Genomic DNA, 57,671 nt, shown 5'->3' on the forward strand with positions numbered 1-57,671 from the left:
TTTCGAACGATCTGGTGACGGCCACGATCACGCCGGAGGCGGATACGCGGAAAGTGGAAGCGCCGAAAACCCGCGCGTTAGCGATCGATACGCCAGCGGCCGATGTGTCTGCCATCGATGCGTCTGCCGCCCCAGCCCCACGCCAGTCCGCCCCGAACGAGTCCGCCGCGAGCGAGCCTGCCGCGAAAGGGCCTGATCTGGCCGCGCTCGAAGTGCCGGACGAGAAGCTGCCGCCACGGCCGGTCGAAGCGTCCAGTCATCCGAACGAGATTGTCGGTCCGAAAACCCAAGAGGTCTACGACGCGCTCGGCTCAACCGATGTTGTCGACGAGTGCCTGGTCCTCGACATCTGCGTCGACCGCTATCTCTGGCAGCTCTACCAGAAAACCGCGAAGGAAGATTCCATCAAGGAGAGCACGTCGAAAAAGGTTACGATCAAGAAGAAGGGCAAGCTGATCACCGTGACGCGAACGACAACATTTGTCGTCGACGAGGATTTTGGCTGGAAAGATCCCAAGGCCGCGACACATGCAAGCATGTCGCTGGCGGATTATGTGATCGGCGGCGTCGACCGGGACTTCAAGCTAAAACTGTTTCAGATGCTGCGCGCGGCCGATCAGGCGGGATTTGCGCCCGGCATCACCAGCGCATTTCGTGACGACTACCGCCAGTCGATCGCGAGCGGCCTCAAGGCTGCGGACAACCGGTCCTATCATGGTGGCAGTCTTCGCGGCGGTTATGGGCACGGCCTTGCCGCGGATATCGTCAGCACCAGGGGCGCATCGCGAAAGGATCGGCTTGCTTCCAGCGAGGCACTCTGGAAATGGGTCGATACTCACGGCATCGAGTTTGGTATCGGACGTCCGTATCTCGACAGGGATCCGCCGCATGTGGCGCCCATCGATGGCGAGGAGTTTGCGAAGCATCGCCCGGGCGTGAAGACCCGGCAGGCGACCGCGCAAGCCGCGACCGAAGCCAAGGCGGAGCCAAAGACAGTTGCCAAGACGGACGCCAAGACAGACGCGAAACCAGAAGCCAAGACAGAGGCCAAGACGGAAGCCAAGGCGGACGCGAAGTGACCCGTTACGGCGGCGCTAACCCGCACCCCTGAGCTTGCACGACGTCGAGCAGGTGACCGTCGTGCCCCGGTCGCATTTGGAACAGACCGCCAGACACTGATTCAGGTTCTTCGGGTTGTACGAAGGGAAGAGATCGATCGCGCACATGTTCGAGGTCGAACCGGTGATCTCGGTCTCCTGCTGGCAGCCGGCCGTTATCAGCAATGCTAGAACGACAAAAATAGCCCGCATGAAAAATCCCCCAATCGAAAGGGCTCCAGCCTAAGGGAAACCCGCTAAGTCTCCGTTAAGGATGCGCCCCAGCTTGGCTTCCCGCGACAGGCGTGTTTCATTCGGCAACTCAAGCGTGAGAACGCGCCATTTCAACTGGGAAGAACGCATGAAGCTGACCCGCCGTGCTGCCGTACGTATGGGTGCGGGGGCAACTGCGCTCCCGCTCGCCGCATCGATCCTTGGCTCGCCAGGCGTCAGCGCGGCGAACGCTCCCGCGCAGGAGACGCTGCCGCTCGCCCGCCGGCTTGCCGCCTATGCGCTTGGCCTGCGCTTTGAAGACCTCGACGCAGCGACCATCGAGCGGGTCAAGATCCATCTGATCGATTCCCTGGGCTGCGGGATCGGCGCCTTGAACGAAGACGCGGTGCGAATTTGCCGCGAGGTGGCGGTTGGGGCCGCTGGCCGCTCCACCATCATCGGGACCAACAGCCGCACGACGCCTGACCTCGCGGCCTTCGCCAACGGCGCCGCCATTCGCTATTTCGATTTCAACGACACTTATGCCACCAAGGTGCTTGCGGTGCACCCGAGCGACAACATCGCGCCGTGCCTTGCGGTCGCGGAGGCCGAGCATGCAAGCGCTCAGGAGCTGATCGCCGCGATCGCCGTCGCCTATGAGGTGAACTGCCGGCTCACCGACGCGTTTGACATCACGGCACGCGGATGGGATCCGCCCGTGCTTGGGCTCCCATCCGTGGCGCTCGCCACCGGGCGATTGATGAAGCTCAGCGAAGAGCAACTGACGCATGCGGTTGCGCTTGCGATCAACGATCACATTCCGCTCGGGCAGACGCGCACCGGCGACCTTTCGGAGTGGAAGGGGATCGCGGTGGCAGAAGCCGGCCGCAATGCGGTGTTCGCGGTGCGGCTGGCGCGGGCCGGGCTGACCGGGCCGGCGCCGATCTTCGAAGGCAAGGCGGGGTTCTTTCAGCAGGTGACCGGCACGGCCGATATCGACGTCACGAGCTTCGGCGGGCGGGACCGGCCGTTCCGGATTCATCGCTGCATCCTGAAAAGCTATCCGGCGGTGATCTACACACAGACCGCCATCGTCGCGGCCATCGAGGTCGCTCGCGAAGCCGGCTCGCTCGATCGGATCAGCGCGATCGACGTCGCGACTTCGCTCGAAGGCTATCGGCGCACGGGCAGCGAGCCGGCGAAGTGGGACCCCAAGACGCGGGAAACTGCCGACCACAGCCTTCCTTATATGATCGCGCGGGCGATGTTCGACGGCGACATCACCCGCGACAGTTTCTCGGAGACGAAATTCCGCGCTCCCGACGTGCTCGCCTTCATGCAAAAGATCAAGGTGAGCGAAGATCCCGCGCTGACGGCGCGCACCGGCGGCGCGGTACCGACGCGCGTGACCGCGACGCTTGCCGACGGCAGAAAGATCACGCGCGAGATCGATCACGCGCCGGGCTTTGCCGCAAGGCCCATGACGCGAGCCGACGTCGAGCGGAAATTCCGCGGCAACATCGGCACGCGCTGGCCGAAGGAGCAGACCGAAGCAAACCTCGGGGCGCTCTGGACGATCGAACAGGCGAACGATCTTGCGACGCTGCTCGGCAACTTCGTTGTGACGTAGACTGCGCATCATGGAAGAGCGGGACGGGCGGATATGCCATCGTGAGAAGACCTGTTTCCATTTGAAGGACGACCAGAATGGCTGAATCCGAAAGCGCCCGCGCGATCCGTTATGTCGACGTTCCCGGTTATCCCGCGCCGCACTCGCCGTATTCGCACGCCGTCGTCGCCAACGGCTTTGTGTTCGTGTCGGGACAGATCCCGGTGAAGCCGGGCGGCGCGCCGACCGAGATTGTGGGCTCGACGATGCAGGAGCAGACGCGCCAGTCGCTGCGCAATGTCGAGACCATTCTGAAAGCCGCCGGCAGTTCGCTCGATCGCGTGGTGAAAGTCACCGTGCTCTTGGCGCGTACCGATCTCTACAAGGAAATGAACGAAGCCTATGCGGAATTTTTTCCCGGCGCGAAGCCGGCGCGGGCGATGGCGCGTTTCGGCGCCGATATTCCCGGCGTGATGGTTGCCGTCGAAGCCGTCGCCTTGGCGTGAGCTATTCGATCACATCGTCGGCGCGCGTCAGCAGCGACGGCGGCACGGTGAGGCCGAGGGCTTTCGCGGTCTTGAGATTGATCACGAGCTCGAACCTGATTGGCTGTTGCACCGGCAGATCGGCCGGCTTTGCACCTTTGAGGACCTTGTCGACATAACTCGCGGCCTGGCGATAGGTGTCGGAATATTTGGGGCAGTAGGACAGGAGCCCGCCCGCTTCGGCAAACCACCTGGGGACGCAGGCCGTCGGCAGATGATATTTCAGCGCAAGGTCGGCGCCGCGCTTGATCGACAGGCTTGGTTGCAGGATGGCGGCGTCGATGTGCGCCTGGCTCGCCTGCGCGTAAGTCGCCTCGAGTTCGTCGCTCCCGACAATGTGAAGACGCGGATGTCGACGCTTTCGTTTTTTCCGCTGAGCTGGATTTTCTCCAGAAAGGGCTTCGAGAACGGATCGGAGCCGTTGCAGATCGCAGCAACCCTTGTGGTTCCGCTGCCAATTCGGGAAGACGGCTCATCTGCCCCTGGTCAGAGCGGAATTCGAAGCGAATGTTTTTCCCATCGACGTAGCCGAGGTCGCGCAACGCCTCGGGAAACGATCGCCAGAATCGCTCCCAACCGGGAGCGGCACGCACGAGGACACCAATGGTCGCCACATTCGATTGTTGCGCAAGCGCCGCCAGCGGCCAAGTCAGCGCCGCGGCAGCCATCAACTCGAAAAGCTCGCGCCGCCTCATTCGATCACCTCGTCGGCGCGGGCAAGCACGGTAGGTGGAAGATTAATTCCCAGTGCCTTCGCGGTTTTCGCCGGCTACCAGTTCGAAGAGTTGACGCCGTTTCATTCGATAACTTCATCTGCGCGCACCAGGACCGACGTCGAAAGATCGACGCCGATCGCCTTCGCGGTCTTGAGATTGACGGCCAGCTCGAATTTGGTCGCCTGTTCGATGGGAAGATCGGCCGCCTTTGCGCCATTGAGTATTTTCGCGACGTAAAAGCCGACCTGACGAAAATTGGCCGCGGGGTCCGTGCCGTACGACATCAGTCCACCCGCCTGGACGTAGCCTTTGAAGATGAACATGGTCGGCAGCCGCTGCTGGATCGCCAGTTCGGCAATATGCGCGCGGAAATCCGAAAAGTACGGACTGGAGAGCACCAGCAGCATCTGCGCGGAGCCTTCGGAGAAACGCTGGAACGCCGCGTCGAAATTGTAAGGCGGCTTCTCCAGTTCGAGCGACTGAACGTTCAAACCCAGCGATTTCGCCTGGCGTTCCGCCGCGGCGAACTGGTCCGCTGAAAGACCATCCCAGAGAATCGCGAGCCGCGTCTTTTCCGGAAATGCCTGCGTCAAGAGTTCGACCTGCTTGGCGGACAATTCCGTTTGCAACGAAACGACGCCCGTTATGTTGCCGCCGGGGTGCTTCAGGCTCTGCACGAAGCCGCGCGCAATCGGGTCGAAGTTGATGGCCCACATGACGATCGGGATGGTCTTGCTCGCGGTAACAGCGGCTTGCAGCATCACTTCGGGGCCAGCCGCGATCAACACGTCGACGTTTGACTGTGCAAGGTCGGCCGCGGCGGCGAACAGCCGCTTGGCGTCATTGTATTCTCCGGCCTCTTCGATGGTGAGGTTCTGGCCGACAACGAACCCGGCCTTTTTCAATTCATCGAGAAACGCCGGGTAGCCTCGTGCCGTGATCGGGTTGTTTCGCCCGGTGCCGACGAACCCGATACGGGCGGTCCTGCCAGCAGGCTGTTGCGCGCGCGTCATTTCCGGCCAGGCTATGGCCGCACCGCCCAACCCGCCAATGAAATCCCGTCTTCGCATGCTGCCCTGCCGCGATCCACAAGATTGTACCGGCTCAACCCGGCCCTTGATAGGGGGCTGCCGGCTTCATGCAAGCGCCGGGCGGTAAGGTTACTTGCTGCGCCGCCGCTTCATTCGATCACCTCGTCGGCGCGGGCGAGCAGGGACGGAGGCAGGGAAACACCGAGGGCGCCGGCGGTCTTGAGGTTTACTTTCAGCTCGAGCCGTGTGGCCTGTTCGACAGGAAGGTCCGCCGGCTTCGCGCCCTTGAGGATGCGATCGACATAGCTCGCGGCACGGCGCCACATGTCAAACAGGTCGACCGCGTACGACATCAGTCCACCTTGCTCGACCGCGAAACTGAACGGGTAGATCGCAGCCAGGCGGTGCTGCGCGGCAAACGCGATGACCTTGGGTGTAAGCACCTCCAGCGAAGGGTCAGTGGTCATGGCGAGTCCGTCGAACCCGCCATTCGCAATCGATGCCAGGCTTTGATCAATTCCCCTGGAATCGCCAACGAAGGTGGATAGATCGACGCCGAGCGCATGCGAGGCCGTTTTCATCTGCTCGACTTCCGCGGCGACCGTCGGATTTTCGGGATTCCAGAGCACGGCCACGCGCTTCAGCTTTGGCACCGCCTCCTTCATCAGTTCCAGCCACTTCGCGCTGTAATCGCCCGACAGGATCGATATGCCGGTGGCATTGCCGCCCGGCCGATTGAGGCTGGCCACGATTCCGGATTTGACCGGATCGCCGCTGGCAAACACGATCGGCACGGTCGTGGTCACGCGGCGGGCCGCCAGCGTCGCAAACGTGCCGACCGTGACCAGCACGTCGACCTTTTGCGCCAGAAGATCGGCGATGAGTGCCGGCACCCTGGCGCTGTCATCCTCAGCGAAGCGGTCTTCAAGGATGATGTTTCGTCCAACCTCGTAGCCCAGCTCCGCGAGCCCCTTGCGCAGTCCTTTGCCGGTGACGTCGGTCCCGCGCGCCCCGATCCAGACGTAGCCGACCCGCGGCATCGCCGCTTGCTGGGCGCGCGCCGCCAGCGGCCATGAAGCCGCGGCACCGAGGAGGGCGATGAACTGCCGCCGCTTCATTCGATCAGTTCCTCTGCTTCGATGAGAATGGATTGCGGTACTGCAAGGCCGAGCGCCTTGGCAGTTTTCGTGTTGATGACGAGTTCAAATTTCGTCGGCTGCAGAACCGGAAGGTCGTCAGGGCTCGCGCCCCGCAAGATCTTCCCCGCATAGACGCCGACCTGGCGGTAGGTATCGGCGAGGCTGGCGCCATAGCTCATGAGCCCGCCATCGGCAGGAAACTCGCGGATGTGAAAAATGCCCGGCAGTAGGTGGCGGGATGAGAGCGCCAGGATTTGCGCGCGCCTTGAGTCGAAGAACGGATCGTTCTGCACCATGAGGCCAGCGACACCGGCTTTGACCAGCGCTGCAAAGCTCGCGTCGATCTCGGCATCGGTTGAAGCTTCCTGAATGACAAGCTCGCGGCCGAGGGTGCGTGCCGCCGCGCTCACGGACTTTCGATGCTGTTCAGCCGCTTCGCCGAAGCGCGGATTCAGCAGCAATCCCACGACATGTGCCGACGGCACCATCGCGCAAAGAAGCTCCAGCCGCTTGCCGCCGAGATCGCCTGTGAAAAAGTTGACGCCGGTGGCCATTCCCGGCCTGTTCATACTTGTCACAAGACCAGAGCGGACGGGGTCTTCACCGACGACAAAGACGATCGGGACCGAAAACCCCGCCGCCTTCGCGGCTTTGGCGGCCGGATCACCAGGCGCAACTACCAATGCGAGAGGACGGCCGTGAAGCTCTGCGGCGAACGACGGCAGCCGGCTGTAGTCACCCTTGGCCCATCGATACTCGATGGCGACATTGCGCCCCTCGACGTAGCCCATCTCTGCGAGGCCGCGCTGGAAAGCCCTGGTATGAACAGCAGCTTCGTCGGGCGAGCGCGTGCTCATGAACCCGATCGTCGGCGTCGTGCCCTCGGCGCGCGAAACCACTGGCAGAGCTGCCGCAATTCCCAACCCGGCGATGAACTCCCTCCGTTTCATTCGATCACCTCGTCGGCGCGGGCGAGCAGTGCTGGCGGCAGCGCCAGACCAAGCAGTTTCGCCGTCTTGAGATTGAGGATCAGCTCGACCTTTGTCGATTGCTGGACGGGCAAGTCGGCGGGCTTGTCTCCCTTCAAAATGCGACCGGAATAAACGCCTGCCTGCCGATACGCATCCGTGATACTGCCGCCGTAACTTGCCAGGCCGCCGGCCGCCGCAAACTCACGGAACTGGTAGATGGCCGGAATCTTGTGTGTGACGGACAGCGTTGCGAGTTGCTCGCTCAGGCCATTGAACAGCGGATCTGCGCCGATCCAGAGCGCTCCCGCCTGCAATCTCTGCAGCTCGGAAAACGCCGGCCCAATGTCGGGTTCAGAACTCGCTTTGACTATCTGCAACCGCACTCCGAGGCGCTTTGCACCGAGTTGCACTGCTATGATCGTGGTGCCGGTGATGTTGCCACCCGGCTTGCTCAGGCTCGCCACCAACCCTACTTCAACCGGATCCACGCCGATTTGAAACACGATGGGGATCGTTGAGGTTGCGGCTTTCGCGGCAAGTGCAGCCGTGCTTCCACCGGTGGCCGCAATGAGTTTGACCCGGCGGCTTGCCAGCTCGACGGCCATCTGGCGCATGCGATCCTGCTCGCCGCGTGCCCAGCGATATTCGATCGCGACGTTCTTGCCCTCGGCATAGCCGGTCTCTCCCAGGCCATCGCGAAAGGCCTGGACGAGCCTCGCATAAGGTTCGGGTGAGGCGGTGTTCAGAAATCCTATGACGGGAATATCGCGCTGGGCGCGCGCCGCAAATGGCAAGGCGGCCGCGAACCCTCCAGCAACGGTGATGAACTCCCGCCGTCTCATGCCCGCCCCGCTAGATCGGATCGCAGTAGTGTACCGGTCCAAGCTCAATCTGGAAGGGGTCGTCGCAGCTCGCCGTCTCCGGGCCGCCCAATCGCTAAAAAGCGGGGGTTGCCGAAATTCTGCTGAGTCCAGGGCCACTTGCGGAGGCAGGCCGTGGAAAAGTCGCTGCTCGCGGCAAGAGACAAATACCGGCCTTCTTGCTAGTTTGGCGCCCAATGACCCTTTCCCTGCCTAACGAGACTCCCGTCCGAAAGGCTGCTTCGCCGACCACGGCGACCGGCTCCGGGGCCACGTCGACCGGGCGGATTGTCCGCAGCCGCCTGTTCATCAAATACGTTGTTTTGTTCGTTGCTGTTGTCGCCGTAGCGCTGCTGTCCAACGGCATCTTCGAGGTGTTCTTTTACTATCGCGAGCACCGGGCCTCCCTGATCCGCATTCAGCACGAGCAGGCGGAAGCAGCGTCAGCCAAGATCAGCCAGTTCATCAAGGAAATCGAAAGCCAGCTCGGCTGGACCACCCAGTTGCCGTGGTCGGCGGGCTCGATCGAGCAGCGCCGGTTCGACGCGCTTCGCCTGTTGCGGCAGGTGCCGGCGATCACTGAACTCGCCCAGGTCGATTCGACCGGCAAGGAGCGCTTAAGGGTATCGCGGCTTGCCATGGACGTGGTCGATAGCGGGCTCGACCTTTCCAAGGATGCCAAATTCACCGAAGCGGTCGCGCACAAGGTCTATTACGGGCCGGTGTATTTCCGGCGCGAGTCCGAGCCGTATATGACGCTGTCGCTGGCGGGCACCCGCAAGGATGCCGGCGTCAGCATCGCCGAGGTCAATCTCAAGCTGATCTGGGACGTGGTGTCACAGATCAGGGTCGGCGAGCACGGTCACGCTTACGTCGTCGGCTCGGCCGGGCGGCTGATCGCCCATCCCGACATCAGCCTGGTGCTCCGCAACACCGACATGTCGAAGCTCGTGCAGGTCCAGGCTGCACTCGCCGGCCAATCCGGCACGGACTCGGAACTATTGGAGGGCACGACCAACCTGCAGGGGCAGAAGGTGCTGACGGCGTCGGCGCCGATCTCCCCGCTGGGCTGGACGATGTTCGTCGAGCTGCCGGTCGAAGAGGCTTACGTTCCGCTCTACGCCGCCTTGCAGCGGCTCGCCATCTTGCTGGCGGCGGCGTCGCTGTTTGCCGTGCTCGCCGGCATCTTCCTCGCCCGCCGCATGGTCGGTCCGATCCAGGCGCTGCGCGCCGGCGCCGCGCGCATCGGCGGCGGCGATTTCGCCCAGCGCATCTCGATCAAGACCGGCGATGAACTCGAAGGCCTCGCCAATCAGTTCAACGACATGGGCGTGCGCTTGCAGGAATCCTATGCCGACCTCGAGAACAAGGTCGAGCAGCGGACGGCGGAACTGAGCGAGTCCCTGCAGCAGCAGACCGCGACCTCGGAGGTGCTCGGCGTCATTTCCAGCTCGCCAAACGACCTGGCCCCGGTATTCCAGACGATGCTGGAGAATGCGACACGCGTCTGCCACGCAAAGTATGGGCAGCTGTTTCTCTACGAGAACGACAAGAACGCATTCCGTGCGGTGGCGACGAGGGATGTCCCGACTGCCTGGTCCGACTTTCTCGCGAGTCATCCGCTGATCCCAGCCGATCCCACGGTGCCTCTTGGGCGCGTCGCAGCGACCAAGGCCGTCGTCCACGTCCCCGACGCCACCCAGGAGCAGGGATACCTGCGAGGCTTTCCCGGGCTTGTTGCCGTCGTCCAGCTCGGGGGCGCGCGGACACTCCTGGTCGTTCCGATGCTCAAGGAGAACGAGTTGGTCGGTGCGCTAGGGCTTTATCGAGAGGAGGTGCTGCCCTTCACTCAAAAGCAGATCGATCTCGTGACCAACTTCGCAAACCAAGCAGTGATCGCCATCGAGAATGCGCGGTTGCTGCGGGAGTTACGCGAGCGCACCGACGACCTCAGCGAGTCCCTGCAGCAGCAGACCGCGACGTCCGACGTGCTGAAGGTGATCAGCCGCTCGGCGTTCGATCTGAAATCGGTGCTCACGACACTGACAGAATCCGCAAAATCGCTGTGCGGCGGCTCGCTCGGCATCATCTGTCTGCGCGACGGCGAGGTGATGCGGCTGCGGGCCGAATCCGGCTGCACGCCCGCCTTCATCGCTTTCATGAACGAACATCCGATGAAAGCCGGGAGAGACACCATCACGGGACGCGTCTTTCAGGACGGCTCGCTCGTCCACGTTCCGGACGTGCGGCTCGATAGTGAATATAATTTCGGCAACGCGCCGACGATCGGCGATTACAGGGCTGTGCTAGCGGTGCCGCTGATGCGCGATGGCGCGGTCGACGGCGTCTTGCTGCTGGGACGGCCAACGCCTGGACCGTTCAGTCCGCGCCAGATCGAACTCGTGCAGACTTTCGCCGACCAGGCGGTCATCGCCATCGAGAACGTCCGCCTGTTCGAACAGGTGCAGGAGCGCACCAAGGAGCTGTCGCTCTCGCTCGACGATTTGCGCACCGCGCAGGATCGTCTGGTGCAGACCGAGAAGCTGGCCTCGCTCGGCCAGCTCACCGCCGGCATCGCGCACGAGATCAAGAACCCGCTCAATTTCGTCAACAACTTCTCGGCGCTGTCGACCGAACTGATCGACGAGCTCAACGATGCGCTCGGCTCCGCCACGATCGACCCCAAGGTCCGCGCCGAAATCGACGAGCTCACCGGCATGCTCAAGAGCAATCTGGAAAAGGTCGTGCAGCACGGCAAGCGCGCCGATTCCATCGTCAAGAACATGCTGCTGCATTCGCGCGAAGGCTCGGGCGAACACCGGCCCGCCGATATCAATGCCATCGTCGAGGAGAGTTTGAATCTCGCCTATCACGGCGCGCGGGCCGAGAAATCCGGCTTCAACATCACGCTCAACCGCAACCTCGATCCCGCCGCCGGCATGGTCGACCTTTATCCGCAGGAGATCACCCGCGTCCTTCTCAATTTGATTTCAAACGGGTTTTATGCGGCAACCAAGCGCAACGAGGCGGGCGGGGAGGGTTTCGAGCCGACGCTGACGGCCACCACGAAAAACCTTGGCAAGACGGTCGAAATCCGTATCCGTGACAACGGCACCGGGATCCCGGCGGAGGTCAAGGAGAAGATGTTCAATCCATTTTTCACCACCAAGCCGGCCGGAGAGGGCACCGGACTTGGCCTCTCGATGAGCCACGACATCATCGTGAAACAGCACGGTGGCAAGATCGAGGTCGATACCGAGCCGGGACATTTTACCGAATTCATTATTACGCTGCCTCGAGAACTGGCGGCGCAAGGCAATAGCGGAGGCAGAAATTGAGCGTCTATATCCTCGTCGTCGACGATGAGCCCGATGTCGAAATGCTGTTTCGTCAGCAGTTTCGGCGCGATCTGAAAGCCGAGCGCTTCAAGATGGAGTTTGCCTTTTCGGCTGCCGAGGCGCTAGAGCGAGCCGCCGAACTCAAGGAGCCGTCGCTGATCCTGATCCTGTCCGACATCAACATGCCCGGCATGAGCGGGCTCGAGATGCTGCCGAAGGTCCGCGCCGAGCGTCCCGAGGTTCCGGTGATCATGATCACCGCCTATGGCGACGCCGAGACGCGCCGCAAGGCGATCGAGCGCGGTGCGGTGGGGTTGTTGTCCAAGCCGCTTGATTTTTCGCTGCTGCGTCAGGAGATCGATACAAGACTAGTGGAGTCGATTTGACATTCGCAGCCCGCCTAGCCGCGAGTTCGGAGAGCGAATGTCAAATCGTAAACTCCACTAGAAACATATATTTGCTAGTGGTCCTTTTGATTCTAACATTCGCAAAAGTGGCTGCTGAGAAGGGATGCGAATGTTAGAATCAGGACCACTAGGACATGCCGCATGACGTCGACAATCCTCTTCGTCGATGACGAGCCCGATCTCGAGGCGCTCGTCCTGCAAAAATTCCGCAAGCAGATTCGCGACGGCGAGGTGACCTTGTTGTTCGCCCATGACGGCGTCGAGGCGCTGGCTTCGCTCGAGCAGCACCCGCATGTCGACATGGTGGTGTCCGATATCAACATGCCGCGGATGGACGGGCTGTCGCTGCTGCAGAAATTGCAGGAGGCCGAGGACAGGAAATCGACCATCATCGTCTCGGCCTATGGCGACATGAGCAACATCCGCACCGCGATGAACCGCGGCGCCTTCGATTTTCTGACCAAGCCGATCGACTTCACCGATCTCGAGGCAACCATCGACAAGACCATCCGCCATGTCGAAATGCTGCGCGAGGCGCGGCGGCGTCAGGCCGAAGCGGAGCGGGCCCATGCCTCGCTGTCACGGTATTTTTCGCCGCAGATCGCCTCGCGGCTTGCCGCTGCCGGCGAAGGCGACGGCATGGATGTGCACTGGCGCGATGTCGCGGTGATCTTCACCGATATCGCCTCCTTCACCACGCTGGTGGAAACCGCCAAGCCCGACGTGCTGGGGACGTTGCTCAACGAGTATGTGAGCGGGATGACCGATGTCGTCTTTGCGCACGAGGGCACGGTCGCCAAGATCATCGGCGATGCCATCCAGATTCTCTTCAACGCGCCGGGCGACCAGCCGGACTATGCGACCAGGGCGATTGCCTGCGCACATGCTCTGGACGAATGGGCTGAAGCGTTTCGCGAACGCTGGAAATCCAAAGGCGTGAATTTCGGAACAACCCGCATTGGCGTCCACGCCGGTCCCGCGCTGGTCGGCAATTTCGGCGGCCGCCGCTTCTTCGACTACACCGCCTATGGCGACACCATCAACACCGCGGCGCGGCTGGAAGCCGCCAACAAATTTCTCGGGACCAGGATTTGCGTGAGTGCTGCGGTCGCCGAAGGCGCCAAGGCTTTTTGCGGCAGGCCGGTCGGCGACCTCTTGCTCCGCGGGCGAAGCGAGCCGCTGCGCGCCTTCGAGCCATTATCCGAGGCGACCGCGCCCAAGATGACGCAATATTTGCAGGCCTTCGCCAAACTGGAGGCCGGCGACGCCTCGGCCATGCCGGCCTTTGCAGCGCTGGTCGGGCTTCATGCCGACGATCCGCTGGCCGGCTTTCACCTCAAGCGGCTCTTGAACGGCGCCAAGGGCATTCGCATGCAACTGGAATAAGCCAGCCCTCGCGTCACGAGAGCAGATGATCGATCAGCACGCCGATTCCGACGCCCGCGGCTGCCGCGCCAATGCCCAGTGAAACCGTCTCGGTCACGGTGCGGATGATGCTGCGGCGTCCGAGCTTCGCGCGCCCGACGCCGAGCGCTACGAGCAAGGCGACGGTCACGACCCCGGAAACGATCCGTGCCTGACCGATCGGCAGCAACACGAATGGCAGGATCGGGACTGCGGCCGCAAAGAAGTCGGCAATCAGCATCCACAGCGCCTGTTCGAAGGGATTGACGCGTTCTTTCGATGCGCCCTCCAAAACCAGCAGCAGCCCGTCGGCGGCGTTGCGGTCGCTTTGCGCCGCGGCCGAGAGCGCTTTGGATTGCAGCGGCGTGAGGCCCGCAGTGACGAGGCGGCTTGAGAGGTCCGAGTTGCCGGCAGCCAATCGTGTTGCATCGGTCTTGTCTCGCGTCGTCTCCGCGTCGAGATAGGCGCCCGCCATCATGGAGACGGCCGCTGCCGCGGCGCCCGAGGCGCCCGCGATCAGGACCGTCTTGGTGCTTGATGTCGTCGCGGCAACGCCAAAGATCAGGCCGAAGATGGAAACTGTTCCGTCTTCCATGCCGAAGACGATGGTGCCGGCCGAGTTGATGACGGAGTCGCGCAGGCGCTGCCATGTCGAGCCGATTTTCATTCTGTTCGCCCCTGTCGCGAAGTGCCGCCGGTTTTTGCTTATTTGATGTTTTGCGCGGCCAGCCTGTCAATGGCTCGGCCTTTGGCGCCGCCCGGCCATGCAGGAACCTCAGCCGGCGCCAAGGCCAGCCGCGACTGCTACCAATGCTCGGATGTTCAGGCGACGTGAGTGGCGGGACTTTCGTCCGGCTGCGCTCGCGCGGGCGACGGTGTTGCGGCCGGCATCCTTGGCGCAGTAAAGCGCCCGGTCGGCCGCCTCGATCAGGCGATCGGATTCAATGTCCGCGCAGTTGAAGGACGCGACGCCGGCGCTGATCGTGACAACCTCGTGGAGGTTGGCATCGTGGCGCATTCCGAGGCCACGGATGGTCTCGCGAATTCGATCGGCGGTGACGGCGGCGCCGGCCTCGTCGGTGTCCGGCAGCAGCACCGCGAATTCCTCGCCGCCATAGCGCGCGGCGAGGTCGCCCGGCCGAAGCAAGGCTCCGCCGATCGTGGCGCCTACGCACCGCAAGCAATCGTCGCCGGCCAGATGGCCGTAAAGGTCGTTGAAGCGCTTGAAATGATCGACGTCGATCATGATCAGGCCAAGCTCCGTCTTGTCGCGCCGCGAACGCAGATGCTCCCTGGCGAGCGCTTCATCGAAGGCGCGGCGATTGGCAAGTCCGGTGAGGCTGTCCTGTCCTGCGAGCAGACGAAGGCGGCGATTGGCTTCCGCCAGTTCGTCCTCCACGGCCTTGCGCACCGAGATGTCGCGCAGCGCGCCGATGATTGCCCTGGCAGTGCCGTCGGGGCCTTTCAGCGCCCGCAACTGCGCTTCCACCCAGATCCAGTTGCCGTTGCGATGGCGGATGCGGTTGACGATCGAGTGGCGGTCGGTCTGGCCGCTGAGCAGCATCTGGAAGACCAAAGCGAGCCGCGGCGCGTCTTCGGGATGGGCCATGTCGGCCGGCTTGATGCCGACCATCTCTTCCGGCTCGTAGCCCAGGAGTTCGCGGCAGGCCGGCGAGACGTAGCGGCGCACGAGGTCGGTGTCGAGCTGGAACACCATGTCGGTGGAGTTGTCGGCAAGCAGACGATAACGCGCCTCGCTGTCCTTCAGCTGCTGCTCGGCTTTCTTGCGCTTTGCGATGTCGCGGATGCTCAGCTGTCGCCGGCCTTCTTCTCCGGCGATATCGCGGGCCGTCGTCTCGACCCAGATGTAGTTGCCGTCCTTGTGTCGTATCCGATATGTGTAGGTCTGTTGCTGATCCCCGCCTTCGGAGCCGGCGGCGAGCATCCGGTGGACAGTCGAAACGTCTTCCGGATGCACCGTGTCCAGGGAATTGATCGGAAGCATTTCCTCGGGCGTGTATCCGAGCAGCTTTTCGCAGGCCGGCGAGACATAGCTGCGCTTGCCGTCTTGCGCCACGGTCATGATGACGTCCGTCGCGTTGTCTGCCAGCAGGCGATAGCGCGCCTCGCTCTCCTTCAACTGCCGTTCGGCTTCCATGCGCCGTTCGATATCGCGAACGATCAACAAGCGCTGATCGGTTTCGCCGACGACATCGACGGCCCGGCCGGTGGCCTCGACCCAGACATAGCTGCCGTCCTTGCGCCGCATCCGGTAAGACAGCGTCTGCTCGCGCTGCGCCGGATCTCCCGATCCGTGCGCGAGCGTCCGCATGGTCGATGCTCGGTCGTCGGGGTGAAGCGCGTCCGCCGAGTTGATCTCGAGCATCTCTTCGGGCGTGTATCCGAGCAGCTTCTCGCAGGCCGGCGAGACATAGCTGCGCTTGCCCCGATGCCCGACCAGCATGATGAGGTCGGTGGAATTGTCGGCGAGAAACCGGTAGCGGCCTTCGCTCTCCTGCAATTGTCGTTCGGTGCGCACACGTGCATCGACGTTGCGCACAATGCAGAGCCTTAAGTTCGTCTGACCTTCGCCGACCAGCGGCCTGCAGGTGGTTTCGACCCAGATGTAGCGGCCGTCCTTGCAGAGCATGCGGTAGGTCACGGTGGTCACGCCGGTCATGTTGGCGAGATCGTGAAGCACCCTTGCAACATCGTCCGGATGCGTCGTCTCGGCGGTGCGCGAGGCTTGCATTTCTTCCGGCGTATAGCCGGTCATCGCAAAGCATGCCGGCGACACATAGCGCCGGGCGCCGTCGCGATCGAGCAGGGCAATGATGTCGGTGGAATTGTCGGCAAGCAGACGGTAGCGCGCTTCGCTCTCCGCCACGCGGCGTTCTGCATCCTTCATCGCGGTGACGTCGGTGATCACCGCAAGCGATGTCTGTTCCTGGCCCGAGGGATCGCGGTGCAGGACCGCCGACAGAAGGACGTCGATCACGCGGCCGTCCTTGCAGACCATCTGGTACTCGACGCTATCGCAATGCCCAGTGCGGAAGAACGCCGGCAGCACGTTCTTGACGGCGTGGTCGCGCGAGGCCGGCGTGAGGAATTCGGATGACCGGCGGCCGAGCACTTCCTCGCGGACGTATCCAAGCTTGGCGAGCCAGGCGTCGCTGACCGAGATCAGGCGTCCCTCGGCATCGATCGAGTGCAACATCGCCGGCGTCGCCGCCATGCGCCGCTGCACCTCGAGGCGCACGCGCGCTTCGAAGTCGGCATCGTCGGCCATGGCAGTCGGCGGCTGCATTGTCCGGTTGCCTCGTGAGCTCTAAAGATCCGGCAACGTTTGTCGTTTGCCTATCAGGCCACGAATACCAGCTTCTGCTTACGCTTGATGAATAGCCCATCAAATGCGCGGTAACAGGGTTAGCTTGAAATGAATCCGCGCAGTTCGAGCCAAATTGAAGGGTTCGGTTGGCTCTGCCGGTTCCGTTGTTTTACGGCGAATGCGAAGCGAACTTCGCGGTAAGGTTATCGTTTTCTGTTCGCAGGCGAGATGCCGCCGTCGCGCGATAATCACTCAGCCGCAGTTCCAGATCGGGCCGATCGGCGTCCGCGTCCAGCACGGACCGAAGGTGCCGCCGTTGAAGCGACCGCCGTAAATGCCGGGCCGGCCGACATAGTGCCATTCGTCGTCCCAGCCGTAATAACGCGGCACCGGGTCGATATACCAAGGGCGTTTGTTGAGGCGCGCCGCGCGCGCAAACCCGTTTTTCTGGGCATAGAGCGGCTGGCTGTTGCTCGGCGGCTGTTGATAGCCCGGCAGGAATCCGTAGCCGTGCCAGACCGGTTTCGGCTTCTTGTGATCCGGCGCAGCCTGGACGACGCCTGCGAGCAGGGACAGGACGACAGCAATTGTGAGAGACACGAAGCGCGACATGAATGGACACCATAGACAAGCGATTGCTAGTGGAGCGGATTTGACATTCGCTACCCGTTGGCAGCGCGTTCGACAAGCGAATGTCAAATCCAAAGCTCCACTAAAAAGAGATGCTTGCTAGTGGTCCTTCGATTCTAACATTTGTAAAAGTGCCTGCTGAGAAGGGATACAAATGTTAGAATCGGACCACTAGAACACCATTCAAGCCGAGATGGCTCGTCCAATCAAGTTCGCTCGACAAGATGCGCGCGCGAGGGCGCCGGCGCAAAGGATTGCGCGAAATATTGGGTTTCGTGCGTCACCAATCCGTCGCGAAATTCCATGATGCTCACCGTGTAAGACGGTCTATCGTCATAGCTCAGCGTGAATTCGGTGACCCAGAGATCGCCGCTGCCGACAATGCGACGGACTGCGAAGCGCTTCTTGTTCGGCTGGACGAACCGGCTCTCCTGGATGTTGCGCCGGCCGCGGATTCGCTCGCCCGATTGCGGATAATCGAGCACGGCGTCCTCGCGGTAGATTTCATGCTCGACGTCGAAATCGCTCGCATCCGAAGCCGTCCAGTGACGCTCCAGTGCAAGCCGAATGGATCGATCGTCCATGTCAATCCTCCCATCGGTGCTCCCGGTCGATCATAGCGCCGTTGCGGCCTGCGATCACGTCAGGAAATTCTCAGCTTCACGCCGGTGCGTGGTATTCTGTTGTCAAGTGTCAGGGAACCGCAGCCGGCGGATCGATCACGGAGTGACTGTCATGAGCATTCTTGTCTTCTACGGCTCCTATCGGTCCGAGCGGATGGGCATTCGGCTCGCGAACTATATCATCAGGCAGCTGGCACGCCGGACCGGCGATGTCGAACTGGTCGACGCCAAGGCGGTCAACCTGCCGATGCTCGATCGGATGTACAAGGAATACAGGAAGGGAGAGGCGCCCGCGAATCTCGAAGCGCTTGCGCAGAAGATCAAGGCCGCCGATGGCTTTGTGTTCGTGACCGGCGAATACAACTGGGGCATCCAGCCGGGCCTGAAAAACCTCACCGATCACTTTCTGGAGGAGTGGTTCTGGCGTCCGGCAGCGATCGCGAGTTACTCGGCGGGCCGGCTGTCCGGCGCGCGTGCGTCGACAGCCTGGCACGGGACGCTGTCCGAAATGGGGATGGTGGTCATATCCTCCACCATCGCTGTCGGCCAGATCGGTCATGCGCTGTCCGTCGAAGGCGAGCCGGTCGGCGAGGGCGGCAAAGCATTAGAGGCGTCATTTCCGCGGTTCGCGGACGACCTTGCGTGGTGGATCGAGGCTGCGAAAGCGCAACGGCAACGCAAGCCGCCGCCGTACTGACCCCGCGAAACATCAATCGCCCCGCCAGCAACGTCGTCAACGCTCCCGGTCAGTCACGTTCTGGACGCGGGAACGCGTGAAGTTTGCATGCTCACGTTGATCAAGCTCCGTGAGCGGTGACGAATTTTCACGCCTCAGCGAGGCGCGAAGGACCAATCATCACGATTTCCGGTTTTTCGGAACGCCGCTTCGCGCGCGGGATTGGTCGATCGTTGAGAACGGAGAAACGAATGAACTATATGAAGACGATCACGGCCGCGGTTATTCTTTCGGCGTCTGTCGCGGCTCCCACATTCGCTCAGGATGTAAGCAACGCCACCAACGTCGGCGTTGCAGGATCGTATGTCGGTCCGGCATCCCATGCGCGGTACGGACGGGAAGCCCGATTGCGCAGGTTCTATCGGTCGTACAACCAGGTCGGCCCGGGCGTCATCGCGGCCCCGCCGGCCGTTCAGGCTTACCCGGGGCCGGAAGGCTTTGGTCTCAGCGGACGAGATCCGTCGCGCGTCGGCGGCGTCAATCCGAACCTGAATCCGTCCGGCAGTTAACGCATAAGCCTGGCCCGAAGGACGGTCCCGGAATTCTTCCATCCGGGACCGATCTTTTTTTGCGGCCTGGTTCGAGCTTATGTCCGCACCGCGGAATGCGATGAGACATTTTTACCGGCCGAAAGCGTTCCACGCTCTCGCGTTTGCCGTTGATTTTCGCCGCGTCCGGGCGTTAATCGATAGCCATGTCGCAGGTCCTGGAAACCACCCAGCAAACGGAACATTTCGATGTCGTGATCGTCGGCGCCGGGCTCTCGGGCATCGGTGCCGGCTATCATCTGCAGCACAAATGTCCGAACAAGCGCTTCGTCATTCTCGAAGGGCGCGATTGCATCGGCGGCACCTGGGATCTGTTCCGCTATCCCGGCATTCGCTCCGACAGCGACATGTTCACGCTCGGTTATTCGTTCAAGCCGTGGACCGCGCCGAAGGCGATCGCGGACGGGCCGAGCATCCTGAAATACGTGCGCGAGACCGCAACCGAGAACGGCATCGACAAGAAGATTCGTTTCCGTCACAGGGTCAAGCAGGCGTCATGGTCGACGGCGGAGGCGCGCTGGACCGTGGAAGCCGAGCGCAGCTCGGGCGAGGGCAGAGCCGAGACCGCGCACTTCACCTGCAATTTCCTGTTCATGTGCTCGGGCTACTACCGCTACGAAGACGGCTACACGCCGGAATTTTCAGGCCGCGACGACTTCAAGGGCCAGATCGTCCATCCGCAGAAATGGCCGGCGGCGCTCGACTATACCGGAAAGCGCGTGGTGGTGATCGGCTCCGGCGCGACCGCCGTCACGCTGGTGCCGGAAATGGCGAAACTCGCGTCGCATGTGACGATGTTGCAGCGCTCGCCGACCTATGTGGTGTCGCGTCCGGCGCAGGATCAGCTTGCGATCAAATTGCGCAAGCGGCTCGGCGATGCGATCGCCTATCACATGATACGCTGGCGCAACGTGCTGTTCGGCATGTATTTCTTCCAGCTCTCGCGACGTCAGCCCGAGCGGGTGAAAAAACTGATCCTCGGCGGCGTCAGGATGGCGCTCGGCGCCGACTACGACGTCATGACCCACTTCAACCCGCGCTACAATCCATGGGATCAGCGGCTGTGCCTCGTGCCCGATGGCGATCTCTTCAAGTCGATCCGCGAGAAGCGCGCGTCCGTCGTGACCAGCGAGATCGACCGCTTCACCGAAAAGGGCATTCGCCTGAAGGACGGCAGCGAACTCGAAGCCGATATCATCGTCACCGCGACCGGGCTGGTGTTGCAGGTGCTGGGCGGCATGGAAGTTTCCGTCGACGGCCGCAAGGTCGATTTTGCGAAGACGCTGAACTACAAGGGCATGATGTATTCGGACGTGCCGAACATCGCGTCGGCGTTTGGCTACACCAATGCGTCCTGGACGCTGAAATGCGATCTCACCTGCGAATATGTCTGCCGGCTGCTCAACTACATGGATCGGCACGGCTACAAGAGTTGCGTGCCGCACAATGTCGATCCGACGGTGCAGGAAATTCCGGCGCTGGATTTCACGTCGGGCTACGTGCAGCGGGCGGTCGCCAAAATGCCCAAGCAAGGCTCGAAGCGGCCGTGGCGGCTCTATCAGAACTACGCGCTCGACATCGTGAGCTTGCGCTGGGGCAAGATCGACGACGGCGTGATGAAGTATTCGTGAGACGGTTCCACGCTCCCATGCGTGGTTTCGCGTATACGGGAACTTCCTCGAATCGGCGACGATGCGATGCGGTTAACGCCGGATTAATCGGCGATGCGTAGATTGCCTGAACCGTCATTGCGAGCGCCAGCGAAGCAATCCAGTCCAATACGATTCTGGATCGCGTCGTCGCTTCCGCTCCTCGCGATGACGATGGAGCAGTCGGGTCGCGAGGAAACGCTATGGACGCTCAGCGAATTGCCATTGACGCCGTGGTGGCGCTCACCGATTGCGACCGCGACATGGTCGCCGATTTCATTCGCCGGTTTTATCTCGCGGGTGTGAAAGACCCGAAGCGCCTGACCTTCAAGGGACTGCAGGCGCTGGGACGGTAGCGCTGCCTTCTCCGTCATGGCCGGGCTTGACCCGGCCATCCACGTCCTTCTTGTTCGCGCTACCAAAGACGTGGATGCCCGGCACATAGGCGAGCGGAAGCGACGCCGTTCTTCGAACGGCTATGGCCGGGCATGACGAAAAACGAACAAGCGAGCGAAAGAGTCCCTCACTTCTCCGGCTGACCGATCGCGACCTTCAGCGTGCCGACGCCGTCGACGCCGCATTCGATCTTGTCGCCCGGGTGGAGCTGGGAGACGCCGGCCGGCGTGCCGGTCATGATGATGTCGCCGGCGGCAAGCTTCACCTGCTGCGAGAGCTGCCAGATGATTTCGGGAACGCTCCAGATCAGTTCGGTGAGATCGCCCTTCTGCGTTTCCTTGCCGTTCACGGTGAGCCAGATCTTGCCCTTGGCGGGATGGCCGATCTTGGCGGCTGGCTGGATCGCCGAGCAGGGCGCGGAATAGTCGAAGGACTTGCCGACTTCCCACGGCCGCTCCTTCTTGCGCGAGGCAAGCTGCAGGTCGCGCCGGGTGAGGTCGATGCCGACCGCATAGCCGTAGACGTGATCGAGCGCCTTGTCGGCTGGAATGTTCAAGCCGCCGCTCTTCATGGCAACGATCAGCTCGACCTCGTGATGCAGGTCTTTGGTCAGCGGCGGGTAGGGGACGGTGGCGCCATCGGCCACCAGCATGTCGGCGTGCTTGGCGAAGAAGAACGGCGGCGCGCGCTCGTCATTGCCCATCTCGCGGATGTGCTCGAGGTAGTTGCGCCCGACGCACCAGATGCGGCGAACCGGATAGACGCCTTTTTCGCCCACGACGGGCAATGACGGCTGGGACAAAGCGGGGATGACGGTGGCGTTCATGGCGCTCTCGTTGGTTGGAGTTGTCAGTTGCAAAGTCTTATGCGGTGGCTTCCGATGGCGCCAGCGTCGGCGCGCGCTGTTGCAGACGGAAGAAGGAAGCATAACGGCCGCTGCGGCGCAGGAGATCGTCGTGACGTCCGCGCTCGACGATCTGGCCGCCCTCGACCACCAGGATCGTGTCGGCATGCATGATGGTGTGCAGGCGGTGCGCGATCACGATCGTGGTGCGGTTCTGGCACAGATGCTCGATCGCTTCCTGCACCTGCCTTTCGGATTCGGAATCGAGCGCAGCTGTCGCTTCGTCAAGCAGGATCAGCGGCGCGTTGCGAAGCAGCGCGCGGGCGACGGCGATGCGCTGGCGCTGGCCGCCGGAGAGTTGTGTGCCGTGTTCGCCGACCGGCGTGTCGTAGCCGAGCGGAAAACCCATGATGAAATCGTGGGCGCAGGCGGCCTTCGCGGCTTCGGTGATCTCGGTTTCGGTCGCGTTTTCCTTGCCGAAGGCGATGTTGGCGCGGATGGTGTCGCGGAACAAATAAACGTCCTGTCCGACATAGGCCGTCTGGCTTCGCAGCGAATGACGCGAGACGCTCGATATCGATTGGCCGTCGATCAAAATGTCGCCGCTGGTTGCTTCATAGAAGCGCAACAGCAGCGCCAGCACCGTCGACTTGCCGCCGCCGGAAGGGCCGACCAGTGCCGTGACCTTGCCGGGTTCGGCAACAAAGCTCATGTGGTCGAGCACCACTTCGTTCGGCCGATACGCAAAACTGACGTCCCGCAGTTCGACGCGCGCGTCGGTCAGTTTGAGCGCCGGCTTGTCGCCGTCGTCGGGCTCACTCGGCGGACTGTCGATGATTTCGAGCAGTTTCCGCGTGCCGATCAGGCTCGAGTTCAGTTCGAGATTGAGCCGCGCCAGCCGCTTGGCCGGCTCATAGGCGAGCAGGAACGCGGTCAGGAACGAGAAGAACTGACCGGGCGTGGCGCCGTTCGCCACAACGTTGTAGCCGGCATACATCAAGGTGCCGGCGACGGCGAGGCCGCCGAGCGTTTCCATCAGCGGGCTCGACCGGTTGGAGACGCGCGCCATCCTGTTGGCGTTGTCCTCGACGGCCTTGATGCTGGTGTCGATCCGCTCGCGCATCGTCTCTTCCAGCGTGAACGCCTTCACGGTGCGGATGCCCTGCAGCGACTCCTGCATGGTCTCCATGATGTCGGCGGTGCCGGTGAACTGCGTATGCGCAAGACTCTTGATCCGCCGCACCAGCTTGCGCAGCACCAGCATCGCGGGCGGCGCGACCAGCAATCCGAGCAGCGACATCAAAGGATCTTGCGACACCATCACCACGATCAGCGCGGCCAGCGAGAGTACGTCGCGGCCGACTGCGTTGATGAGGAGGCTGAGCACCTGGGTGACGGAGTTGGCACCCGCGGTCAGGCGCGCAAGAAATTCGGACGAATGCCGATCGGAAAAGAAGCCGACGCTTTCGTTCATCAATTTGGCGAACAGCGCGCGCTGGTTGCTGGCGAGGATGGCGTTCGAGATTTTCGACAGAATGACCTGATGGCCGTAGGTTGCAGCGCCCTTGATGATGAAGATCACGACGGTGATGGCGGACAGGATCGCGATGCCGCGAATGTTCTTGTCGACATAGGCCTGGTTGATGACCTGGCCGAGCAGCCAGGCGGAGCCGGCCGTGGTCGCGGCGGAGACGGCCATCAGCGAAAACGCGAGCAGATAACGCCGCCAATAGGCGAGCCCCTGTTCCATGACGAGGCGGCGGATCAGAACCGCCGCGCCATAAGGATCGTCGGTGATTTTTCGCGGGAGTTCGGTCATCCATTTTCCATGGGGATCGGCCGCGACTGGCGCCCCTCTGCCAAACCCCGTTTGCCCCTCTTAAGCGGGTTTTTCAAGCGAATTCGGCTTCGAGTGAGACGCCAAACGAGATCCTAAAATATCCGCCACGAACGCGTCGAGATCACCGCCGGTGAAGAGAAAACCGGGGAGGCCGGCAGCGTCGGCCGCCTCGATGTCGCTGGCACGATCCCCGATCACGAAGCTGCCTTCGCGGCGCACCGGCCAATGCTCCATCAGGTCGTGAATCATGCCGGGCTTGGGCTTTCGCCAGTGGTGATCCTCGAGATAGCCTTCAATCGTTCCGTCCGGATGATGCGGACAGTAACGGATATCGTCGATGACGGCGCCTTGCGCTGACAGTTCAGTGCGCATCCAGTCGTGCAAGCTGTTGAGCGCCTCTTCGCTGAAGAAGCCACGCGCGACGCCCGACTGGTTGGTGAAGAAGAACACGAAGTAGCCGGCGTCGTTGAGTCGCTTGATCGCTTTGGCCGCATTCGGCATCCAGCGGATGCGATCGCGCGTGCCCATATAGCCGTCGTCATGATTGATGACGCCGTCGCGGTCGAGGAACGCCGCCGGTCTTGACGCGACAGAGCCTGGCGCACGCGCGTTCATTTGCCGGTCAGCGTCTGTTCGATCGCGTCGCAGATGCCATGCGCGAATGCCATGTAGATCTGCTGGATCACCGGGGTGTCGTCGCTCGGCGCGACCAGCAGATGGTCGCACATCGCACCCATGCTGCCGCCCTTGGCTCCGGTGAAGCCGATCGTGATCAGGCCCTGCTGTCGTGCCGCTTTCAATGCCGCCAGAATGTTCGGCGAACGGCCCGAGGTGGTCATAGCCAGCAGCACGTCGCCGCGGCGGCCGAGGCCTTCGACCTGTCGCGAAAAAATATGCTCAAAACCGTAGTCGTTGCCAACAGAGGTCAGCGCGGAGGTATCCGTCGTCAGCGCAATCGCGGCCCAGGCCGGACGGTCCTTCTTGTAGCGGCCGACGATTTCGGCGGCGATGTGCTGGGCATCGGCGGCGCTGCCGCCATTGCCCGCGATCAGGAGTTTTTGGCCATTGCGCAGGGCGGCCGTGATGACGTCAGCGATCTTGCGCGCGGTGTCGAGCAGCGCGGCATCGTGAGCGGCGCGCTCGATCGCCTCGCGCGAGAGCGAAAGATGCGCTGCGATCGGGTCCTGCGAAGTGCGACTCACGTGTCACCGTTTCGGTTGGATGCGTTCTTGGTAGTCGTCATGGATAGCTCGCGCAAGCGCGCATCGTGCTTAATGCGGCACGACGACGCCCGCGTCCGCGAGCACTTGCGCCACCGTGTCGGCCACGTCAGACGGTGGAATGTCACGCATGCAGCGGTGATCGTTCATGGTGCAGACCGGGCGGTGACAGGGCTGGCATGGCACGCTGGTCTTGGTCTGCACAGTGGCCGCAAGGCCGTTGATCGGTGCCCATAGTTTCGGGCTGGTCGGGCCGAAAATCCCCATGGTCGGCGTGCCGAGCGCGGCCGCAATATGCATCAGCCCGGAATCGTTGCTGACCGCGATATCAGCCGCCGCCATCGCCAGAATGCCGTTGCGCAGGTCCGTTCCCGTGAGGTCGCGCACGCGTTCGCCGCCCGTAGCGACGATCTCCTGCGCGATGGTGCTCTCGCCGGGCCCGCCGATCACCCAGACGTCGAGGCCGCGCTCGGCCAGCAGCTTTGCGGCTTGCGGATAATACGTCCAGCGCTTTGAGGAGCCGACCGAGCCCGGCGCCAGCGCCACGGCCATGTTTTGACCGAGCCCGCGCGTCTGCCGGAAGCGCATCGCGTCTTCCCGCGGCACCCGCAATTGCGGCACCGGCCATTCAGGCGGCCGGGCGGCGCCGTCCGGCAGCGCCAAGGCCGCATTCTTGTCGAGGAAACGGGGAAGGGCCTTTTCGCCCCAGCGCCAGTGATTGATCAGGCCGAATCTCGCCTCGCCGACAAAGCCGATACGTTCGGGGATCCCGGCCAAAGCCGGCGCAATCGCCGATTTCCAGGTCCGGGGCAGCACGAGCGCGGTGGCGTAGTTCCGCGCCTTCAGCTCAGCGGCGAGGGCGCGCTGCTTGGCGATCGCCAGCCGGCCGCGGGGTAGGTCGCATTTGATGCCGGCGCGCACGCCCGGCATGTAATCGACCAGAGGGGCGCAAAGGCTGGTGGTCAGGAGATCGACAGGCCGGTTCGGAAAGCGCTGGTTCAGCACCCGCACCACGCTGTGGCCGCGGACGAAGTCGCCGATCCACATATAGGGAATGATCAGGATCGGCCTTGTATCGGTCGCATCCTCCACAGCCACGGAATGGTCTGAATCTTTATTCATATCTTTGTGATGGTCTGCCCTCGGCTGCCTCCGTACTGGCTCCGCAAGGGCAGGTAAAGCCTCGCTTTAACCTTCACCATATCGGGCAACCCAAGTTGCCTGCCGGGCAGGGTTAAGGCAAAGCTTTAAGTTCAACGGACAGGGTGCGGAATGCTGCTGGTGACCGGTGGGGCCGGTTTTATCGGGTCGAACATCGTGGCTGCGCTCAACGACGCCGGCCGCGCGGACGTTGTCGTCTGCGACCTGCTCGGCGATGCCGGCAAGTGGCGCAACCTCGCCAAGCGCCAGCTTGCCGATATCGTGCCGCCGGCGGAACTGATGTCGTGGCTCAATGGCCGCAAGTGTGAGGCCGTCATCCACATGGGCGCGATTTCCGAGACGACCGCGACGGACGGCGATCTCGTGATCGAGACCAACTTTCGCTTCTCGATGCGGCTGCTCGACTGGTGCACTGCCCATGCGGTGCCGTTCATCTATGCCTCTTCGGCCGCGACCTACGGCAACGGCGACCAGGGCTTTGATGACGATCCGGCCGCATTGACCACGCTGCGGCCGATGAATCTTTACGGCTGGAGCAAGCATCTGTTCGACATGGGCGTGATCGCGCGCGCCGCGCGGGGCGACAAGCTGCCGCCGCAATGGGCGGGCCTGAAGTTCTTCAACGTGTTCGGGCCGAACGAATATCACAAGGGCACGATGATGAGCGTGCTGGCGCGCCGCTTCGACGACATCAAAAGCGGGCGCGTGGTCGAATTGTTCAAGTCGCATCGCGACGGCATTGCCGATGGCGATCAGCGGCGCGACTTCATCTATGTCGACGACGTGGTGCGCGTGACGATGTGGCTGCTCGCGACGCCGTCAGTCTCCGGCCTCTTCAATGTCGGCACCGGCAAGGCGCGTTCCTTTCGGGATCTCATGCTGTCGGCCTATGCGGCGCTTAACGCTCCGCCCAACATCCGCTACATCGACATGCCCTTGTCGATCCGCGACGCTTACCAGTATTTTACCCAAAGCGAGGTCGATCGCTTGCAGCGCGCCGGCTATAACGGCGGCTTCACGCCGCTGGAGGAAGCGGTCGGGCATTACGTCCAGAACTATCTCGATTCCGCCGATCGCTATCGCTGACGGAAATAGAAGCCGATGTTGGATTTCGACTCCTTTCACCGTGAGATGGTTCGCCAGACCGTGCTTTGCGTCGGCGACCTCATGCTCGACGAATTCGTCTATGGCGAGGTGTCGCGGGTCTCGCCGGAGGCGCCGGCGCCGGTGATCGCCGCAAAGCGCAGCGAGACCAATATTGGCGGCGCCGGTAACGTCGCGCGCAACATCACCGCACTCGGCGCCAAATGCATCTTTGTCGGCCTGATCGGCGAGGACGCGGCGGGAGCGGAACTCAAGGCGGCGTTGGCTAGGGAACCGCAGATCGAGAGCGTTCTGGTGACCGACAGCGCGCGGCCGACCACGCGCAAGGTGCGTTTTGTGTCCGAACACTACCGGACGCACATGCTGCGGGCGGATTGGGAGATGTCTCATCCGGCGACAGGCAACACCGAGCAGAAGCTGATCGACACGATTTTGCCGCTGATCGCACGCGCCGATGTGGTGCTGCTCTCCGATTACGCCAAGGGTGTGCTGACGGCGCGCGTGATCCGCAACGTCATCGACGCCGCGCGCAAACTGAACAAAGCCGTGATCGTCGATCCCAAGAGCGCCAACTTTGCCATCTATCGCGGGGCGACGCTGCTGACGCCGAACCGCAAGGAATTTGCCGAAGCGACCCGAAGCCGCGCCGATTCAAGCGAGAACATTGCGGCTGCCGCGCAGGACGTGATGCAGCTTGCCGATTGCGAGGCACTTCTGGTGACACAAAGCGAGCACGGCATGACACTGGTGCCGCGCAAGGGCGAGGCGGTTCACGTGCCGGCCTATCCGGTGCGCGTGCGCGACGTCTCTGGCGCCGGCGACACGGTGGTCGCGGTGCTGGCGGTTGCGCGCGGCGCGGGCGCTGAGTGGGAAGATGCGTTGCGGCTCGCAAGCGCCGCAGCCGCGGTTGCCGTGGCTAAGAAGGGCACCGCGACGGTGACGCCGGCAGAGCTTCGCCGCCAGATCCTGCCGCATGCGTTTCTCGCCGCCGAAGAGAAGATCGTCGCGCATGGCAAGGAACTGGAGGCGCGGCTTGCCGAATGGCGCAGGCAGGATTTGCGCGTCGGCTTCACCAATGGCTGCTTCGACATCCTGCATCCCGGCCACGTCAAGGTTCTGACCGCGGCGCGCGCGGCCTGCGATCGCCTGATCGTGGGCCTGAACAGCGATGCTTCCGTCAAGCGGCTGAAGGGCGAGAGCCGGCCGGTTCAGGTCGAACGCGCGCGTGCCGAAGTGCTGGCGGCGCTGGAGGCAGTCGATCTCGTCGTGATCTTCGAGGAGGACACACCGCTCAAATTGATCGAGCAGATCAAGCCGAGCGTGCTGGTCAAGGGCGGCGACTATACCCGCGAGCAGGTGGTGGGCCACGAGATCGTCGAGGCGCATGGCGGTCAGGTGGTCCTCGTCGAGGTGCTGGCCGGCTTTTCCACGACCTCGCTGGTCGATCGCGCAAGGGGAGATAAAAAATCCGGAGGCAAGGCGTGAGTGCTGCCGCCGAGCCGATCGGCGCGCTGCTGGCGCGGCGATGGCGCGATCCTGCGGCCTGGATGACCACGGCCGATATCGTTGCCGTGCTGCTGGCGGCCTCGCTGCCATGGTCGACGTCTCTGGTCGGAATTTTCGGCGTAGCGCTCGTGGTCGTGAAGCTGCCGACGATCGATGCGAGCGATTTCGCAGCGTCGCTGAAGCGCCCGATCTGCGCTGCGCCGATCGCGTTGTTCGCGCTCGCGCTCGTCGGCACGCTGTGGTCGGACGCGCGCTGGGGGATGCGTTTCTACGCAGTCGCACCGACCGCGAAGCTGTTGCTGCTGCCGCTGCTGTTCCATCATTTCCGGCGATCGGAGCGGGGCCTCTGGGTCCTGATCGCCTTTCTGGCCTCCTGCGTCGCGCTTCTCGCGATGTCCTGGATCGTCTGGTTCTTTCCGGACCTGACGCTCAAGGCGAGGGGCACCGGCGTCGATTCGCCCGGGATCTTCGTCAAGAACTATATCGACCAGAGCCAGGAGTTCGCCTTGTGCGCCGTGGCGCTGGCGTTTCCGATTGTTTCGCTTGCGCGCGAGAAGAGGACCGCGCTGGCGCTCCTGCTTGCTGCGCTCAGCCTCGGTTTTCTGACGAACATGATCTTCGTCATCGTGTCGCGCACCGCGCTGATCACGATTCCGATCATGCTGGCCGTGTTCGCTGTGCTTCACCTGCGTTGGCAGACCAGCGTCGCCGTGCTGGCGGGCGCGCTCGTGCTGACCGCGCTGGCGTGGGGCGCCTCGCCGCTGCTGCGCGAGAAGATCACATCGATCGGCCAGCAATATGAGCTCTCCAGGGAGGGAAATGTCACCTCCGTCGGCGAGCGGCTCGAGTTCTGGCGGAAGTCGCTGCTGTTTTTCAGCGAGGCGCCCATCAAGGGTCACGGCACCGGATCGACCGAGGGGTTGTTCGAAAAAGCCGCCGCCGGACAAACCGGCGCCGCCGCCGAAGTGATCCGGAATCCGCATAACCAGACCCTGAACGTCGCCGTGCAGTGGGGTGTGCTCGGCGTCATCGTGCTCTACGCGATGTGGCTGTCCCATCTGTGGATGTTCCGTGGCGAAGGGCTCTTCAACTGGATCGGGCTGCTGGTGGTGGTGCAGAACATCTTCACCTCGCTGTTCAACTCCCACATTTTCGATTTTCACGAGGGCTGGATGTATGTGCTCGGCGTCGGTATTGCCGGCGGCGTGGTGCTGAAGGCGAGCGGAACATCCAAAGCGCCGCCAAGCGATGCGTCCTGATGCTTTCCAGCGCATGCGAGATGGGCTATCAGCGGTGAGGCGAGTGTCGCCGTAAAACTATCGGTTGTCGAATGACGCGTTTGACGCATCTGACCTTGCGCAACTACCTGATCGCCCTGCACGACGTGCTGGCGACGGCCGTTGCGTTTGTTGCCGCCTTCTATCTGCGTTTCGAGGGCGGTGAGCAGTTTGTCGAGCGCCTGCCGCTGATGCTGCGCATCCTGCCGTACTTCCTCCTGCTCAGCCTCGTGGTCTGCTATCTCTTCAATCTCACCACCACGAAATGGCGTTTCATCTCGCTGCCGGATGCCCTCAACATCCTGCGCGTGACGACCGTGCTGGCCACCGCGCTGCTGGCGCTCGACTACATTCTCGTCGCGCCCAACGTGCACGGCACCTTCTTTTTCGGCAAGGTGACCATCGTCCTGTTCTGGTTCCTCGAAATCACATCGCTCAGCGCGCTGCGCTTTGCCTATCGTTATTTCCGGTACACGCGGGTTCGCCATCACGCGCGGGCCGAGGACGCGTCGCCGACGCTGCTGGTCGGCCGCACCGCCGATGCCGAAGTCCTGCTGCGCGGCATCGAAAGCGGTGCCGTGAAGCGGATCTGGCCGATCGGCATTCTTTCGCCGTCAGTCGCCGATCGCGGCCAGTTGATCCGCAACGTTCCCGTGCTCGGCAACATCGATGACATCGAGGACGTCGCCGCCGATTTCGCGCGGCGCAACAAGCCGATCGCGCGTGTCGTCATGCTGCCCTCGGTCTTCGAGGCCGAAGCGCATCCGGAAACATTCATGATGCGGGCAAAGCGGCTGCGGCTGATCGTGAGCCGGCTGCCGTCGCTCGAAGGCGGCGAGACGCCGCGCCTTGCTCCTGTGGCGGTCGAGGACCTGTTGCTGCGGCCGACGACGACCATCGACTATGCGCGCCTTGAGGCGCTGGTCAAAGGCAAGGGCGTCATCGTCACCGGCGGCGGCGGTTCGATCGGCGCGGAGGTCTGCCAGCGTATCGTCGACTTCGGCGCGGCGCGGCTTCTGATCATCGAGAATTCCGAACCCGCGCTCTACGCCGTCACCGAGGCGCTGGCGGCCCAAGAGGTCGAAGCGGAGATCGAGGGCCGTATCGCCGACATCCGCGACCGTGAACGGATCACGCGGCTGATGAGCGAATTCAAGCCGGATCTCGTATTCCATGCGGCGGCGCTCAAGCATGTGCCGATCCTCGAGCGCGACTGGAGCGAAGGGGTCAAGACCAATATCTTCGGTTCGGTCAACGTCGCCGATGCGGCACTTGCCGCCGGCGCCGAGGCGATGGTGATGATTTCGACCGACAAGGCGATCGAACCGGTCTCGATGCTGGGACTAACAAAACGCTTCGCCGAAATGTACTGCCAGGCGCTGGATCATGATCTGGCGCAGGCGCGGCCCAAGCGCATGCGGCTGATCTCGGTGCGGTTCGGCAACGTGCTAGCCTCCAACGGCTCGGTGGTGCCGAAATTCAAGGCGCAGATCGAGGCGGGCGGGCCGGTCACGGTGACCCATCCCGAGATGGTGCGTTACTTTATGACCATCCGCGAAGCCTGCGATCTCGTGATCACGGCGGCAACGCATGCGCTAGGTAGCCAACGCTCTGTGTCGGTCTACGTCTTGAACATGGGCCAGCCCGTGAAGATCGTGGACCTCGCCGAGCGGATGATCCGTCTTTCGGGTTTGCAGCCCGGCGTCGATATCGAAGTCGTATATACCGGGATGCGGCCGGGCGAGCGGCTCAACGAGATCCTGTTCGCGGCCGAAGAGCCGCCGGTCGAGATCGGCGTTGCCGGCGTGATGGCGGCCAAGCCCAACGAGCCGCCGATGCAGGCGCTCAAGAACTGGATGGCGGCGCTGCGGCAGGCGATCGAGAACGACGATCCCGCGACCATCAAGGCGATCCTGAAGGACGCGGTGCCGGAATTCGGCTCGAACGCGGCCTAGACCGCTACAATTTTCCTTGGCCGCGAAAACCGAAACAGCACAAGCGCGACCGCAACAGCGCCGAGCGCGAGACACATGGCATCGGCCGCAATCGACCGCATGGCGATCGAGGTGAGCGCCAACGCGGCAAGAAGAAGATTGAGCGCAAAGACCTCGCCCACCACCTGCATCACCGCAAAGCCGTTATCGGTGGCGCGCTGATAGAAATGCGAGCGGTGCGCAATCCAGAATGGCTCGCCGCGCATCATCCGGCGCAACAAAGTCACCGTGGCATCCGCGAGATAATAAAGCGGCAACAGCAGCGCGGCGGCGAGGTGATGCTGAGCGGCAAGTTGCAACAGACACCAGCCGAGCAAGAGGCCGATCGGCAGGCTGCCGACATCGCCGAGAAAGATTTTTGCCACCGGACGGTTGAACGGCGCAAAGCCGATCAACCCGCCACAAAGGGCTGCGGCGATAATCGTGGCGATCCGCGGAACGTCGCCCTGCACACCCAGCATCGCAAGCGCGGCCGTGACTGGTATGACCTCGGCGGCCGTGATCCAGTCGAGGCCATCCATGAAGTTGACGAGATTGACGAACCACAGCCCCGCAAGCACGAGCAAGGCCCGCTCGATCCAGATCGGGATGAACGGCGCAATGCGAAGATCATCGCACGTGCTGACCAGTACGACCGCGCCGACCGCGATCGCCTGCAGAACAAGGCGCGGCAACACCTGAACCGGTTTGAGGTCGTCGGCAAAGCCGAGCGCCGCGATAAACACGGTCGCGCCAAACAGCACGAGGGCCGTAAACTCGTCCCAGGTGCCGAAGAGCACGGCGCCCGCGACCACAAGCGTCGCCGCTATCACGGCAATGCCGGCGCCTTGCGGGGTCGGAACGCGATGGGATGATCGTGCATTCGGCTTTGCCAGCGCGTGCTTCAAGAGAAGGGGACGGATCAGCAAAATCCCGACGGCCGAAACGACCGCGGCCACGCATGCCACCAAAAGCACCTGCTGCCATCCGGGAGCAATCATCGGCTCCAGGCAGCCGGTCATTCCGCCGCCTCGATCGCCTCCGGCCCGGCGTTCTTGTCACGCGCGGCCTTTTCGGCGGAAAAGATCCACACCAACCCGCCGATCGCGCCCGCAACGAAAGTCACCGCGCCGTAGAGCAGCGAGACGTTGATGCCTTCGTTCGTCACCAGGCCCGCATAGCCGAACGCCAGCGCCATCGTGGCCTCGCGGACACCCCAGCCGGCGATCGAGATCGGCAGCATCGTGATCAGCATGACCGGCGGAATCAAAAGGAACGTCTGAGCGAGTCCCACCGGCGCTGCGATCGATTGCACGACGCACCAGGCGATCGACACCGTGAGGAAGTGGACCAGAAGCGAAAAGATCGCGATTGCCGGCTCGTTGCGCGTGCTGAAGATGACGCGGTTGGCGATGACCGCGCAGGCATGGATATGATGGGTTCCCCACCATTTCTTCAGCCATGGCCAGGGCAGCACGCCGACGATGAGAAAGCCGGCGCCTCCGGCGAGCGCGGCGAAATCGATCAGCATCAGCGCCGAGCGGCCGTACTCGTCGACGATCAGGCGGGAACTCCACGGCAGGCTGGCCACGATGACGATCGCGAGCGCAATCAACCCGACCGCGCGATCGACGAAGATCGAATAGGTCGCCGCTCGCCAACCGGCGCCCGAGCGCGCCACCAGCCAAAGCCGCACGGCATCGCCACCGATCGAGGAGGGCAGCGTCTGGTTGAAGAAGGTTCCGATCACGTTGTAGCGCATCGCCTGCCTGAGCGGCAGCGGCGCGCCGCATTCGGCGCTGACGATGCGCCACCTCAGGACGCCGACGAAAATCTGCAAAAAGGTGAGCGCAAGGGCAAGGAAAAGCCAGGCGCCGCTGAAAAGATCGATACGGGAAGCGAGATCAGCAAAATTGGCCTTGCGAAGCGCGAGATAAAGCAGCGCGCCTGAGACCAGAATCTTGATCGCGGAAGACAGAATCCGGCGCATTTCGCCCGCATTCGCGTGGGTTTGGGACATAAGAAGGCCGCGCCATTCGCGCGCCAGACTTTGAGCGCCTTGGTATGGTTTTAGGACCGATCTGGCAATAGGGCGTTAATCAGGTGTTGCGGGGCCGGTGGGGTGGCGGCTAAAGAGGCGGCCTGGACGGGGCGCTATCACCGGTGGCCGCAAAGGTTAATGCCGATTTTTGAGGATTTACCGGCGATTTGCCGGTAGACAAATCGCGGATTCAAACACTTAAGCCGCTGCCAAACGACGAGGCGCTGATGGACAAGAAGATCGTTCCGCTGATCATGTGCGGCGGCGCAGGCACGCGGCTCTGGCCAGCCTCCCGCGAAGTTCGCCCGAAGCAATTTTTGCCCCTGTTCGGCACGCGCTCGACATTTCAGGAAACAATCTTGCGGGTCTCGGACGCCGCGCTGTTCGACCGCCCGATCGTGATCACCAACAACGCTTACCGCTTCATGGTCGCCGAGCAGCTCGCCGAGATCGGCCGCGAGGCCGATATCATGCTCGAGCCGATGCGGCGGGATTCGGGACCTGCGATTGCGGCAGGGGCAACCTTTGCCGAGGCGCGCACCAGCGACGCCGTGGTGCTGGCGCTCGCCGCCGATCACGTCGTGAATGACAGCGCAGCCTTTGTCGCGGCCTGCCGCGAGGGACTGGTCGCGGCGGACGCCGGGCGCATCGTCACTTTCGGCGTGACGCCGGAGCGTGCAGCAACCGAATACGGCTATATCAATCCGGGCGATGCCGTGTCGGGCAAGGTTCGCGCCGTCAAGCAGTTCGTCGAGAAGCCGGATGCTGCGAAAGCTGCCGAATACGTCAAGGCCGGCTATCTCTGGAACAGCGGCAACTTCATGTTCCGCGCGTCCGTCCTGCTCGACGAATATCGCAACCTCGATGCGGCGAGCGTGCAGGCGGTCTCGGATGCGGTGACGAAGGCCGGCCGCGATCTCGGTTTCGTCACGCTGGACGAGGCCGCGTTCGGATCGGCGAACGCGATTTCGATCGACTATGCCGTGATGGAAAAGACCGCGCGCGCCGCCGTCGTGCCGGTCGCCTGCGGCTGGTCCGATGTCGGCTCATGGCGCGCAGTGTGGGAATTGTCGGAGAAGGACGGCCAGGGCAATGCCGCGCAAGGCGCAGCCGTGTTCGAAGATGCCCGCAACTGCAACGTCTCGACCGACAAGGCGCTGGTCGCGCTCGAAGGCGTCGACGATCTCGTGGTGGTGGCGACGCAGGACGCCATCCTGGTGTCGCGCCAGAAGGACGCCAACGGGCTGAAGCGGCTGGTCACGAAACTGAAGACGGTCGCGCCGCAGGTGACGGAAGAGCACCTCAAGGTGCATCGGCCCTGGGGCTCCTATCAGTCGGTCGACATGGGCGATCGCCATCAGGTCAAGCGCATCATCGTCAAGCCGGGTGGGCGGCTGTCGCTGCAGAAGCATCATCACCGCTCCGAGCACTGGATCGTGGTGCAGGGCGCGGCGCGCGTGACGGTGAACGAAACCGTCAAGACCGTGCACGAAAACGAATCGATCTACATCCCGATCGGCGCCGTTCACCGGCTTGAAAATCCGGGCAAGATCTCGCTGCACCTGATCGAGGTGCAGACCGGCAGCTATCTCGGCGAGGACGACATCATCCGGATCGAGGACGATTATCGCCGTTCCTGAGGATTCGGCGGCGGGGCGGGTTGCGAATGCCAAACCCACTCTACTTGCGGCGAATCATCTGAGATTGATGTAATTCTTTGAATCAAAACGTGTTTGCACATCGTTGCCGACCATTCGCCACACTTGTGGTGACGTGGTAGAGAGTTCGCGGCGGCGCAGGGGACATGCGCCGCTATTTTTGGACTTCCGTGGCCGGTCGGCGCTCGATCGGCGAGTTGGGGTACAGGGGTCGGAATTCATGGTTTCAAAAGTGGTCGCCTCGGGCGAGAGGGCTGGTGCGCAAGGGGAGCTTCGTGTCGGCGTCATCGGCGCGGGCATCATGGGTTCCAACCATGCCCGCGTGCTCGCAGGCCTGCCAGGCACGACGCTGGTCGGCATCGTCGATCCGCTCCTCGAGCATCGCACGCGCGCCACTGAGCTGGTCGGCTGCCGCGCTTTTGCCAGCCTCGATGAATTGCTCAATGAGGGCGTCGATGCGGTGACGATCGCAGCGCCCACGCATCTGCATCACGAAATCGCGCTCACTTGCATCGCCCGCAACATCCATATCATGGTCGAGAAGCCGATCGCGTCCTCGGTCGAGGAGGGGAGCGAAATCGTCGCCGCCGCGGCCCGCGCCGGGGTCACCTTGATGGTCGGCCATGTCGAGCGCTTCAATCCGGCCGTCGCCGCCATCAAGCAGGCGATCACGGGCGAAGACATTCTGTCCATCGGCATCACCCGCGTCGGACCGTTCCCGCCGCGCATGTCCAATGTCGGCGTCGTCATCGATCTTGCCGTGCACGACATCGACCTGATCCGCTGGTTCACCGAATCCGACATTGTCGAAGTGCAGCCGCAACTCTCCAGTGCGGTCGCCGAGCGCGAGGACATCGCGCTATTGCAGTTCAGAACGGCCTCGGGCGTGCTCGCCCACATCAACACCAACTGGCTGACGCCGTTCAAGGCGCGCAACGTAACGGTTGCGACGCGCGGCAAATATGTGATGGGTGATCTGCTCACCCGTCAGGTGACGGAGTGCTTCGGCTTCAAGCCGGACGGCAGCTATTCGATGCGCCATCTGCCGGTCGGCCATGACGAACCATTGCGCGCCGAACTGATCGCATTCCTTCGCGCGGTCCGCAGCGGCGGTCAGCCTGCGGTGAGCGGCGACGAGGGCGTCGCCAGCCTCGAGATCGCGATCCGCTGCCTGGAAAATCCGCCCAAGCCCGCGGCGAGCTCGCCGCCCCGCAAGGGACCGCGCCGCGTCGTCGGCTAGCGATCGCCCACAATGTCTTCCGCCCAAACCTCGCAAGGCTCCATGAACCAGCATCTGCGCCTCGAAAATATTCCGTTCATCGACATCGCTGCGCAGCGGCGCAGGATTGGTCCTGCGGTGGAAGCGGCGGTGTCGCGCGTGCTCGCGCATTGCCAGTTCATCAATGGCCCGGAAGTCGCCGCGCTCGAGGCCGCGCTCGCTGCCTACTGCGGCGCCAAGCATGTCGTGACCTGCGCCAGCGGCACCGATGCGCTGATCATGGTGCTGATGGCCAAAGGTATTGGCCGCGGCGATGCGGTGCTGTGCCCGTCCTTTACGTTCTGCGCGACCGGCGAGGCCGTGGCGCTCGTCGGCGCAACGCCTGTTTTCGTCGATGTGGACGAGGCGAGTTTCAACATCGATGCCGCCTCGCTGAAGCGCGGCATTGCGACGGCGAGGCGGCTTGGCCTCAAGCCTCGCGCGGTGATCGCGGTCGATCTGTTCGGCCAGAGCGCCGACTACGATGCGGTGCTGGCGGTCGCGGAAGCCGAAGGGCTGTTCGTGCTGGACGATGCGGCGCAAGGTTTTGGCGCGAGCTACAAGGGCCGCCGTCTCGGTGGCATGGGCATCGTTACCGCCACCAGCTTCTTTCCGGCAAAGCCGCTCGGCTGTTATGGCGATGGCGGCGCGATCTTCACCGACGATGCCGCCTTGGCCGAGGTGCTGCGCAGCATCCGCGTGCACGGCCAGGGCTCCGAAAAATACGACAACATCCGCCTCGGCATCACCGGCCGTCTCGATACGATCCAGGCGGCGGTGCTGCTCGAGAAACTGAAAATCTTCGACGACGAAATCGCTGCGCGCAACAAGATCGCCGAGCGCTACGCGCAGGGCCTTGGCAACGTCGTCACCGTGCCGCGCCTGGCGAAGGGGCATACCTCGGTCTGGGCGCAATACACGATCCGCCTGCCTGAGGGGACCGACCGCGACGCCTTTGCGGCGGCGCTGAAGGCACAGGGCGTTCCGACCGCGATCTACTATCCGAAGTCGATGCATCAGCAGACGGCGTATAAGGATTATCCCGTCGCCGACGGCGGTCTGGCGGTCAGCGAGCGCCTGTCGTCTGACGTCATCAGCCTGCCGATGCACGCCTATCTGGACGAGGCGAGCCAGGACCGGGTGATTGCGGCGGTGCGCGGCTTTTTCGGCGCCTGAGTACGGCTTCGAGAAAGACGTGGATGGCCGGGACAAGCCCGGCCATGACACCATTCGGCCATTTTGAAGCGCCGCTCGCATGCTGTAGAAGCACCGCATGCTCGGTCGTATCTTCACCGTCGGCGGCTATACGCTTCTTTCGCGGCTGACCGGTTTTGCCCGCGACATCATGCTGGCGGCGATCCTCGGCGCCGGGCCCGCGGCCGACGCCTTTTTCGTGGCGCTGCGGCTGCCCAACCATTTCCGGGCGATATTCGCGGAAGGAGCGTTCAACGCCGCCTTCGTGCCCGCCTATGCCCATGTCAGCGGCGAGGAGGGCGAGAAGGCGGCCAGCCTGTTCGCCAATCGCATTTTCACGCTGCTGTTCGTCTCGCAGCTCGTATTGCTTGTGCTCGCCTGGCTGTTCATGCCGCAGGCGATGAGCTTGCTCGCGCCGGGCTTTACCGATGATGCCGAGCAGCGCAAGCTCGCGATCGAACTGACGCGGATCACGTTTCCATATCTTTTGCTGATCACGCTGGTGACGCTCTATGGCGGCATCCTCAACGTGATGCATCGCTTTGCCTCTGCGGCAGCCGCCTCGATCCTGCTCAATATATCGATGATGGCGACGCTCGCGGTCGCGGTGTGGTTTCCGACGCCGGGCCACGCGGCGGCATGGGGCGTTTTGATCTCGGGTTTCCTGCAATACTTCCTGCTCGCCGGCGATCTCGGCACCCATGGCGGCCTGCCGCGCTTTGCGCCGATCAAGCTGGATGCAAACGTCCGCGCCTTCTTCCGCGCGCTCGGACCTGCGACCATCGGCTCGATGGGCACGCAGGTCGCGCTGTTTGCCGACACCATCATCGCGACGTTCCTGCCGGCCGGCGCGCTGTCGGCACTCTATTATGCCGACCGCCTCAACCAGCTGCCGATCGGTGTGATCGGCATCGCGATCGGCACGGTGCTGCTGCCGGAAATGTCGCGGCGGCTGACCGCGGAGGATCACCAGGGCGCGCTTGCAGAGCAGCGCCGCGCCTTCGATTTCACGTTGTTGCTGTCGGTGCCGTTCGTGACCGCCTTTCTGGTGGTGCCGGACACCATCATGCGGGCGATGTTTGCCCGCGGCGCCTTCACCAAGGGCGATGCGGCCGCCGCCGGCGCGACGCTTGCCGCCTATGCCGTCGGGCTCATTCCCTTCGTCCTGATCCGAAGCGCGGTTGCGACCTTCTACGCGCGGCGGGATACGGCAACGCCGGTGAAGGCGGCGCTGATCGGCGTTGCCGTCAACGTCGCGCTGAAGATCGCCCTGGTCGGGCCGCTTGCACAGGTCGGCCTCGCTTTTGCCACAGCCATCGGCGCCTGGATCAATTTATCGTTGGTGATCATCTTTGCGGTCCGCGCCGGCTATCTCGAACTGGATTCAGCGCTTCTGCGATCGGTGGCGAAATTTGTCGCGGCCGGCCTCGTGCTCGGCGCGGCGCTTTGGCTGACGGTCAACCTTTCAGCCTCCCATATGGCGGGCTTGAGCAGTCTGCATGACGAAGTTGCGTTTTTGCTGCTGATCGCGGTCGGCGGCGTGGTCTACCTTGGCGCCATCCTGCTGCTGTTCGGCAAAAGCTGGGTGATGTCGCTGGTAAGGGGTTAATGCTCAAAATGCCTTAAAATCCCTTGGGGGCCGGCGCGTTTGCGTGATCGGCCGAGCCGCGCCAATATGAGGCCGGTTGGGCCGCATTTATGCGGCAAAGCTTCGCAAAGAATAAACAGAGACAAGCTGGAAAACGGAAACAGGATGGCTCCCGTCAAATTCGGTGTCGGTCAAAGCGTGCTTCGCAAAGAGGATGACGTGCTCATCCGCGGCAAGGGCCGTTATACCGACGATTTCACGCCGCCGCAGGCGTTGCATGCGCTGGTGCTGCGCTCACCGCATGCGCATGCGAAATTCACCATCGATGTGAGCCGCGCCCGCGGTTTGCCCGGCGTCGCGCTGATCCTCACCGCCGAAGACGTCGGCGATCTCGGCGATCTGCCGTGCCTGTTCAATCTCGAAGACAATCCCTTCACCGGCCCGCCTTACCCGATCCTGGTCAAGGACGAAGTGCGCCATGTCGGCGACGCCGTTGCGTTCGTCGTTGCCGATACCGTCGATGTCGCGCGCGATGCGATCGAGGCGATCGAGGTGAAGTGGACGCCGCTTTCCGCCGTGACCGGCGTTCGCAATGCCGTCAAGGGCGATGCGCCGCAGGTTTGGGCACAGCACAAGGGCAATGTGCTGTTCGACGTCTCGATCGGCGACAAGAAGGCGACTGAAGCCGCGTTTGCGAAGGCGCATGCGGTTGCGGAAATCACCATCGTCAATCCGCGCGTCATCATCAATTTCATGGAAACGCGCGCGGTCGTCTGCGAATACGACGCCAGGCGCGACCACCTGACGCTGACGATCGGCAGCCAGGGCAGTCATCGCTTGCGCGAAATCATCGGCGGCATGGTGCTGAAGATGCCGCTGGAAAAGATGCGCGTGATCTGTCCCGATGTCGGCGGCGGGTTCGGCACGAAACTGTTTCCCTACCGCGAATATGCCCTCGCTGCCGTAGCTGCGCGAAAACTTCGCAAGACGGTGAAATGGACGGCGGATCGCTCTGATCATTTCATGGGCGATGCGCAGGGGCGCGACAACGTCACCACAGCGCGGATGGCGCTTGGCGAAGACGGGAAGTTCCTCGGCATGGACGTCGACCTCATGAGCGACATGGGGGCGTATCTGTCGACCTTCGGCCCGTACATTCCGCATGGCGGCGCCGGCATGCTGCCCGGCCTCTACGACATCCAGGCTTTCCATTGCCGCGTACGGACCATCTTTACCAACACCGTGCCGGTCGACGCCTATCGCGGCGCCGGGCGCCCCGAGGCGGCTTACGTGATCGAGCGGCTGGTCGACGCGGCTGCGCGCAAGCTTGGCATGAGCGTGGATGCGATCCGCCGCAAGAATTTCATCTCCCCGCGCGCGATGCCCTACAAGACCGCGACCGGCAAGGTCTACGATTCCGGCGACTTCGCAGCCCATCTGAAGCGGGCGATGGACATCGCGCAATGGAAGGAGTTTCCCAAGCGCGCCAAGGCGGCGAAGAAGCAGGGCCTCGTTCGCGGCATCGGGCTTGCGAGCTACGTCGAAATTTGCGGCACCATGGGCGAGGAGACCGCGAAGGTCGAGCTCGATCAGAACGGCGACGTGTCGATCCTGATCGGCACGCAGTCGACCGGGCAGGGCCATCAGACCGCCTATGCGCAGATCATTGCCGATCAGTTCGGCCTGCCGGCGGAGCGCGTCCACGTCTTCCAGGGCGACACCGACAAGATCGCGACCGGACTTGGCACCGGCGGTTCGTCCTCGATTCCGACCGGCGGTGTCAGCGTCCAGCGCGCCGCGAACGAACTTGGAAAACAGCTGCGCGAGATCGCCGCCGAAGCGCTCGAAGCAGGCGTAGGCGATCTCGAAATCGACGGCGGCACCATCCGTGTCGCCGGCACCGACCGCGCGATCAGCTTTGCAGATCTCGCCAAGCGCCCGGGGGTCGATCCGTCGAAACTCAACGCCAGCGCCACCTTTACCGCCGCCGACGGCACCTATCCGAACGGCACCCATCTTGCCGAAGTCGAGATCGATCCTGCGACCGGCAGTATCGCAATCGTCAACTACGTCGTCGTCGACGACTTCGGTGTGACTCTCAACCCGCTGCTGCTCGCAGGGCAAGTGCATGGCGGCGCGATGCAGGGGATCGGTCAGGCCTTGATGGAGCAGGCGGTCTATAGTCCGAACGACGGCCAGCTTCAAACCGGTACCTTCATGGATTACGCGCTGCCGCGCGCATCCGACGGTCCAGCCTTCATCTTCGAAACGCATAATGTGCCGTGCACGACCAATCCGCTCGGCGTGAAGGGCGCGGGCGAGGCGGGTGCGATCGGCTCCTGTCCGGCTGTTGTCAACGCCATCATCGAAGCGCTCTGGCGCGAGTACAAGATCGACCACATCGACATGCCGGCGACGCCCGAGCGGGTCTGGATCGCGATCCGCGAGCACCAGCGCCGGCATAGCCTGTGACAGCGATACGCAAGTGAAGTGACGGAAGGAAGCACCTGATACGGTGTTGTGAAGATCGGTAAAAATATTGACGGGCACAGTGAAACAAAGGGAAACAAACCGATGATACGAACTGCCTTGGTCGCGGGAGCGTTGTTGCTGGGCGCGAGCGCTGTGATCGCGCAGCAGAATGTGGTGAAGGAAAACCAGGACACCATGAAGGCCAATGGGAAAAATCTTGGCGCCATGGTCGCAATGGTCAAGGGCGAGAAGCCATATGACCAGGCCACGGTCACGGCCGGGCTGGCGCAGCTCGAGGAAACCGCCAAGAAGCTGCCGACGATGTTTCCGGACAGCATCAAGGGACTGAAACCGGACGGCGGCAAATACGAGATGTCGCCGAAGATCTGGGAAGACAAGGCCGGCTTCAACGCCAGGATCGAAGAGTTCGCCAAGGTCGTCGCCGAGGCCAAGTCCAAGACCACGAATCTTGATACGCTGAAGGTCAGCGCGCCGGCGATGGGCAAGGCCTGTGGCAACTGCCACGAGACCTTCCGCATCAAGCTCGAGTGATCGCGCGACAGGGACGCGCGGTTTGCAGTGGCGCCATCAAGTGAAAAAGGGGTGAAAGCTTGATCGCTTTCACCCCTTCACTATCTGGATTGCAATCAGATGAAAAAAAGAGCGGGCGCGCTGCGCTACTTCGCCTTCTCGACCTGGCCGCGGATTTCGCCGCCGCCATTGGCTTCGGTATGGACGTTGACATAAAGCTTGCCGGCTTCGAGATCGGCAGCCTGCGCATCGGTCAGCGTCGCGCTGCCTTCGGCCGGGCTCGACGTCGCACCGGGAATGGCGACCGCAACGCCCGCATTCTTGCCGGGCTCGGCTGGCCCGTGGAAATGCGCGGCCTTCGCGGGACCGGTCAGTCCGCTATAGGTCAGCTTCCAGGAGAGCTTCTTGGTGGCGGGGTCGTAGTCGATGTCGGCGGTGCCGGTGCCGGTCGAAGTGGTCGGCGGGACTTCGGACTTGCCGTCCAGCGTCGCCTTGAACTTTTCGGCAAAGGCGGGCCCGGCGAAGACGACGGTAGTGGCGAGTGCAAGCGTAGCGAATATGGCTTTGTTCATGGTTCTCTCCCTGTGACGCGGCGTGTGAATGATCCACAGCAATGTACGAATTTCACAACAGCAGGGTTCCAATTTTATTCCTGGAATCCGCCTCAAAACCGAAGAAATTTTGGGCCGGCGCTGGGGTTACGCCAAGACCACATAGCGAGACCCCAGAAATGACGGACCGGTGATGCGGCGACGAATTTTCCTCAGGGGCGCAATTGCCGTTGCGATTGGCCTTGGCGCCTATTGGCTGGCGACGGAGCCGTCGATTGTGCACGGCGATGTCGTGACGCGTCCGGCTCACGCGCCCGACCTCGCTAACGGCCAGATCGTCTTCAATGCAGGCGGCTGCGCTTCCTGCCATGCGGTGCCGGATCAGCCCGACCGCTTGAAGCTTGGCGGAGGGCTTGCGATCCCTTCACCATTCGGAACGTTCTACGCGCCGAACATTTCACCACATGAAAGTGATGGGATCGGACGCTGGACCGAAGCAGACTTTGTCACGGCCGTGAGGACAGGCATTTCGCCGCGCGGCACCCACTACTTTCCGGCCTTTCCCTATACGTCCTACGCGCATGCCAAGGTCGCGGACATCGAGGATCTCTTCGCTTATCTGAAAACGCTCGCGCCGGTCTCGGGCAAGGTGCGCGATCACGACGTGCCGTTTCCCTTCAACGTCCGCCGCAATGTCGGCGTCTGGAAACTGCTGTTCTTCGATTCGACGCCATTCATGGCTGATGCCGCGCACTCCGCGCAGTGGAATCGCGGCGCCTATCTCGTCAATGGTCTCGGTCATTGCGCCGAATGTCATTCCCCGCGCAACGTCCTCGGCGGCATCAAGTCCGCTCAGCGTTTCGCAGGCGGACCCAATCCGGAAGGCAAGGGCTGGGTGCCGAACATCACCCAGAAAGGTCTCTCCGACTGGAGCGCCAAGGACATCGACTATTTCCTCAGGACCGGCCAAACGCCGGACGGCGATTCCGCCGGCGGGTCGATGGTGCGCGTGATCAAGAACACCTCGCAACTGCCGGAGGCCGACACGGCCGCGATCGCAGAGTATGTGAAATCGCTTCCCCCCGTTGAAGGCCCGCCGAAGCCGCCCAAGAAGGCCGAAGAGGAGGCGGGGGAGCCAAAACAGGACAAATGAGCCGGGTATTGGAACTCTGGGGCACTGCCAGTCGCGTGCAGTCAAATTCTGTTTCGGCTATTTTCCTGCAAAGCCGGAGTCGCCAGATTGTATGATGGTTTGAAAGAGCGCTAGACGATGTCTGAAGCCAAAGTCGCTGAACGAAACAACGAAGCCGAGGCAGGCTTCACCCCGCACACCTCGCACTGGGGCGTGTTCTCGGCGCGGATGCAGGACGGCGAGCTCGAGGTCAGGCCGCACAAGGACGATCCCGACCCGAACGACATCATCCAGAATTTTCCCGCAGCGCTGCGTCACCGCGCGCGGATCGCACAGCCGATGGTGCGCAGGGGCTGGCTGGAGAACGGTCCGGGTGCGGACGAGCGGCGCGGCCGCGATGAATTCGTGCCGATGTCCTGGAATGCCGTGCTCGACCTGCTCGGCAAGGAGCTTTCCCGCATCCGCGACGGCATTGGCCCCGGCGCGATCTTCGGCGGCTCTTATGGCTGGTCAAGCGCGGGCCGCTTCCATCATGCCCAGAGCCAGGTCCATCGTTTCCTGAATATCGCGTGCGGCGGCTACGTAAAATCGGTCAACACCTATTCCTCCGGCGCCTCGTCGGTGCTGATCCCGCACATCATCGGCGACTACGAAGGCATCACCAAGCGCAACGTCACGTGGGAACAGATCGCCGAGCACAGCGAGATCGTGATTGCGTTCGGTGGCATGGCCTTGAAGAACTCGATGGTTGCCGGCGGCAGCATCAGCAAGCATGTCGAGCGCGGCGCGATGGCGCGCGCGGCTCAACGCGGCTGCAATTTCGTGCTGGTCAGTCCGCTGCGCGCCGACCTGCCTGAGGAGACGAAGGCCGAATGGGTCGCGTGCATTCCCGGCAGCGACACCGCGCTGATGATGGGGATCGTCCACACCCTCGTCGTCGAAAGCAAGCACGACCGGGCCTTCCTGGAGCGCTACACGGCGGGTTGGCCGGTGTTCGAGCGCTACCTGCTCGGCGAGAGCGACGGCCAGCCGAAGGATGCGGCGTGGGCGGCTCGCATCACGGGAGTTGCGGCGGACGAGATCACAGCGCTCGCCCGTCGCCTCCACGGCAAGCGCGCGCTCGTTGTGGTCTCGCATTCGCTGCAGCGCGCCGAATATGGCGAGCAACCGGTCTGGATGGGCATGGTGCTTGCCGCCGCGCTCGGACAAATCGGCTTGCCGGGCGGCGGCTATAACTACGCGCTCGGCGCGATCGCCTATTACGGACGCCGCTACAATGCGGTGCCGACGCCGACCCTTTCGCAAGGGAAGAACGGCGTGCGCGACTTCATTCCGGTGGCGCGCATCGCCGACATGCTGCTCAATCCCGGCGAGACCTATCGCTACAACGGCGAGACCAGGACCTATCCCGACATCAAGCTGGTGTACTGGGCGGGCGGCAATCCCTTCCATCATCACCAGGACCTCAACCGCCTGCGCAAGGCGTTCGCGCGCCTCGACACGCTGGTGGTCCACGAACTTGCCTGGACCGCGACCGCGCGCCATGCCGACATCGTCCTGCCCTGCACGATGACACTTGAGAGGGAAGACATCGGCGGCAATGCCAATGACCCGCTGCTGGTGCCGATGCAGCCCGTCGCCGCCCCCTATGGCGAGGCGCGCGACGATTACGCGATCTTCGCCGACCTTGCCGAGCGGCTCGGCGCGCGCGAGGCTTTCACGGAAGGGCGCAGCGTGCGCCAGTGGCTCGAACATCTCTATGAGCCGACGCGCGCGGGGCTTGCGGCAGCCGGATTGCCGGCGCCGAACTTTGCCGAGTTCTGGGCGGGGGAGGGCTTTTCCCTGCCGCAGCAGCCCGATGACGGCGGCTACCTGCGTGCGTTTCGCGACGATCCAAAAGCACATCCTCTGCCGACGCCGAGCGGGCGGCTGGAAGTCTATTCCGAGACCATCGCCAGCTTTGGTGAGGCTGATTGCCCGGGCCATCCCACCTGGCTCGGGCCGGCTTACGCGCCCAATGAGGCCACACCTTATGTACTGGTCGCGAACCAGCCGCGCACGCGGTTGCACAGCCAGTTCGATTTCGGCGGGCACAGCGGCGCGTCGAAGCATCGCGGCCGTGAGGTCGCAACGATGCACCCGGCCGACGCAAAGCTGTGCGGCATTTCGGAAGGCGACATCATCCGCCTGTTCAATGAACGCGGCGCTTGCCTTGCGGCTGTGACGCTGACGGACGGCATCCGGCGCGGCGTGATCCAGCTCCCGACCGGCGCCTGGTATGACCCCGCCGATCCAGACGAAGACAAGCCGCTTTGCGTTCACGGCAATCCGAACGTGCTGACGCGCGACATCGGCACATCGGCGCTGGCGCAGGGCTGCACCGGCCAACTGACGACGGTCCAGGTGCAACGCTTCGACGGCAACCTGCCGCCGATCCAGGCCTACGACCCGCCGGTCTAGCTGACTATCGCGACCGCTCGCGACCCCGCCTCGCGACTAGGCGCCTCGCCACCATCGATCGGTGAGGCGCCAACAGACGACGGTCGAAAACAGGCACAGGAAAAGCAGCAGTGCCGCCACCCCAAGAGCCCGCATCGCCATTCCAGGAGACCCCTGTGCTACTGCAACGGCACCGGTCGTCAGTCCGATCAGTGTGCCAACCAGCACCGCTTGCCTCAATCCAAACTTGTTATCGGAGAGCCTGATTCCGCCAACGAGAAAGCCGGCCAGCGCCGCTGGAATAAATCCGATAGCGTAAGCGCCAAAAACGTACAGCGAGAGTATTTTCAAGCTGGGCGCACCGATCTCGGTAGGCCAGAGATGGAGGGGCTCCTCGCGCTGAAAGCAACGAAGATCGAAAATTCCGTCATGTGGCGGTTCGCATGGCGGGCGGTGCGCACGTGCTGTGAGAACGCCAACCGCATGCGTTATCGATTCCCATTCCGCCACGACAGCGCTCACGACCAGCAGCGCGAACAGGCCGATCAGCGGCCCCACCAGTGCATAAAAGAGCAAGGTCTTCCAGAATGCCCGCACTTGATTGCCCGTTGGTGAGCAAGGATATGGCGCGATGATAGCCGGGATAGCGCGCAGGCGATATCTGTAAGGACCAGCGCGGTTCGATCGGCGCATGTTCACAACCGCGCGGTTAATGCTCTCTTTACACGTCGGCCTCGCTTTGATTTGCCCGAGCAAGCAAAAGGCCGCCCCGACGAGGCGGCCTTCGGATTGTCCGGTACAACAGGCGATCATGAGCCCGTGAAATGCACGAGCTTGCGCGAGGCAAGATCGACGGTGACGAAATCATCCGGCGTCTTGGCGCCTTCGCCGTCGCTCGCCGGGTGATATTCGATGCGCAGCTGCGATGCCGTCGCAACGACGCGCAAGTAGCCGTAATCCTGGTCGTCGTAGTTCTCTAACATCACCTTGTCGGCATGGCCCTTCACCTGCAGGGCTTGCGGCGTTCGCAAGGAGGCACCGCCTTTCTTGCGCATCAGCCTGGCAAGCGCGTGGCCGCCATTGCCGCAAATCAGGTAAGGGATCTGGGTGTTGCCATGCATGCGCGTGAAGCGCTGATAATTGTGGGCATGGCCCGACAGCACCGCATGCGGCCAGACGCCGGTCTTGCTGCAGACTTCGTCGATCTGCGAGAGCATCTGCTCGCTCCAGCCATGAACGCTGCCGGCCGTGTAGGCGGGATGATGGTGGGCGATGACGAGCGCGCCGCCAAATTTCTCCGACTTCACGCGGTTGAGCGCAGCTTCCAGATAAGTCAGCTGTGAATCGCCGATGGCGTCGTCGGCAATGACGCCGGGATCTTCCAGCGTATTGCTGTAGAGCGCGAGGATGCGCAAGAATGGCGGCGCCTCGAAGGTATAGAAGACGCCCGGCTGAATTTGCGCGGTGCGCGCGAGCCCGCCGGCCTCGGAGGTGACTTCGAACTCGCTGGCGCAGAAATTCTCCAGGAAGGCGGCAAGCGTGGTGGCGTTGGTGTTGGGCGCGACCATGCCGTCGTGATTGCCTGCGAGCGCCACGATCGGCGCGGGGTAGTTGCGATATGGCTCGTAGAATTGATCGTAGTAATAGGCAGCCTCGCCAAAGCTGTAGATGACGTCGCCGAGATGAAAGAAGAACATCGGCCTTTCTTTTTCATCGTCGGTGAAGTCGTTGACCATTTTGTCGGCAACGAGGTTCTGCGTTTCCGGGCCGCGCGTAGAGCCGGTGTCGCCCGTGGCGTGAAACACGATCTGCCCGTTGGCCGTCAGCCGTTTCTGCAATGCGCTCGCGTCGGTGCCAAGCGCTGCGGCGAGCGTCAGCGTCGGCTCGGGCAGGCCGCGCGGCGCAGGAAACGGCAGCGCGGCGATCCTGTGTTCCTTGTTGAGCTCGTCGATCTCTTTGTACGCGGCGTTGTCGGAGGGATGCTTGACCTCGAACTTCTTCGGGTCCTCCGTCGGCTCCGGCTGCGAAAATACCGGCTTTCCGAGTTCGGTCGCGCCGGTGTTGTCGATGGTCTTGGACGGTGTGTGGGGTTTTGCTTTGCGGGTCTTGGCGGTGCGTGCCATGTGTCACCTCGAAATGTGTGCTTGGGCAAAATTCATCGCGTGCCCGGGCTGCGTGGTTTGCAGCCCAAGCCTGGAGAACGAACGATTCAAAAAGAGACGAGAAATAAAAAATTGCGTTTGGGTTTTATTAGGCCGGAAGTACAACCGCGTGATGACAGGGATGTCACTCAAAAAATGGCTGCAAATTGAAGACGTGCATCGCAGACGCCACGCGGTCTTGCGAACGACATGCTACTGAAAATCTGTGAAGCGGAATGTGAACCGCTTCATACGCGCGATGACGGGGCGCATCCGTCCGTCACTGGGTTGCGCTGTTGGTGCCGACGTCTGTCTTGTCTTTGGGCCGACATCAGGTCGGCTTTCGTCTTGCTCGGGCCAGCGGACATCGCCCGCTCTATTCGATCACCTCGTCGGCGCGAGCGAGCAGCGTGGAGGGGATGGTGAGGCCCAGCTGCTTTGCGGCTTTTGCATTAATGACCAAGTCATATTTGGTCGGAGCCTGCACCGGAAGATCGGCAGGCTGCGCGCCCTTGAGGACGCGATCGACGTAACCGGCAGCAAGCTTCGCTGATGCGACGAGATCCGGTCCATAAGATATCAGGCCGCCGCGATCGACCCACGTCCGGCGGGGATAAGCCGCCGGCAATCCGTACCGGGCCGCCAGCTTGATAATAAGATCACGATGCGCAATTAAGGCTGCACCGGTCGTGACGACCAGTCCGCTACCTTGGGAGCGCGCGAGCTTGTCGATCCCGGCTTCGACCGCACGCTCGTCGGTCGCGTTGATCGGAACAACATCGACCCCCAAGCTACCTGAGACAGACTGAATCACCGCGAACTGACCAATCCCGGCAGTACGCGCGGCGTCACGGATGATGCCCGCGCGGACAACGCTGGGCGCGACCTGCTTGAGAATTTCCAGCCACTTGCCGCTCAGACTGTAGTCGAACTGCGAGAAGCCTGTGACGTTGCCGCCGGGATGCGCCAGGCTCTCGACCAATCCGGCGCCGACGGGATCGACGGCTGAGCTGAACACAATCGGAACAGTGCTGGTTGCCTGCATCAGTGGGACAGTCGTCGTACCGCCGGAGGTCACGACGACATCCGGGCGCGCGGCCAGCAACGCGTCGATATGTTTGCGGAGATCGGTCGCCTTGGGGGGACTTCGATGAATATCAAGTCGCAAGTTCCGGCCTTCGATCCAGCCGAGGCCGCGCAGCCCTTCTCTTATCGCGGCAATGCGTCCTTCATAGTCGGGGTCATCCTCGCCGACCTCGGCAACCAGAATGGCGACGCGGCGCACGGCGTCCGCCTGTTGCGCGCGGACGATTTTCGGCAGCATCGTCGCTAGCGTTGCTCCCGCGATGAAGTCCCGCCGCTTCATTCGATCACCTCGTCGGCCAACAGTTGCACCGAATAGGGCACGCTCAAGCCGAGCTCTTTTGCGGTTTTCAGGTTGAGGACAAACTTGAACGCCGTTGGCGCCTCGACCGGAATATCCGCCGGCTTCGCACCGCGCAGTACCTTGTCGACGATTTCGGCGGCGCGCCGATACACATAAAGAGCATCGGCGCGGCTTCTGACTTTGCGGTCCTTGACCCAGCCGAGTTCACCGAGCCGCTTCAAAAATGCGGCAAGGCGCGGCCGGTCAATCGAGGCGCTGCTTGATCCCAGATATCCGATCAGCGGCATGGCGCCTTGCTGCGCGTGCGCAAAGAACGGCCATGACGTTGCCGCGCCGCCCAGCAATGCGATGAACTGGCGTCGCCTCATGGCTCCCCCTTTGCCGCACGGCTTTAGCCTAGCACATTGTCGGCACCGGCCCTGAACGGACATTCCCTCATCATTCGGCGCCATGTATCTTCTCGCCCGCCACCGATTTTACCACCAAGCAAACTCAAGGGAGGAAAGATGAAAAGGACGTTGGTCAATCTCGCCGCCGGCGCTTGCCTCGCGGTTCTCGCACTGCCCGCGCAGGCCGCCGACCTGTCGCTCGCGCGTCTCGCCGACTGCGGCACGCCGCAGGCGCCGATCGCGGTCAATCAACGGTTCTCGGATACTTATGCTTTCCCGGACCTCAAGCTTCAGTTCGTCTATAGCTGCTACCTGATCAAGCATGGCGACGAGTACATGCTGTGGGACACCGGTCACTCTATGACCGCGCCCAACGTCGCGCCGAAGGTGAGCATCGTCGACCAGCTCGCCAAGATCGACGTCAAGCCCGACCAGATCAAATATGTCGGCATCAGCCACTATCACGCCGATCACACCGGCCAGATCGCGTCGTTTCCGAAGGCAACGCTTTTGATCGGTACCCGCGAGTGGGACGCGATCTCGGCGCCCAAGCCGGCCGAGGGCGTGAACTACAAGCCGTTCGAGGGCTGGATCAAGGGCGAGAACAAGGTCGAGCCGTTGCCGCTCGGTCTCGACAAGGATGTGTTCGGCGACGGCAGCGTGATCGTGCTGCGCACGCCCGGCCACACGCCGGGCCATTCGAGCCTGTTGGTCAAACTCGTAGGCATGGGACCGGTCATCTTGAGCGGCGACGCCGTGCACTTCCGCGAGAATTACGAGTCCGACGGCGTGCCGGCCTTCAACTACGACCGCGCGCAGACGGTTGCTTCGATCGAGCGCATCAAGAAGATCCTGGCGAACCTGAAGGGCACGCTGATCATCCAGCACGACGCGCGCGACATCTCCAAGCTGCCGGAATTCCCTGCCTTCGCGAAGTGATTGCCGGTTCGACCTCAGGTCTGCGAAGCCTCATCGATATCGGTGCAAAAGAATCCGCCGGCCTTTCGGGCCGGCGGACTCTTTTTTGTCGTCATGAATGGGATTGAGAGATCCCAACCATCATTGCTCGAAGCCAAAACCCTGGCCGAAGTCGAACAGGTCGTACAGATCGCTGATCGCGGGATGATTCAGCGGAACGTACGGGTTGCTCGGCAACGCGATCGGGTTCGGATAGTTGTCCCGGCTGCGGTTCGTGATCGGCTCCAGACCCCAGTTGCGCTCGATGAACTTGATGATCGAGACGTGGTCCGAATAGTTGTGCGAGATGTGGCCCGCGATCGCGTGCTTTGAGACCACGATCAGCGGGATACGGGTGCCGTCGCCGAAGTAGTCGAGCGGCTGCACGTAACCTGAGTCATAGTAGCCGCCGCCTTCGTCGAAGGTGATGAAGATAGCGGTATCGTTGGCGTAGGGCGAGGCCTCGACCTGGTCGACGATCTTCTTCACGAAGCCTTCGAACAGATTGAGCTTGGACGACGCCGGGTGACCATCGACGTATCCGCTCGGCTTGGCGATCGAAACCGCAGGCAGGGTGTGGTTTGCGATGTCGCTATACAGGTTCACGGTATCCTGGATGTGCGCCGCGACCTGATCCGGATGCGACATGATCGACGTGTCGTACTGGAACGGGTTGCAGATGTTGCAGTACTCGTCGGCGTTCGGTCCGGCAGAAGCCCAGTTGAGCTGATACGGATCGTTGACGTAGTTGTTCCACTGGTCGCCATAGTACTTCCAGGAGATGCCACGCTCGTTCAGGCTGTCGCCGATGCTCTTGCGTGTCGACGGCGGAATCGTGAACGGCGTGTTGTTCACGTTGGTGTCGGTGTAGGCGTTTTTGCCGTTGCCGAAATAACCGGGGTTGTAGTTGTTCATCAGATAGTAGCGGCCCGGTTCGCAATTCGGGTTGATCCGGAGCGACTTCAGATAGGAGACGATCGGCTCGACGCCGGGCTGCGATGTGTCGGCGCAGTTGGTGTAGGAGCCGCCGCCGAACGCTGTCGAGCCAAAGCCGCCGCCGCCGTAACCGTCCTCGCTGTACCAGTTGTTGGTGCCCGGGGCCGGGTTCGGATTCTCGATTTCGGCGACGACGCTCGTGCCGTTGACGTCGGCGCCCGTGATCGTCACGTTGTTGGGCGGCACCGCAGGATGACCATTGGCGTCGCTGAAATAGATCATGTCGCCGTGGCCGAACATGATGTGGTTGGCACCGGTGCCGCCGTTGACGGACTGGTGGAAGTTGTCGCTCATCGCGTACTTCTGCGCGAGGCTCGTGAAGTAGGGCACATCGCCTTTCTGCACGTTGTAGAAGCCAAGCGCGGTCGATCCTTCACCGGTGCTTGCGTTGGTGAAGGGGGACGGCTGAGCTTTGCCGTTGGTGCCGGCGCCCACAGTCACTTCGACCCAGGCGAACAGGTTGTGGCCGCAGCCCGACGGATTGTCACGGTTGGCGGCCTCGACGTTGCAGTTCATCTGCTGCCACATCTGGTAGAAGCGATGCACCGGGCTCGCCGAGTACGAGTCGTAGGGCATGGTCGCGCCGGTGAGCGCGAACGGTCCAGCCGACAACGCATTCACATTGGTGATGCGCGCATCGGGTGCCCCCGACGACTGGCCGCTCGCGCCGGTCAAGAGGTACTGGTAGTAGTCGGGCGCCAGTCCGTTTTCAGTCTGCTCGGCGAGCGACAGCGTGACGAGGCACTGCTGGAAGTTGGTGTCCGAGCAGGCCTTCGGTCCGCCGACCAGCGGAGGCGGCAGTTGGTCGTTCGGGAAAGTCGTTTGCGGCGGGCTCAGCAAGAACTGATCGGCCGGACCAGTATCCTGCCCTGCGAGTTGGTGGGCCCGCTGGAAGTTGGGTCCGGGAACAGCGTTCTTGTTGGCGTCGAGCTTGATGATGCCCTTGGACAGAAGATTGTCGACGCTTTCGCCGTGCTTGTTCGGCACATAGGTGGCGAACACGTGATCGAAGCTGCGGTTTTCACCGATGATCACGATCACATGCTTGATCGGCGATCGGGCTTCGTGACCACCGTTGCCCGGGAATCCCGGGAAGCCGGGGAAGCCGAACGGGTCCGCCATCACGGGGGCGGCGATGAACTGGCCCAGTGCGAGGGCGCTGAGGGTCAGGCGGCAACTTTGTAACCAACGTGACTTGTGCTTGTCGCGCATTAAAGCTCTCCTTTGTTCTGCTGGTTCGTCGTTGAAGTCACAGTGTTCCTCGGCACGACCTTGATTCTTCCCATCATGCCGCCGTCCTCGTGCTCGAGAACGTGACAGTGGTAGACGAACGTGCCGACGATGTTGGGATCGCGAAAATCCATGCGTAGCCGCACGCTGGGATAGGTCAGCATCCGGCTCTTGTAGTAGGGGACGTTCACGGTATCGCGCAGGAAGGGCTCGTTGACGGGGACCCCTGACCACTCCCGCAGTTGGAAATGGAGCTGATGGATGTGAAAATCATGCAGCTCCGCCGAGCGGTTCTCGATGATCCAGTCTTCGACGTCACCTTGCCTGACGACGATGTCCGCCGCGTCCGATTGCGGATCGAACGGCTTTGGAGTTTCGCCGTCCGTCGTCAGAAAGAATTTGGTGGGACTATTGGGATCGCTTGGATTCTCCTGTTGCTCGGAAAAGAAAAGTTTTCGCACGCGGACCGGCGCGACATTGCCGACCCACGGCCGGCTCGCGCTCGGCAGCGGCTCGGCGCGTGCCGGCAGTGCGGACTGCGGCTCGCTCGCTTCGCTGCTCGCCGTGATCGCCAGCAGCGCGCGGTTGGGATCGTTCTCGCCGGCGGGTCCGGTATCGACCGAACGCGTGACCAGGAGGGCGCCCGAGCCCGCCGGCGGTCCTTCAACGATGAATTCGGCGCGCGAACCGGGCGGCACGCCGATGTGATCGACCCATTGCACTGCCGGCGAGGGGCTGCCGGCAAAATGCAGCGGCACACCGTCGAGGCCGACCACGCCGAGCTTTTGCGGCGCGCGGTGCACCAGCAGGGCCAGATTGAGGTAGGTGATCGCGGAGGCATTCAAGACGCGCCAGAGCTGCCGCTCGCCCGGCTTCATCGACGTCACCGCTGGCGGATAATTCGGATACGGCACCGGCACAAAATTGACGGAGAGATCTTTCGACGGCTTGCCGAAGCCGGTGCCGGTGTTGAGCGCATCGCCGTCGCTGTCGAGCTGGCTCTTCGACATCACAGGCTCGGATCGCGCCGGCGGCGCGTCGGGATTGATCAGGTCCTGGTCGCGGATCACGATCACGCGCTCGGGCAGGCCTGCGAGATCGGGATTGGCGCGCTCGATGCCCTCGATGATCAGCGCGCCGGACGCGCCGCCCAGCACCTGCGTCTTGGACAAGCCGTGAAGATGCGGGTGATACCAGTAGAGGCCGGGCGCCGCGTCGTCGTCGATGTGCAGGCGATAGTCGAACGGCGCATCGTCGGGCTGGATCGAGGTTTTCAGCACCTCGTCCTGATGGCAGACCGGCGGAACGGTCAGCCCGTGAAAATGCAGGTTGGTCGACACCGGCGTCATCGCGCCGCTCTCGCAAGGGTTGGCGGTCTTCTTCGCCGTGCAGATCGGTGCGCCGGCGAGCGGCCGGTCGATCGCCGATTGATCCGTGTCGAGATCTCCGAGGTCGTTCTTGAAATGGATGACGAGCTCGTCGCCCGGCTTGACGCGCAGCGTCGGCGACGGCTTGCCGTCGTCCGTCAGGTAGCAATAGCGCGCGGTGCCATCGGGAAGCTTCTGATTGCGAATGCGCAGATCAGTCTCGAGGATGCCGCCCTGGCTGCGAAGGTCGACCGGTTGCGAAATAGCGCTGCCCGGCGCCGGCCGGGCACAAACATCGCGCTGTGTCTCCGCCACACTTTGCAGGCTGGTTGCGCCGAGCCATGCCGTCGGGATGCTTGCGGCGAGCCCAAAGAAAGCTCCAAGGCAAGCAGCTGCGGCAACGCAGGAAAAGATCGAAAATCGTCGGCGCACGCCCCACCTGCCAATACGCAGCCGTCGGCGGGGCCGATGCCCAACATGGCACCGCCCGCACGTTGACCGCGATCACAGAATTTTCCTTATTCAACGAGGGAATATGTCTTGCGACATATCTGTCGCGAACCTAGCGACGCCGTGTTGCGGGAATCTGGCAGGTTTCTAACAGCCAAGTGACAGTTTCTTGCGGCGCTTCGACACAGCAACGAACATCGGTTTCAAAGCCGCTGACCGATCAAGCGCATGGATGCACACGCTCGCGCCTGTCTCGTGCCTGGTGTTTGTTCCGGCGTGGGCATGCATGACTGCGATGCGAGTGCGTAATCGCAACCTCTCGTGCCAGGGTCGTTTGCTGGCCGATTCGATGCCGGGCGAAGGGGAGGAGAGAGAGGCGCATGCACGCCATCGCCGCCTTTCGCCTCAATTTCCGAAAAGTCGGGATCGGACCCGGCATCCTCTGCGTTGGACCGGAAGGCGACATCGTATTGGCCAGATGGCGCCTGCTTCGAGCCAATTTCGGCCCTAGTGTCCCGGTCCTGACATTCGTATGATATCGCGGCCGGCACGTTTACGAATGTCAGAACCAAAGGGACACTAGCAACCATATGATTCCAGTGTGGCTTTTGACTCTGACGTTCCTTCGAAGAACTCCCGGCGACACTGAAAGGAACGTCAGAGTCGCGACACTGGCTGGCCTTCCTCCTGTGCGGGCTGTCGTATATGAGTGAATTGTCACCAGAACGTGCCGACGGTCGTGACGGGTCGGACAGCCGGCGCAAATGGTGGCCGGCGTTCGTTGGATGTGCGTTAGCTGAATATAAAGACCGCGATCTGAGACTTGGGGCGCGGCGACCCAAGCGCGGGCTGTTATTTCAACCGGGGCGTGGAATGTTAAATCGATTGACGACGGCGCGGCCTACGGTGGCGCTGCGGCGGTGGGGACCCACCGCCATTGTGGTGTCAGCGGCGATCGCCGCCACGGCGGCGCTCACCCCGGATGTTGCCGCGCGGCAGGGGCGCCCTTCGCAGGCCGTTGAGGCGACCGCGCCGCGCACGGCCGGCGAGCCGATCATGGCGATCGTGTCGATCAAGAGCCAAAAGGTGACGTTCTACGACGCCGACGGCTGGATCCTGCGTGCGCCGGTCTCGACCGGCACCACCGGGCGCGAGACGCCGGCGGGCGTGTTCGCCGTCGTCGAGAAGGACAAGGACCACCACTCGACCATGTATGACGACGCCTGGATGCCGAACATGCAGCGCATCACCTGGAATGGCCTCGCGCTGCATGGCGGGCCGTTGCCGGGTTACGCGGCCTCGCATGGCTGCGTGCGGATGCCCTACGAGTTTGCCGAGGACCTGTTCGAAAAGACCTGGATCGGAATGCGAGTGATCGTTTCGCCGAACGACGCGGAACCGGTCGAGTTTTCGCACCCCTTGCTGTTCGTGCCGAAGGCCGATGCGATCGCGGCTGTCCCCGCGCGCGCCGACAAGCTCACACGCGAGGCCGATGAGGCTGCCCGGATTTCCGATGAGGCGAAGGAGGCGGCCAAGGCCGCGGCGCGCGAGGCTGCATCGCTCCCGGCGACGCTGCGCAAGCTGGAATTCCAGAAGAAGAGCGCTGACGCCGAAGTTGCCTTTGCCGATCGGGCGCTCGCCGCCGCCAAGACGGAACAGGCCACCGCGAAGGCCGAAGTACTGAAGGAGAAGGCCGCGCCCCGGGCAGCGGAAGCCGCGACGCAA

48 protein-coding genes (2 of these 48 cut by a window edge) are annotated in these 57,671 nt (G+C 62.8%); 24 read left to right on the plus strand and 24 right to left on the minus strand.

Going from position 1 to position 57,671, the window contains the following annotated elements; all coding sequences use genetic code 11:
* A protein-coding gene (locus tag VFB05_RS24720) for a peptidase M15 (RefSeq protein WP_325017215.1) crosses the window boundary here: on the plus strand, positions 1–1,079 show its 3' portion. The gene continues 94 nt to the left of window position 1, outside the view; the window shows 1,079 of its 1,173 coding nt (coding positions 95–1,173); the start codon falls outside the window, past its left edge; the stop codon is at positions 1,077–1,079.
* A gap of 15 nt (positions 1,080–1,094) precedes the next feature.
* Here VFB05_RS24720 and VFB05_RS24725 read toward each other — a convergent pair whose 3' ends face one another.
* Positions 1,095–1,310, minus strand: a complete 216-nt coding sequence (locus tag VFB05_RS24725) for a hypothetical protein (protein ID WP_325017217.1) — start codon at positions 1,308–1,310, stop codon at positions 1,095–1,097.
* A gap of 148 nt (positions 1,311–1,458) precedes the next feature.
* On the opposite strand from VFB05_RS24725, the gene VFB05_RS24730 reads away from it, so the two are divergent.
* Positions 1,459–2,940 (plus strand): MmgE/PrpD family protein, encoded by a 1,482-nt coding sequence (locus VFB05_RS24730; RefSeq protein WP_325017219.1) that lies wholly within the window; start codon positions 1,459–1,461, stop codon positions 2,938–2,940.
* A 77-nt stretch (positions 2,941–3,017) separates the two neighbouring features.
* Complete coding sequence (locus VFB05_RS24735; protein ID WP_325017221.1) at positions 3,018–3,425, plus strand: RidA family protein; 408 nt, start codon at positions 3,018–3,020, stop codon at positions 3,423–3,425.
* A 1-nt stretch (position 3,426) separates the two neighbouring features.
* Here VFB05_RS24735 and VFB05_RS24740 read toward each other — a convergent pair whose 3' ends face one another.
* From VFB05_RS24740 to VFB05_RS24760, 5 genes are all read right to left on the minus strand, one after another.
* Entirely contained in the window at positions 3,427–3,891 is a 465-nt protein-coding gene (locus VFB05_RS24740; RefSeq protein ID WP_325017363.1) for an ABC transporter substrate binding protein, read from the minus strand.
* Positions 3,892–4,260: 369 nt separating this feature from the next.
* Entirely contained in the window at positions 4,261–5,250 is a 990-nt protein-coding gene (locus tag VFB05_RS24745) for an ABC transporter substrate-binding protein (protein ID WP_325017223.1), read from the minus strand.
* A 110-nt stretch (positions 5,251–5,360) separates the two neighbouring features.
* Positions 5,361–6,329: an ABC transporter substrate-binding protein gene (locus VFB05_RS24750; RefSeq protein ID WP_325017225.1), complete on the minus strand. Its 969-nt coding sequence runs from the start codon at positions 6,327–6,329 to the stop codon at positions 5,361–5,363.
* Positions 6,326–7,300 carry an ABC transporter substrate-binding protein gene (locus VFB05_RS24755; RefSeq protein ID WP_325017227.1) on the minus strand — a complete coding sequence of 325 codons (975 nt, stop codon included), beginning with the start codon at positions 7,298–7,300 and terminating at the stop codon, positions 6,326–6,328. The genes VFB05_RS24750 and VFB05_RS24755 overlap by 4 nt, the downstream gene beginning before the upstream one ends.
* Positions 7,297–8,379, minus strand: a complete 1,083-nt coding sequence (locus tag VFB05_RS24760; protein ID WP_325017229.1) for an ABC transporter substrate-binding protein — start codon at positions 8,377–8,379, stop codon at positions 7,297–7,299. Before VFB05_RS24760 ends, VFB05_RS24755 begins: the two co-directional genes overlap by 4 nt.
* On the opposite strand from VFB05_RS24760, the gene VFB05_RS24765 reads away from it, so the two are divergent.
* From VFB05_RS24765 to VFB05_RS24775, 3 genes are all read left to right on the plus strand, one after another.
* Positions 8,379–11,519, plus strand: a complete 3,141-nt coding sequence (locus tag VFB05_RS24765; protein WP_325017231.1) for a GAF domain-containing protein — start codon at positions 8,379–8,381, stop codon at positions 11,517–11,519. The genes VFB05_RS24760 and VFB05_RS24765 overlap by 1 nt on opposite strands.
* Positions 11,516–11,905, plus strand: coding sequence for a response regulator (locus tag VFB05_RS24770; protein WP_325017233.1), 390 nt, complete (start codon positions 11,516–11,518; stop codon positions 11,903–11,905). The genes VFB05_RS24765 and VFB05_RS24770 overlap by 4 nt, the downstream gene beginning before the upstream one ends.
* A gap of 162 nt (positions 11,906–12,067) precedes the next feature.
* Positions 12,068–13,312, plus strand: coding sequence for an adenylate/guanylate cyclase domain-containing protein (locus VFB05_RS24775; protein WP_325017235.1), 1,245 nt, complete (start codon positions 12,068–12,070; stop codon positions 13,310–13,312).
* Positions 13,313–13,325: 13 nt separating this feature from the next.
* On the opposite strand, the gene VFB05_RS24780 is transcribed toward VFB05_RS24775, so the two are convergent.
* The 4 genes from VFB05_RS24780 to VFB05_RS24795 form a co-directional block, all read right to left on the minus strand.
* Positions 13,326–13,997 (minus strand): VIT1/CCC1 transporter family protein, encoded by a 672-nt coding sequence (locus VFB05_RS24780; RefSeq protein ID WP_325017237.1) that lies wholly within the window; start codon positions 13,995–13,997, stop codon positions 13,326–13,328.
* A 108-nt stretch (positions 13,998–14,105) separates the two neighbouring features.
* Complete coding sequence (locus VFB05_RS24785; protein ID WP_325017239.1) at positions 14,106–16,637, minus strand: PAS domain S-box protein; 2,532 nt, start codon at positions 16,635–16,637, stop codon at positions 14,106–14,108.
* Positions 16,638–16,910: 273 nt separating this feature from the next.
* Positions 16,911–17,270: a hypothetical protein gene (locus tag VFB05_RS24790; RefSeq protein ID WP_325017241.1), complete on the minus strand. Its 360-nt coding sequence runs from the start codon at positions 17,268–17,270 to the stop codon at positions 16,911–16,913.
* Between the two features lie 224 nt (positions 17,271–17,494).
* Positions 17,495–17,872: a nuclear transport factor 2 family protein gene (locus VFB05_RS24795; protein WP_325017243.1), complete on the minus strand. Its 378-nt coding sequence runs from the start codon at positions 17,870–17,872 to the stop codon at positions 17,495–17,497.
* A gap of 151 nt (positions 17,873–18,023) precedes the next feature.
* Here VFB05_RS24795 and VFB05_RS24800 point away from each other — a divergent pair, with 151 nt between their 5' ends.
* The 4 genes from VFB05_RS24800 to VFB05_RS24815 all read left to right on the plus strand — a co-directional run bounded on the left by VFB05_RS24800 (position 18,024) and on the right by VFB05_RS24815 (position 21,200).
* Positions 18,024–18,608, plus strand: coding sequence for an NADPH-dependent FMN reductase (locus VFB05_RS24800; protein ID WP_325017245.1), 585 nt, complete (start codon positions 18,024–18,026; stop codon positions 18,606–18,608).
* A 230-nt stretch (positions 18,609–18,838) separates the two neighbouring features.
* The gene (locus VFB05_RS24805) at positions 18,839–19,156 is read left to right on the plus strand and encodes a hypothetical protein (protein ID WP_325017247.1); all 318 of its coding nucleotides are present in this window, start codon (positions 18,839–18,841) and stop codon (positions 19,154–19,156) included.
* Positions 19,157–19,341: 185 nt separating this feature from the next.
* Positions 19,342–20,826, plus strand: coding sequence for an NAD(P)/FAD-dependent oxidoreductase (locus VFB05_RS24810; RefSeq protein ID WP_325017249.1), 1,485 nt, complete (start codon positions 19,342–19,344; stop codon positions 20,824–20,826).
* A 221-nt stretch (positions 20,827–21,047) separates the two neighbouring features.
* Positions 21,048–21,200: a hypothetical protein gene (locus tag VFB05_RS24815; protein ID WP_325017251.1), complete on the plus strand. Its 153-nt coding sequence runs from the start codon at positions 21,048–21,050 to the stop codon at positions 21,198–21,200.
* 167 nt (positions 21,201–21,367) lie between these two features.
* On the opposite strand, the gene VFB05_RS24820 is transcribed toward VFB05_RS24815, so the two are convergent.
* The 5 genes from VFB05_RS24820 to waaF all read right to left on the minus strand — a co-directional run bounded on the left by VFB05_RS24820 (position 21,368) and on the right by waaF (position 26,266).
* The gene (locus tag VFB05_RS24820; RefSeq protein WP_325017253.1) at positions 21,368–22,066 is read right to left on the minus strand and encodes a fumarylacetoacetate hydrolase family protein; all 699 of its coding nucleotides are present in this window, start codon (positions 22,064–22,066) and stop codon (positions 21,368–21,370) included.
* Positions 22,067–22,103: 37 nt separating this feature from the next.
* Entirely contained in the window at positions 22,104–23,903 is a 1,800-nt protein-coding gene (locus tag VFB05_RS24825) for an ABC transporter ATP-binding protein (protein WP_325017255.1), read from the minus strand.
* A 60-nt stretch (positions 23,904–23,963) separates the two neighbouring features.
* Positions 23,964–24,539 (minus strand): HAD family hydrolase, encoded by a 576-nt coding sequence (locus VFB05_RS24830; RefSeq protein WP_325017257.1) that lies wholly within the window; start codon positions 24,537–24,539, stop codon positions 23,964–23,966.
* On the minus strand, positions 24,536–25,126 hold the full coding sequence (locus VFB05_RS24835) for a D-sedoheptulose 7-phosphate isomerase (RefSeq protein WP_325017259.1): 591 nt from the start codon (positions 25,124–25,126) through the stop codon (positions 24,536–24,538). Before VFB05_RS24835 ends, VFB05_RS24830 begins: the two co-directional genes overlap by 4 nt.
* 69 nt (positions 25,127–25,195) lie before the next feature.
* Positions 25,196–26,266, minus strand: coding sequence for a lipopolysaccharide heptosyltransferase II (waaF, locus tag VFB05_RS24840; RefSeq protein WP_325017261.1), 1,071 nt, complete (start codon positions 26,264–26,266; stop codon positions 25,196–25,198).
* A gap of 150 nt (positions 26,267–26,416) precedes the next feature.
* On the opposite strand from waaF, the gene rfaD reads away from it, so the two are divergent.
* The 4 genes from rfaD (at position 26,417) to VFB05_RS24860 (ending at position 32,147) form a co-directional block, all read left to right on the plus strand.
* Entirely contained in the window at positions 26,417–27,391 is a 975-nt protein-coding gene (gene rfaD, locus VFB05_RS24845; protein ID WP_325017263.1) for an ADP-glyceromanno-heptose 6-epimerase, read from the plus strand.
* Between the two features lie 15 nt (positions 27,392–27,406).
* Positions 27,407–28,894, plus strand: coding sequence for a D-glycero-beta-D-manno-heptose-7-phosphate kinase (gene rfaE1 / locus VFB05_RS24850; RefSeq protein WP_325017265.1), 1,488 nt, complete (start codon positions 27,407–27,409; stop codon positions 28,892–28,894).
* Positions 28,891–30,174 (plus strand): O-antigen ligase family protein, encoded by a 1,284-nt coding sequence (locus VFB05_RS24855; RefSeq protein ID WP_325017267.1) that lies wholly within the window; start codon positions 28,891–28,893, stop codon positions 30,172–30,174. Before rfaE1 ends, VFB05_RS24855 begins: the two co-directional genes overlap by 4 nt.
* 71 nt (positions 30,175–30,245) lie before the next feature.
* A complete protein-coding gene (locus VFB05_RS24860; protein ID WP_325017269.1) occupies positions 30,246–32,147 on the plus strand; it encodes a nucleoside-diphosphate sugar epimerase/dehydratase in 1,902 nt (633 codons plus the stop codon).
* On the opposite strand, the gene VFB05_RS24865 is transcribed toward VFB05_RS24860, so the two are convergent.
* On the minus strand, positions 32,144–33,166 hold the full coding sequence (locus VFB05_RS24865) for an MraY family glycosyltransferase (RefSeq protein WP_414643316.1): 1,023 nt from the start codon (positions 33,164–33,166) through the stop codon (positions 32,144–32,146). The genes VFB05_RS24860 and VFB05_RS24865 overlap by 4 nt on opposite strands.
* 17 nt (positions 33,167–33,183) lie before the next feature.
* Positions 33,184–34,155, minus strand: a complete 972-nt coding sequence (locus tag VFB05_RS24870) for a lysylphosphatidylglycerol synthase transmembrane domain-containing protein (protein WP_325017273.1) — start codon at positions 34,153–34,155, stop codon at positions 33,184–33,186.
* Between the two features lie 278 nt (positions 34,156–34,433).
* Between VFB05_RS24870 and VFB05_RS24875 the strand changes: the two genes are divergently transcribed.
* From VFB05_RS24875 to VFB05_RS24900, 6 genes are all read left to right on the plus strand, one after another.
* On the plus strand, positions 34,434–35,846 hold the full coding sequence (locus VFB05_RS24875) for a mannose-1-phosphate guanylyltransferase/mannose-6-phosphate isomerase (protein WP_325017275.1): 1,413 nt from the start codon (positions 34,434–34,436) through the stop codon (positions 35,844–35,846).
* Positions 35,847–36,084: 238 nt separating this feature from the next.
* Positions 36,085–37,104, plus strand: a complete 1,020-nt coding sequence (locus tag VFB05_RS24880) for a Gfo/Idh/MocA family oxidoreductase (protein WP_325017277.1) — start codon at positions 36,085–36,087, stop codon at positions 37,102–37,104.
* A 42-nt stretch (positions 37,105–37,146) separates the two neighbouring features.
* The gene (locus VFB05_RS24885) at positions 37,147–38,298 is read left to right on the plus strand and encodes a DegT/DnrJ/EryC1/StrS family aminotransferase (RefSeq protein WP_325017365.1); all 1,152 of its coding nucleotides are present in this window, start codon (positions 37,147–37,149) and stop codon (positions 38,296–38,298) included.
* 97 nt (positions 38,299–38,395) lie between these two features.
* Entirely contained in the window at positions 38,396–39,925 is a 1,530-nt protein-coding gene (murJ, locus tag VFB05_RS24890) for a murein biosynthesis integral membrane protein MurJ (RefSeq protein WP_325017279.1), read from the plus strand.
* 144 nt (positions 39,926–40,069) lie between these two features.
* Entirely contained in the window at positions 40,070–42,376 is a 2,307-nt protein-coding gene (locus tag VFB05_RS24895; RefSeq protein WP_325017281.1) for a xanthine dehydrogenase family protein molybdopterin-binding subunit, read from the plus strand.
* A 102-nt stretch (positions 42,377–42,478) separates the two neighbouring features.
* On the plus strand, positions 42,479–42,928 hold the full coding sequence (locus tag VFB05_RS24900; protein WP_325017284.1) for a cytochrome c: 450 nt from the start codon (positions 42,479–42,481) through the stop codon (positions 42,926–42,928).
* Between the two features lie 125 nt (positions 42,929–43,053).
* Here VFB05_RS24900 and VFB05_RS24905 read toward each other — a convergent pair whose 3' ends face one another.
* Positions 43,054–43,479 carry a CHRD domain-containing protein gene (locus tag VFB05_RS24905; protein WP_325017286.1) on the minus strand — a complete coding sequence of 142 codons (426 nt, stop codon included), beginning with the start codon at positions 43,477–43,479 and terminating at the stop codon, positions 43,054–43,056.
* A gap of 172 nt (positions 43,480–43,651) precedes the next feature.
* Here VFB05_RS24905 and VFB05_RS24910 point away from each other — a divergent pair, with 172 nt between their 5' ends.
* Positions 43,652–44,611 (plus strand): cytochrome c, encoded by a 960-nt coding sequence (locus VFB05_RS24910; protein WP_325017288.1) that lies wholly within the window; start codon positions 43,652–43,654, stop codon positions 44,609–44,611.
* Between the two features lie 117 nt (positions 44,612–44,728).
* On the plus strand, positions 44,729–47,050 hold the full coding sequence (locus VFB05_RS24915) for a molybdopterin guanine dinucleotide-containing S/N-oxide reductase (protein ID WP_325017290.1): 2,322 nt from the start codon (positions 44,729–44,731) through the stop codon (positions 47,048–47,050).
* Positions 47,051–47,086: 36 nt separating this feature from the next.
* On the opposite strand, the gene VFB05_RS24920 is transcribed toward VFB05_RS24915, so the two are convergent.
* From VFB05_RS24920 to VFB05_RS24935, 4 genes are all read right to left on the minus strand, one after another.
* Positions 47,087–47,626, minus strand: a complete 540-nt coding sequence (locus VFB05_RS24920; RefSeq protein ID WP_325017292.1) for a hypothetical protein — start codon at positions 47,624–47,626, stop codon at positions 47,087–47,089.
* 212 nt (positions 47,627–47,838) lie between these two features.
* Positions 47,839–49,152 carry a metallophosphoesterase family protein gene (locus VFB05_RS24925; RefSeq protein WP_325017294.1) on the minus strand — a complete coding sequence of 438 codons (1,314 nt, stop codon included), beginning with the start codon at positions 49,150–49,152 and terminating at the stop codon, positions 47,839–47,841.
* A 394-nt stretch (positions 49,153–49,546) separates the two neighbouring features.
* Positions 49,547–50,536 (minus strand): ABC transporter substrate-binding protein, encoded by a 990-nt coding sequence (locus VFB05_RS24930; protein WP_325017296.1) that lies wholly within the window; start codon positions 50,534–50,536, stop codon positions 49,547–49,549.
* A complete protein-coding gene (locus tag VFB05_RS24935) occupies positions 50,533–50,925 on the minus strand; it encodes an ABC transporter substrate binding protein (protein WP_325017299.1) in 393 nt (130 codons plus the stop codon). Before VFB05_RS24935 ends, VFB05_RS24930 begins: the two co-directional genes overlap by 4 nt.
* 138 nt (positions 50,926–51,063) lie before the next feature.
* On the opposite strand from VFB05_RS24935, the gene VFB05_RS24940 reads away from it, so the two are divergent.
* Positions 51,064–51,885 carry an N-acyl homoserine lactonase family protein gene (locus tag VFB05_RS24940; protein WP_325017301.1) on the plus strand — a complete coding sequence of 274 codons (822 nt, stop codon included), beginning with the start codon at positions 51,064–51,066 and terminating at the stop codon, positions 51,883–51,885.
* Between the two features lie 120 nt (positions 51,886–52,005).
* On the opposite strand, the gene VFB05_RS24945 is transcribed toward VFB05_RS24940, so the two are convergent.
* Together VFB05_RS24945 and VFB05_RS24950 are read right to left on the minus strand one after the other, a co-directional pair.
* Positions 52,006–54,111: an alkaline phosphatase family protein gene (locus tag VFB05_RS24945; RefSeq protein ID WP_325017303.1), complete on the minus strand. Its 2,106-nt coding sequence runs from the start codon at positions 54,109–54,111 to the stop codon at positions 52,006–52,008.
* A complete protein-coding gene (locus VFB05_RS24950) occupies positions 54,111–55,928 on the minus strand; it encodes a multicopper oxidase family protein (protein WP_325017306.1) in 1,818 nt (605 codons plus the stop codon). Before VFB05_RS24950 ends, VFB05_RS24945 begins: the two co-directional genes overlap by 1 nt.
* Before the next feature lie 891 nt (positions 55,929–56,819).
* Between VFB05_RS24950 and VFB05_RS24955 the strand changes: the two genes are divergently transcribed.
* Positions 56,820–57,671, plus strand: partial view of a L,D-transpeptidase gene (locus tag VFB05_RS24955; protein WP_325017309.1) — the 5' portion only. 774 nt of this gene lie beyond the right edge of the window; the window shows 852 of its 1,626 coding nt (coding positions 1–852); it begins with the start codon at positions 56,820–56,822; its stop codon lies beyond the right edge, outside the window.

This window comes from Bradyrhizobium sp. (assembly GCF_035652035.1).
Taxonomy (GTDB): Bacteria; Pseudomonadota; Alphaproteobacteria; order Rhizobiales; family Xanthobacteraceae; genus Bradyrhizobium.

Coding starts and splice junctions, on each gene's coding strand:
- VFB05_RS24895 (WP_325017281.1), top strand. CDS start 40,070: ATGGCTCCCGTCAAATTCGGTGTCGGTCAAAGCGTGCTTCGCAAAGAG.
- VFB05_RS24755 (WP_325017227.1), bottom strand. CDS start 7,300: ATGAAACGGAGGGAGTTCATCGCCGGGTTGGGAATTGCGGCAGCTCTG.
- VFB05_RS24930 (WP_325017296.1), bottom strand. CDS start 50,536: ATGAAGCGGCGGGACTTCATCGCGGGAGCAACGCTAGCGACGATGCTG.
- VFB05_RS24865 (WP_414643316.1), bottom strand. CDS start 33,166: ATGATTGCTCCCGGATGGCAGCAGGTGCTTTTGGTGGCATGCGTGGCC.
- VFB05_RS24765 (WP_325017231.1), top strand. CDS start 8,379: ATGACCCTTTCCCTGCCTAACGAGACTCCCGTCCGAAAGGCTGCTTCG.
- VFB05_RS24900 (WP_325017284.1), top strand. CDS start 42,479: ATGATACGAACTGCCTTGGTCGCGGGAGCGTTGTTGCTGGGCGCGAGC.
- VFB05_RS24870 (WP_325017273.1), bottom strand. CDS start 34,155: ATGCGCCGGATTCTGTCTTCCGCGATCAAGATTCTGGTCTCAGGCGCG.
- rfaE1 (WP_325017265.1), top strand. CDS start 27,407: ATGTTGGATTTCGACTCCTTTCACCGTGAGATGGTTCGCCAGACCGTG.
- VFB05_RS24880 (WP_325017277.1), top strand. CDS start 36,085: ATGGTTTCAAAAGTGGTCGCCTCGGGCGAGAGGGCTGGTGCGCAAGGG.
- VFB05_RS24785 (WP_325017239.1), bottom strand. CDS start 16,637: ATGCAGCCGCCGACTGCCATGGCCGACGATGCCGACTTCGAAGCGCGC.
- VFB05_RS24915 (WP_325017290.1), top strand. CDS start 44,729: ATGTCTGAAGCCAAAGTCGCTGAACGAAACAACGAAGCCGAGGCAGGC.
- VFB05_RS24775 (WP_325017235.1), top strand. CDS start 12,068: ATGACGTCGACAATCCTCTTCGTCGATGACGAGCCCGATCTCGAGGCG.
- VFB05_RS24825 (WP_325017255.1), bottom strand. CDS start 23,903: ATGACCGAACTCCCGCGAAAAATCACCGACGATCCTTATGGCGCGGCG.
- VFB05_RS24750 (WP_325017225.1), bottom strand. CDS start 6,329: ATGAAGCGGCGGCAGTTCATCGCCCTCCTCGGTGCCGCGGCTTCATGG.
- VFB05_RS24790 (WP_325017241.1), bottom strand. CDS start 17,270: ATGTCGCGCTTCGTGTCTCTCACAATTGCTGTCGTCCTGTCCCTGCTC.
- VFB05_RS24805 (WP_325017247.1), top strand. CDS start 18,839: ATGAACTATATGAAGACGATCACGGCCGCGGTTATTCTTTCGGCGTCT.
- VFB05_RS24815 (WP_325017251.1), top strand. CDS start 21,048: ATGGACGCTCAGCGAATTGCCATTGACGCCGTGGTGGCGCTCACCGAT.
- VFB05_RS24820 (WP_325017253.1), bottom strand. CDS start 22,066: ATGAACGCCACCGTCATCCCCGCTTTGTCCCAGCCGTCATTGCCCGTC.
- VFB05_RS24885 (WP_325017365.1), top strand. CDS start 37,147: ATGAACCAGCATCTGCGCCTCGAAAATATTCCGTTCATCGACATCGCT.
- murJ (WP_325017279.1), top strand. CDS start 38,396: ATGCTCGGTCGTATCTTCACCGTCGGCGGCTATACGCTTCTTTCGCGG.
- VFB05_RS24735 (WP_325017221.1), top strand. CDS start 3,018: ATGGCTGAATCCGAAAGCGCCCGCGCGATCCGTTATGTCGACGTTCCC.
- VFB05_RS24795 (WP_325017243.1), bottom strand. CDS start 17,872: ATGGACGATCGATCCATTCGGCTTGCACTGGAGCGTCACTGGACGGCT.
- VFB05_RS24875 (WP_325017275.1), top strand. CDS start 34,434: ATGGACAAGAAGATCGTTCCGCTGATCATGTGCGGCGGCGCAGGCACG.
- VFB05_RS24725 (WP_325017217.1), bottom strand. CDS start 1,310: ATGCGGGCTATTTTTGTCGTTCTAGCATTGCTGATAACGGCCGGCTGC.
- VFB05_RS24945 (WP_325017303.1), bottom strand. CDS start 54,111: ATGCGCGACAAGCACAAGTCACGTTGGTTACAAAGTTGCCGCCTGACC.
- VFB05_RS24745 (WP_325017223.1), bottom strand. CDS start 5,250: ATGCGAAGACGGGATTTCATTGGCGGGTTGGGCGGTGCGGCCATAGCC.
- waaF (WP_325017261.1), bottom strand. CDS start 26,266: ATGAATAAAGATTCAGACCATTCCGTGGCTGTGGAGGATGCGACCGAT.
- VFB05_RS24800 (WP_325017245.1), top strand. CDS start 18,024: ATGAGCATTCTTGTCTTCTACGGCTCCTATCGGTCCGAGCGGATGGGC.
- VFB05_RS24830 (WP_325017257.1), bottom strand. CDS start 24,539: ATGAACGCGCGTGCGCCAGGCTCTGTCGCGTCAAGACCGGCGGCGTTC.
- VFB05_RS24905 (WP_325017286.1), bottom strand. CDS start 43,479: ATGAACAAAGCCATATTCGCTACGCTTGCACTCGCCACTACCGTCGTC.
- VFB05_RS24810 (WP_325017249.1), top strand. CDS start 19,342: ATGTCGCAGGTCCTGGAAACCACCCAGCAAACGGAACATTTCGATGTC.
- VFB05_RS24940 (WP_325017301.1), top strand. CDS start 51,064: ATGAAAAGGACGTTGGTCAATCTCGCCGCCGGCGCTTGCCTCGCGGTT.
- VFB05_RS24860 (WP_325017269.1), top strand. CDS start 30,246: ATGACGCGTTTGACGCATCTGACCTTGCGCAACTACCTGATCGCCCTG.
- VFB05_RS24935 (WP_325017299.1), bottom strand. CDS start 50,925: ATGAGGCGACGCCAGTTCATCGCATTGCTGGGCGGCGCGGCAACGTCA.
- VFB05_RS24910 (WP_325017288.1), top strand. CDS start 43,652: ATGCGGCGACGAATTTTCCTCAGGGGCGCAATTGCCGTTGCGATTGGC.
- VFB05_RS24780 (WP_325017237.1), bottom strand. CDS start 13,997: ATGAAAATCGGCTCGACATGGCAGCGCCTGCGCGACTCCGTCATCAAC.
- rfaD (WP_325017263.1), top strand. CDS start 26,417: ATGCTGCTGGTGACCGGTGGGGCCGGTTTTATCGGGTCGAACATCGTG.
- VFB05_RS24925 (WP_325017294.1), bottom strand. CDS start 49,152: ATGGCACGCACCGCCAAGACCCGCAAAGCAAAACCCCACACACCGTCC.
- VFB05_RS24730 (WP_325017219.1), top strand. CDS start 1,459: ATGAAGCTGACCCGCCGTGCTGCCGTACGTATGGGTGCGGGGGCAACT.